This is a genomic window from Streptomyces sp. NBC_00433 (genome assembly GCA_036015235.1).
Taxonomy (GTDB): domain Bacteria; phylum Actinomycetota; class Actinomycetes; order Streptomycetales; family Streptomycetaceae; genus Actinacidiphila.
Genome location: CP107926.1, coordinates 1787820 through 1845320 on the forward strand (window position 1 = coordinate 1787820; position 57501 = coordinate 1845320).

At 73.1% G+C, this 57501-nt stretch carries 53 protein-coding genes and 2 tRNA genes (2 of these 55 running past the window's edge); 24 read left to right on the forward strand and 31 right to left on the reverse strand.

What is annotated here, in order from left to right:
• From dxs to OG900_07225, 15 genes are all read right to left on the reverse strand, one after another.
• A protein-coding gene (gene dxs / locus OG900_07155; protein WUH89909.1) for a 1-deoxy-D-xylulose-5-phosphate synthase crosses the window boundary here: on the reverse strand, positions 1–1812 show its 5' portion. It extends 174 nt beyond the left edge of the window; the window shows 1812 of its 1986 coding nt (coding positions 1–1812); the start codon lies at positions 1810–1812; its stop codon lies off the left edge, out of view.
• 126 nt (positions 1813–1938) lie between these two features.
• Positions 1939–2967, reverse strand: coding sequence for an adenosyl-hopene transferase HpnH (hpnH, locus tag OG900_07160; protein WUH89910.1), 1029 nt, complete (start codon positions 2965–2967; stop codon positions 1939–1941).
• Positions 2968–3576, reverse strand: coding sequence for a 1-hydroxy-2-methyl-2-butenyl 4-diphosphate reductase (locus OG900_07165; protein WUH89911.1), 609 nt, complete (start codon positions 3574–3576; stop codon positions 2968–2970).
• A gap of 3 nt (positions 3577–3579) precedes the next feature.
• Positions 3580–5598 (reverse strand): squalene--hopene cyclase, encoded by a 2019-nt coding sequence (gene shc / locus OG900_07170; protein ID WUH89912.1) that lies wholly within the window; start codon positions 5596–5598, stop codon positions 3580–3582.
• A 99-nt stretch (positions 5599–5697) separates the two neighbouring features.
• Positions 5698–6768 carry a polyprenyl synthetase family protein gene (locus OG900_07175; GenBank protein WUH89913.1) on the reverse strand — a complete coding sequence of 357 codons (1071 nt, stop codon included), beginning with the start codon at positions 6766–6768 and terminating at the stop codon, positions 5698–5700.
• Positions 6765–8174 (reverse strand): hydroxysqualene dehydroxylase HpnE, encoded by a 1410-nt coding sequence (gene hpnE, locus OG900_07180; protein ID WUH89914.1) that lies wholly within the window; start codon positions 8172–8174, stop codon positions 6765–6767. The genes OG900_07175 and hpnE overlap by 4 nt, the downstream gene beginning before the upstream one ends.
• Before the next feature lie 160 nt (positions 8175–8334).
• Positions 8335–9279, reverse strand: a complete 945-nt coding sequence (hpnD, locus tag OG900_07185; protein WUH89915.1) for a presqualene diphosphate synthase HpnD — start codon at positions 9277–9279, stop codon at positions 8335–8337.
• A complete protein-coding gene (gene hpnC / locus OG900_07190) occupies positions 9276–10163 on the reverse strand; it encodes a squalene synthase HpnC (protein WUH89916.1) in 888 nt (295 codons plus the stop codon). The genes hpnD and hpnC overlap by 4 nt, the downstream gene beginning before the upstream one ends.
• A gap of 300 nt (positions 10164–10463) precedes the next feature.
• On the reverse strand, positions 10464–11270 hold the full coding sequence (locus OG900_07195; GenBank protein ID WUH89917.1) for an ABC transporter ATP-binding protein: 807 nt from the start codon (positions 11268–11270) through the stop codon (positions 10464–10466).
• A complete protein-coding gene (locus OG900_07200) occupies positions 11257–12186 on the reverse strand; it encodes an ABC transporter permease (protein ID WUH89918.1) in 930 nt (309 codons plus the stop codon). Before OG900_07200 ends, OG900_07195 begins: the two co-directional genes overlap by 14 nt.
• Positions 12187–12267: 81 nt before the next feature.
• Positions 12268–13140, reverse strand: coding sequence for a glycosyltransferase (locus tag OG900_07205; protein ID WUH95646.1), 873 nt, complete (start codon positions 13138–13140; stop codon positions 12268–12270).
• Positions 13141–13159: 19 nt separating this feature from the next.
• Positions 13160–13939, reverse strand: a complete 780-nt coding sequence (locus OG900_07210) for a CDP-alcohol phosphatidyltransferase family protein (protein ID WUH89919.1) — start codon at positions 13937–13939, stop codon at positions 13160–13162.
• Positions 13917–14978, reverse strand: coding sequence for an iron-containing alcohol dehydrogenase family protein (locus OG900_07215; protein WUH89920.1), 1062 nt, complete (start codon positions 14976–14978; stop codon positions 13917–13919). Before OG900_07215 ends, OG900_07210 begins: the two co-directional genes overlap by 23 nt.
• Positions 14966–15718 carry a phosphocholine cytidylyltransferase family protein gene (locus tag OG900_07220; GenBank protein WUH89921.1) on the reverse strand — a complete coding sequence of 251 codons (753 nt, stop codon included), beginning with the start codon at positions 15716–15718 and terminating at the stop codon, positions 14966–14968. The genes OG900_07215 and OG900_07220 overlap by 13 nt, the downstream gene beginning before the upstream one ends.
• Entirely contained in the window at positions 15715–17592 is a 1878-nt protein-coding gene (locus OG900_07225; GenBank protein ID WUH89922.1) for a CDP-alcohol phosphatidyltransferase family protein, read from the reverse strand. Before OG900_07225 ends, OG900_07220 begins: the two co-directional genes overlap by 4 nt.
• A 530-nt stretch (positions 17593–18122) precedes the next feature.
• On the opposite strand from OG900_07225, the gene OG900_07230 reads away from it, so the two are divergent.
• Both OG900_07230 and idi read left to right on the forward strand, forming a co-directional pair.
• Complete coding sequence (locus OG900_07230; protein ID WUH89923.1) at positions 18123–19055, forward strand: cation diffusion facilitator family transporter; 933 nt, start codon at positions 18123–18125, stop codon at positions 19053–19055.
• Positions 19056–19168: 113 nt separating this feature from the next.
• Positions 19169–19783 (forward strand): isopentenyl-diphosphate Delta-isomerase, encoded by a 615-nt coding sequence (gene idi, locus OG900_07235; GenBank protein ID WUH89924.1) that lies wholly within the window; start codon positions 19169–19171, stop codon positions 19781–19783.
• Between the two features lie 7 nt (positions 19784–19790).
• Here idi and OG900_07240 read toward each other — a convergent pair whose 3' ends face one another.
• Entirely contained in the window at positions 19791–20261 is a 471-nt protein-coding gene (locus OG900_07240) for an ATP-binding protein (protein ID WUH95647.1), read from the reverse strand.
• 249 nt (positions 20262–20510) lie between these two features.
• On the opposite strand from OG900_07240, the gene OG900_07245 reads away from it, so the two are divergent.
• The gene (locus tag OG900_07245; GenBank protein ID WUH95648.1) at positions 20511–21278 is read left to right on the forward strand and encodes an enoyl-CoA hydratase-related protein; all 768 of its coding nucleotides are present in this window, start codon (positions 20511–20513) and stop codon (positions 21276–21278) included.
• Here OG900_07245 and OG900_07250 read toward each other — a convergent pair.
• From OG900_07250 to OG900_07260, 3 genes are all read right to left on the reverse strand, one after another.
• Positions 21275–23296, reverse strand: a complete 2022-nt coding sequence (locus tag OG900_07250) for a regulator (protein WUH89925.1) — start codon at positions 23294–23296, stop codon at positions 21275–21277. The genes OG900_07245 and OG900_07250 overlap by 4 nt on opposite strands.
• A 559-nt stretch (positions 23297–23855) precedes the next feature.
• Positions 23856–24737: a DMT family transporter gene (locus OG900_07255; protein ID WUH89926.1), complete on the reverse strand. Its 882-nt coding sequence runs from the start codon at positions 24735–24737 to the stop codon at positions 23856–23858.
• 94 nt (positions 24738–24831) lie between these two features.
• Entirely contained in the window at positions 24832–25647 is an 816-nt protein-coding gene (locus tag OG900_07260; protein WUH89927.1) for a TrmB family transcriptional regulator, read from the reverse strand.
• A gap of 295 nt (positions 25648–25942) precedes the next feature.
• Here OG900_07260 and OG900_07265 point away from each other — a divergent pair, with 295 nt between their 5' ends.
• Positions 25943–27985 carry a putative Ig domain-containing protein gene (locus OG900_07265; protein WUH89928.1) on the forward strand — a complete coding sequence of 681 codons (2043 nt, stop codon included), beginning with the start codon at positions 25943–25945 and terminating at the stop codon, positions 27983–27985.
• A gap of 102 nt (positions 27986–28087) precedes the next feature.
• Here the strand turns inward: OG900_07265 and OG900_07270 are convergent, their stop codons facing one another.
• Together OG900_07270 and OG900_07275 are read right to left on the reverse strand one after the other, a co-directional pair.
• On the reverse strand, positions 28088–28489 hold the full coding sequence (locus tag OG900_07270) for a hypothetical protein (protein ID WUH89929.1): 402 nt from the start codon (positions 28487–28489) through the stop codon (positions 28088–28090).
• 104 nt (positions 28490–28593) lie between these two features.
• Positions 28594–30234 (reverse strand): ATP-binding cassette domain-containing protein, encoded by a 1641-nt coding sequence (locus OG900_07275; protein ID WUH89930.1) that lies wholly within the window; start codon positions 30232–30234, stop codon positions 28594–28596.
• Positions 30235–30437: 203 nt separating this feature from the next.
• Between OG900_07275 and OG900_07280 the strand changes: the two genes are divergently transcribed.
• The 9 genes from OG900_07280 (at position 30438) to OG900_07320 (ending at position 40032) form a co-directional block, all read left to right on the forward strand.
• On the forward strand, positions 30438–31400 hold the full coding sequence (locus OG900_07280; protein WUH89931.1) for an acyl-ACP desaturase: 963 nt from the start codon (positions 30438–30440) through the stop codon (positions 31398–31400).
• Positions 31401–31865: 465 nt separating this feature from the next.
• Positions 31866–32333 carry a calmodulin-binding protein gene (locus OG900_07285; GenBank protein ID WUH89932.1) on the forward strand — a complete coding sequence of 156 codons (468 nt, stop codon included), beginning with the start codon at positions 31866–31868 and terminating at the stop codon, positions 32331–32333.
• 310 nt (positions 32334–32643) lie between these two features.
• The gene (locus tag OG900_07290) at positions 32644–33426 is read left to right on the forward strand and encodes a TIGR03084 family metal-binding protein (protein WUH95649.1); all 783 of its coding nucleotides are present in this window, start codon (positions 32644–32646) and stop codon (positions 33424–33426) included.
• Positions 33426–34994, forward strand: coding sequence for an acyl-CoA carboxylase subunit beta (locus OG900_07295; GenBank protein WUH89933.1), 1569 nt, complete (start codon positions 33426–33428; stop codon positions 34992–34994). Before OG900_07290 ends, OG900_07295 begins: the two co-directional genes overlap by 1 nt.
• Positions 34995–35029: 35 nt before the next feature.
• Positions 35030–37045: an ATP-grasp domain-containing protein gene (locus OG900_07300; protein ID WUH89934.1), complete on the forward strand. Its 2016-nt coding sequence runs from the start codon at positions 35030–35032 to the stop codon at positions 37043–37045.
• Positions 37042–38232, forward strand: a complete 1191-nt coding sequence (locus tag OG900_07305; protein ID WUH89935.1) for an acyl-CoA/acyl-ACP dehydrogenase — start codon at positions 37042–37044, stop codon at positions 38230–38232. The genes OG900_07300 and OG900_07305 overlap by 4 nt, the downstream gene beginning before the upstream one ends.
• Before the next feature lie 42 nt (positions 38233–38274).
• The gene (locus tag OG900_07310) at positions 38275–39015 is read left to right on the forward strand and encodes an enoyl-CoA hydratase-related protein (protein ID WUH89936.1); all 741 of its coding nucleotides are present in this window, start codon (positions 38275–38277) and stop codon (positions 39013–39015) included.
• Positions 39003–39641 (forward strand): TetR/AcrR family transcriptional regulator, encoded by a 639-nt coding sequence (locus OG900_07315; protein ID WUH89937.1) that lies wholly within the window; start codon positions 39003–39005, stop codon positions 39639–39641. Before OG900_07310 ends, OG900_07315 begins: the two co-directional genes overlap by 13 nt.
• Positions 39642–39747: 106 nt before the next feature.
• Positions 39748–40032 (forward strand): DUF6343 family protein, encoded by a 285-nt coding sequence (locus OG900_07320; GenBank protein ID WUH89938.1) that lies wholly within the window; start codon positions 39748–39750, stop codon positions 40030–40032.
• A 56-nt stretch (positions 40033–40088) separates the two neighbouring features.
• On the opposite strand, the gene OG900_07325 is transcribed toward OG900_07320, so the two are convergent.
• Positions 40089–40162 (reverse strand) — tRNA-Met (locus OG900_07325).
• A gap of 74 nt (positions 40163–40236) precedes the next feature.
• Positions 40237–40617, reverse strand: a complete 381-nt coding sequence (locus tag OG900_07330; protein WUH89939.1) for a VOC family protein — start codon at positions 40615–40617, stop codon at positions 40237–40239.
• Between the two features lie 219 nt (positions 40618–40836).
• Here OG900_07330 and OG900_07335 point away from each other — a divergent pair, with 219 nt between their 5' ends.
• The 3 genes from OG900_07335 (at position 40837) to OG900_07345 (ending at position 43093) form a co-directional block, all read left to right on the forward strand.
• The gene (locus tag OG900_07335) at positions 40837–41751 is read left to right on the forward strand and encodes a pseudouridine-5'-phosphate glycosidase (GenBank protein WUH95650.1); all 915 of its coding nucleotides are present in this window, start codon (positions 40837–40839) and stop codon (positions 41749–41751) included.
• The gene (locus OG900_07340; GenBank protein ID WUH89940.1) at positions 41748–42644 is read left to right on the forward strand and encodes a PfkB family carbohydrate kinase; all 897 of its coding nucleotides are present in this window, start codon (positions 41748–41750) and stop codon (positions 42642–42644) included. The genes OG900_07335 and OG900_07340 overlap by 4 nt, the downstream gene beginning before the upstream one ends.
• An 83-nt stretch (positions 42645–42727) precedes the next feature.
• Positions 42728–43093, forward strand: coding sequence for a hypothetical protein (locus tag OG900_07345; GenBank protein WUH95651.1), 366 nt, complete (start codon positions 42728–42730; stop codon positions 43091–43093).
• An 84-nt stretch (positions 43094–43177) separates the two neighbouring features.
• Here OG900_07345 and OG900_07350 read toward each other — a convergent pair.
• Positions 43178–43262: transfer RNA gene (locus tag OG900_07350), tRNA-Leu, on the reverse strand.
• Between the two features lie 69 nt (positions 43263–43331).
• Positions 43332–43685 carry a chorismate mutase gene (locus OG900_07355; protein WUH89941.1) on the reverse strand — a complete coding sequence of 118 codons (354 nt, stop codon included), beginning with the start codon at positions 43683–43685 and terminating at the stop codon, positions 43332–43334.
• A gap of 124 nt (positions 43686–43809) precedes the next feature.
• On the opposite strand from OG900_07355, the gene fdhD reads away from it, so the two are divergent.
• From fdhD to OG900_07370, 3 genes are all read left to right on the forward strand, one after another.
• Entirely contained in the window at positions 43810–44655 is an 846-nt protein-coding gene (gene fdhD / locus OG900_07360) for a formate dehydrogenase accessory sulfurtransferase FdhD (protein ID WUH89942.1), read from the forward strand.
• 180 nt (positions 44656–44835) lie between these two features.
• The gene (locus OG900_07365; protein ID WUH89943.1) at positions 44836–45708 is read left to right on the forward strand and encodes a LysR substrate-binding domain-containing protein; all 873 of its coding nucleotides are present in this window, start codon (positions 44836–44838) and stop codon (positions 45706–45708) included.
• A 301-nt stretch (positions 45709–46009) separates the two neighbouring features.
• Entirely contained in the window at positions 46010–47836 is a 1827-nt protein-coding gene (locus OG900_07370; GenBank protein ID WUH89944.1) for a long-chain fatty acid--CoA ligase, read from the forward strand.
• A 7-nt stretch (positions 47837–47843) separates the two neighbouring features.
• On the opposite strand, the gene OG900_07375 is transcribed toward OG900_07370, so the two are convergent.
• Positions 47844–48404 carry a hypothetical protein gene (locus OG900_07375; GenBank protein ID WUH89945.1) on the reverse strand — a complete coding sequence of 187 codons (561 nt, stop codon included), beginning with the start codon at positions 48402–48404 and terminating at the stop codon, positions 47844–47846.
• Between the two features lie 212 nt (positions 48405–48616).
• On the opposite strand from OG900_07375, the gene OG900_07380 reads away from it, so the two are divergent.
• The gene (locus OG900_07380; GenBank protein ID WUH89946.1) at positions 48617–48769 is read left to right on the forward strand and encodes a hypothetical protein; all 153 of its coding nucleotides are present in this window, start codon (positions 48617–48619) and stop codon (positions 48767–48769) included.
• Positions 48770–49016: 247 nt separating this feature from the next.
• Here OG900_07380 and OG900_07385 read toward each other — a convergent pair whose 3' ends face one another.
• Complete coding sequence (locus OG900_07385) at positions 49017–49697, reverse strand: SLATT domain-containing protein (protein ID WUH89947.1); 681 nt, start codon at positions 49695–49697, stop codon at positions 49017–49019.
• Positions 49698–49943: 246 nt separating this feature from the next.
• Here OG900_07385 and OG900_07390 point away from each other — a divergent pair, with 246 nt between their 5' ends.
• Both OG900_07390 and OG900_07395 read left to right on the forward strand, forming a co-directional pair.
• Positions 49944–50729 carry an aldo/keto reductase gene (locus OG900_07390; GenBank protein ID WUH95652.1) on the forward strand — a complete coding sequence of 262 codons (786 nt, stop codon included), beginning with the start codon at positions 49944–49946 and terminating at the stop codon, positions 50727–50729.
• A 70-nt stretch (positions 50730–50799) separates the two neighbouring features.
• Entirely contained in the window at positions 50800–51531 is a 732-nt protein-coding gene (locus tag OG900_07395; GenBank protein ID WUH89948.1) for a class I SAM-dependent methyltransferase, read from the forward strand.
• A 30-nt stretch (positions 51532–51561) separates the two neighbouring features.
• On the opposite strand, the gene OG900_07400 is transcribed toward OG900_07395, so the two are convergent.
• Both OG900_07400 and OG900_07405 read right to left on the reverse strand, forming a co-directional pair.
• The gene (locus OG900_07400; GenBank protein ID WUH89949.1) at positions 51562–52281 is read right to left on the reverse strand and encodes an ATP-dependent Clp protease ATP-binding subunit; all 720 of its coding nucleotides are present in this window, start codon (positions 52279–52281) and stop codon (positions 51562–51564) included.
• Positions 52282–52370: 89 nt separating this feature from the next.
• A complete protein-coding gene (locus tag OG900_07405) occupies positions 52371–54494 on the reverse strand; it encodes a phage holin family protein (protein ID WUH89950.1) in 2124 nt (707 codons plus the stop codon).
• A 97-nt stretch (positions 54495–54591) separates the two neighbouring features.
• Between OG900_07405 and OG900_07410 the strand changes: the two genes are divergently transcribed.
• Positions 54592–55377 carry an MBL fold metallo-hydrolase gene (locus OG900_07410; GenBank protein WUH89951.1) on the forward strand — a complete coding sequence of 262 codons (786 nt, stop codon included), beginning with the start codon at positions 54592–54594 and terminating at the stop codon, positions 55375–55377.
• Positions 55378–55385: 8 nt separating this feature from the next.
• A complete protein-coding gene (locus tag OG900_07415; GenBank protein ID WUH95653.1) occupies positions 55386–56000 on the forward strand; it encodes a VTT domain-containing protein in 615 nt (204 codons plus the stop codon).
• 133 nt (positions 56001–56133) lie between these two features.
• Here the strand turns inward: OG900_07415 and OG900_07420 are convergent, their stop codons facing one another.
• A complete protein-coding gene (locus OG900_07420) occupies positions 56134–56586 on the reverse strand; it encodes a hypothetical protein (GenBank protein WUH89952.1) in 453 nt (150 codons plus the stop codon).
• A 329-nt stretch (positions 56587–56915) separates the two neighbouring features.
• Positions 56916–57501, reverse strand: partial view of an MBL fold metallo-hydrolase gene (locus tag OG900_07425; protein WUH89953.1) — the 3' portion only. 416 nt of this gene lie beyond the right edge of the window; only the last 586 of its 1002 coding nucleotides appear in the window; the start codon falls outside the window, past its right edge; its stop codon occupies positions 56916–56918.

Below are 57501 nucleotides of genomic sequence, written 5' to 3' on the forward strand. Positions count from 1 at the left end.
GAGCAGCTCGCCGCGCTTGGCGTGCGGGAGGAACTGCTGCGGGATGCCGAAGTCCCGTACGGGGACGTCCACCCCGGCGTCCCGCAGTGCCTGCGCGACGGCTGAACCGACGCCGCCGACCCGCCCGTTGTCCTCGACCACGGCGACCATGCGGTGCCTGGCGGCGAGTTCGGGCAGCGCGGCGTCGACCGGCTTGACCCAGCGGGGGTCGACCACGGTCACGCCGATCCGGCGCCCGGCGAGCAGTTCCGCGGCGGAGACGCCGCAGCCGCCGAGCGCGCCGACCGCGACCAGCAGCACATCGTCGCCCTGGCCGTCGGCGGGGCGGTGGAGCACGTCCATGCCGCCGACCCGGCCGATCGCGGGCAGCGCCTCGCCCGCGGTCTCCTTGGGGAAGCGGATCACGGTGGGCGCGTCCTCGACCGCGACGGCCTCGCGCAGCTGGGCGCGCAGCTGGGCGGCGTCGCGCGGGGCGGCGATCCGCAGGCCGGGGACGACCTGGAGGATCGACATGTCCCACATGCCGTTGTGCGAGGCGCCGTCCACACCGGTCACGCCGGCCCGGTCCAGCACGAAGGTGACACCGCACTTGTGCATCGCGACGTCCATCAGCACCTGGTCGAAGGCCCGGTTGAGGAAGGTCGCGTAGACCGCGACGACCGGGTGCAGCCCGCCGGTGGCCAGGCCCGCGGCGGAGGTGGCGGCGTGCTGCTCGGCGATGCCGACGTCGAAGACCCGCTGCGGGTAGGCGCGCGCGAAGGCGCCGAGGCCGACCGGCTGGAGCATGGCGGCGGTGATGGCGACCACGTCGGGCCGCTCGGCGCCGATCGCGACCATCTCGTCGCCGAAGACCGAGGTCCAGGACGGCCCGCCGGAGGGGCCCAGCGGCAGGCCGGTGGCCGGGTCCATCGCGCCGACGGTGTGGAAGTGGTCGGCCTCGTCCTGCTCGGCGGCGGCATAGCCGCGGCCCTTCTCGGTCAGGCAGTGCACCAGCACGGGGCCGTGGAAGCGGCGGGCGCGGCGCAGCGCGGACTCCATGGCCTCGATGTCGTGGCCGTCGATCGGGCCGACGTACTTCAGGCCCAGGTCCTCGAACATGCCCTGCGGCGCGAAGGCGTCCTTGAAGCCCTTCTTGGCGCCGTGCAGCGACTCGTAGAGCGGCTGGCCGATCACCGGGGTCTGCTGGAGCAGCTGCTTGCCCCAGGACAGGAAGCGCTCGTAGCCGTCGGTGGTGCGCAGGGTGGCGAGGTGGTTGGCGAGGCCGCCGATGGTGGGCGCGTAGGAGCGCTCGTTGTCGTTGACGACGATGATCAGCGGGCGGTCCCTGGCGGCGGCGATGTTGTTCAGCGCCTCCCAGGCCATGCCGCCGGTCAGGGCGCCGTCGCCGATGACGGCGACGACGTGGTCGTCGCGGCCCTGGACCTCGTTGGCCTTGGCCAGGCCGTCGGCCCAGCCCAGCACGGTGGAGGCGTGGCTGTTCTCGATCACGTCGTGCTCGGACTCGGCGCGCGAGGGGTAGCCGGACAGGCCGCCCTTGGCGCGGAGCTTGGAGAAGTCCTGGCGTCCGGTGAGGAGTTTGTGCACGTAGCTCTGGTGCCCGGTGTCCCACAGGATGCGGTCGGCGGGCGAGTCGAAGACGCGGTGCAGCGCGATGGTCAGCTCCACCACGCCGAGGTTCGGTCCCAGGTGGCCGCCGGTCCTGGCCACCGCCTGGACGAGGAAGTGGCGGATGTCGGCGGCCAGTTCGTCCAGCCGGCCGTCGGGCAGCGCCTTCAGCTCGCGCGGGCCCTTGATGTTCTCCAGCATCGACATGTAACAGACCTCGTTCCTGCCGGGTTCGCTCTGGGCCGCCGGCAGCTCACCGGCCGGCGGCAATGCCGGGACGAGCCGCCGGCCGCTTGCCCCGGCCGGTGGCTCGTACCCGGATTCACCGCGAGGTCACTTCGCGCGGTTGGACGCGACGGTCTCCCGGGCGGCGCGGATGGACTCCTTGAGCGAGCCCATGGTGGCCAGGACCGCCGTCGGCTCGTAGCCGCAGTGGGCCATGCAGTTGGCGCAGCGGTCGTCCTTGCCGCGGCCGTACTTGTCCCAGTCGGTCTTGTCGATCAGCTCCTGGTACGTCGGCACGTAGCCGTCCGCCATCAGGTAGCAGGGGCGCTGCCAGCCGAAGAGCGAGTAGTTGGGGATCGCCCAGGCGGTGCAGGGGAAGTCGGCCTTGCCCTCCAGGAAGTCCAGGAAGAGCGGGCTGTGGTTGAGCCGCCACTTGCGCCGGTTGCCGCCGTCGAAGGCCTTCTTGAACAGCTCCCTGGTCTGTGCCACGCCCAGGAAGTGGTCCTGGTCGGGGGCCTTCTCGTAGGCGTACGCGGGCGACAGCATCATCTCCTCGACCTTGAGGTCGTCATTGAGGAAGTTCATGACCTCGATGATCGTCTGCGGGGTGTCGGTGTTGAAGAAGGTCGAGTTGGTCGTCACCCGGAATCCGCGGCGCTGCGCTTCCTTGATCGCCGCGACCGCCTCGTCGAAGGTGCCTTCCTTGGCCACCGATTCGTCGTGCCGCTCCCGCATGCCGTCAATATGCACGGTGAACGCGAAGTAGGGCGACGGGGTGAATTTTTCGATCTTCTTACGCAGCAGCAGCGCATTGGTGCAGAGGAAGACGAATTTCTTCTTCGCCACCAGCTGGCGGACGATCTCGTCGATCTGCGGGTGCATGAGCGGCTCGCCGCCGGCGATCGACACCATGGGGGCGCCGGACTCCAGCACCGCCCCGACCGCCTGCGCCACCGGCATGCGCTGCTTGAGCACTCCCGCAGGGTGTTGGATCTTGCCGCAGCCCTCGCACGCGAGGTTGCACGCGAAAAGAGGTTCGAGCTCCACGATGAGCGGGAACTTTTCGCGCCGCCGGACCATTTTCTGTTCGAAGAGGTACGACGCGATACGGACGGTCTGACGAAGCGGCATAGCCATCTAGCTCACCTCCGGGGGAGCAGCGGTAGTGCGGTGCCAATCGAGAAAGGCGGGTACAAGATCTCTGAGCACCCGGAATGCGATGATCCCGGTGCGAAGCGTTCCGACGCGCACGAGTTCGTATTCGGGCGTGTCGACCACGACGCGGGCCGCGGCGATGTGCTGCGCTCCTTCTGCGAGCGCGGCACGCCGCATGGCGGCCGATTCCATGTCGACGGCGATGGCACCCGTCGCCGCCAGTGCGGTGCGCTCTGCACCGCGTACGACATGGTCGGACTCGGCGAGGGGGCCGGTGTGCACGGTGTGCCCGGCGGCCTTCAGCGCGGCGGCGAGCGCCGGGCTGTCCTGCCCCTCGTCGGAGACCACGACGTCACCTGGCCGCATGCCGGGGGCAAGGCCCGCGCAGAAGCCGGTGGTGACGACGGCCGCACCGCGCAGCGCCGGGTCGTGCAGCGCCGTGCGGACGGCCCCCTCCGCGGCCGAGGGCCCCATGCCCGTACGGAGCACGGTGACCGGGTGTGCGGCGGCCCTGGCCGCTCCCCTGCGCAGCGCGAAGCGCTCGATGCGCAGAGCGCACACCACCAGCAGCGGTGGTCGGGTATGGCCCACGAACTAAGCCCCCTTTCCTGCGACTGCGGCTGCGGTGTGGCCCGCGGCACCGAAAGGCTCGCTGCGGGCATAGCGCCCGAGCGCGGTGAGCGGGAAGACCATCCGGTAGAGGTGGTAGTTGATGGAGAAGTCCCGGGGGAAGCCCGTACCGGTGAAGTAGGGCTCGTCCCACGAGCCGTCCGGCAGCTGGGTCTCGGCCAGCCAGCGCACCCCGCGCTCGACGGCCGGGGTGTCCCGGCGGCCGGCCGCGAGCAGCGCCATCAGCGCCCAGGCGGTCTGCGAGGCGGTGGAGTGCCCGCGCCCGGCCCATTCCATGTCGGAGTAGGAGCGCAGGTCCTCGCCCCAGCCGCCGTCCGCGTTCTGCACCGACTCCAGCCAGCTGACGGCCCGGCGGATCGCCGGGTGGTCGACGGGCAGGCCGGCCGCGGCCAGCGCGGGGACCGCGGAGCCGGTGCCGTAGATGTAGTTGACGCCCCAGCGGCCGAACCAGGAGCCGTTCTCCTCCTGCTCGGCCAGCAGCCAGTCGATACCGGTGCGGGCGTGCGGGTCGTTCTCGACGCCGAGGGCGGCGAGCATCTCCACCACGTGTGCGGTGACGTCGGCCGACGGCGGGTCGATGACCTCGCCGAAGTCGCAGAAGGGCAGCCGGTTGGGGAAGGGGCTGGTGTTGTCGGCGTCGAAGGCGCCCCAGGCGCCGTTCCTGGACTGCATGCCGACCGTCCAGCGCACCGCCCGGTCCACGGCGGTGTCCACCCTGGCCTGGTCGGGGTGGGCGACCCGGCGCAGGGCCAGTACGACCTCGGCGGTGTCGTCGATGTCGGGGTAGTTGTCGTTGTGGAATTCGAACGCCCAGCCGCCGGGGGCGAGCTGCGGCCGCTGCACGGACCAGTCGCCGGGTCGGGTGATCTGCTCTTCGAGCATCCAGTCCGCGGCCTTGACCAGGGCAGGGTGGTCGGCGGGCAGGCCCGCGTCGGCCAGCGCGATGGCGGCCAGACAGGTGTCCCAGACCGGGGACTGGCAGGCCTCGATCATCCGGACGCCGTCCTCGGGCCATACGGCGAAACGATCCAGCGAGTCCAGGCCTGCCTTGAGCACCGGGTGTCCGAGGTCGTAGCCGAGCAGGTGCAGGGCGATCACCGAGTAGACGGCGGGCGGCTGGATGCCGCCCCAGCAGCCGTCGGCCTCCTGGCGCTCGATGATCCAGCGGGCGCAGGCGTTCATGGCGCCGCGCCGCACCGGCCGGGGGCTGAACTTGCGGTAGACGTGCAGGACCTGGTCGAGCCGCTGGAAGACGCCGTCCCAGCTGGTGATGGGCGCCCGGCGCTGCTTGGGGTTGGGCCGCTCCGGGTTGATGTGCAGCTCGTCGATGCCGAAGGGCGCGGGGCGCACCGGGCGCAGCGCGCCCACGACGGTCAGCGGCACGATGGTCTGCCGGGCCCAGCAGCCGAAGGAGTAGATGTTCAGCGGCATCCACTTGGGCAGGTAGATGACCTCGGGCGGCAGTTCCGGCAGGTCGTCCCAGTCCCACCAGCCGAACAGGGCGAGCCAGATGCGGGTGAAGACCCGGCTGGCCGCCACCCCTCCCTCGCCGCGCGACCACTTGGCGGCCAGCGACATGTGCGCCTCGTCCGGGGAGTCCCCGGCGAGCCGCAGCGCCACGTAGGCCTCGACGGTCGCCGACAGGTCGCCAGGGCCGCCGTGGAAGGTGGGCCAGGCGCCGTCCTCGCGCTGCTGGGAGCGGATCCAGCGGGCGGAGGCCGCGGTGGTGCGGGCGTCCTGGATGCCGAGGAACTGACGCAGCAGCAGGTCCTCGGCATCCATCGTCACATTTGTTTCGAGGTCGCCTTTCCACCATCCGTCGGGGTGCTGCCGTGCCAGAAGGTGGTCTGCGGCGCGCTGCACGGCACGCTGCGCCGCCGCCTCGGTGTCACCGGATGGAACAGGATCCGGGTCCGAGGTGCTGCTGGCCGAGGGTGTCCGGTGTGTCGGCGTACCTGGACTGCCATCGGTCGTCGCTGTCATGGCTTCCCCTTTGCAGTTGAGACTTCTGCGGTGTTGGGGGCGGCCGTCGGCCGTCACATGCGAGGGACCGGCGACGTCAGCGCTCCACGTTGGTGTTCGTTACTTCTCGCGGACCACCACAAAATCCGCAAGACCTACGAGTTTACGATTAATTTCTTCCGGCATGTCCATTTTGTCCAGCGCGGCGACGGCGGTCGCGTACTGCCTCCTGGCTTCCTGCGAAGTCCATTCCCGGCCACCGGCTTCTTCGATCAACGCCGCGCGCATGGCGAACTCTTCCTCGTTGAAGGCATCGTTTTCAGGATTCTTCGCATCCGCCGCAAGCAGTTCACCCAGCCGCTCGGAAGCGGGGCCGCCGGCGGCCAGCGCGGCCACCACCGGAAGGGACTTCTTGCGCTGCCGCAGGTCGCTCCAGGTCTGCTTCCCGGTGCTCGCCGGGTCGCCCCAGATGCCCAGCAGGTCGTCCACCGCCTGGAAGGCCAGGCCGAGGTGGTAGCCGTACTCCTCCAGCGCGTCGGCGTCCGCGTCGGACGCGCCGCCGAGCACCGCGCCGATGGAGGCGGCGCAGGCCAGCAGCGAGCCGGTCTTGTTGCCCTCCATGTCCAGGCACTCCTGGACCGAGACGCGCTCCAGGTGCTCGAAGGTGATGTCCTGGGCCTGACCGTCGATCAGCTTGCGGGTGGCGGTGGTCAGCCGGCGGGTGGCCCGCCCCGCCTCCGGGGTGCCCTGCTCCAGCAGCACCTCGTTGGCCAGCGCGAAGAGCGCGTCGCCGACCAGGATCGCCTGGGCGGGGCCGTGCACCTTCCACACCGTGTCGCGGTGCCGCCGCTGCTCGTCGCCGTCGATCAGGTCGTCGTGCAGCAGCGAGAAGTTGTGCACCAGCTCCACCGCGACCGCGCCGGGGATACCGGTCTCGGCCGGGGCGCCCGCCGCCTCCGCGGTCAGCAGCGCCAGCGCGGGCCGTACGGCCTTGCCGCCGTCGCCGTCCGCGGGCTGCCCGGTCTGGTCGATCCAGCCGAAGTGGTAGGACGCCACGGTGTCCATCGGGGGTGCGAGGCGAGCTACTGCCGCGCGGAGCACTGGGGTGGTCAGGATGCGGCCGTTTTCCAGCAGCGCGATGACGCCGGCAGCGGTCACGTTCTCTCCTCTGGTTGCACCAATAGCACTCATGCCGCCTCCAGGACGCGGTTGTCGACCGGCAGGCCCAGGGCGGACAAAGCTTCGCGGGAGGCGTGCAGACCGCTGCGCACCGCGCTCTCCATGGTCGCGGGCCAGCCGGTCGCGGTCCACGCGCCGGCCAGGAACAGGCCGGGTGCGCGGGTGGCGGGGCCCGGCCGCAGCGCGCCCACCCCGGGGGTGGGCGCGAAGGTCGCGGTGCGCTCGCGGGTGACGAAGACGTCGCGGACGACGGCGTCGCGGGCGGCGGGCAGCACGCGCTCCAGCTCCGGCAGGTAGCGGTCGCGCAGCGCGGCGACCGGCAGGTCGATCTCGTCCTCGACGGCCGACTGTGACACGGCCACATACTGGCCGCCACCGGTCAGGCCGGAGCTTTCCGTACGGTCGAAGACCCACTGGACGGGGCTGCCGAGAGCCGCGAGAAACGGCTGTCGGAGCACCTGTCTGTCGTAGATCACATGCACATTGAGGATCGGGGCGGTGCCGATCCGCAACAGCTTTTCCGGATGCTGGACAGCGCCTTCCGGCAGCAGGTCGTGGGCCTCGCGCTGCGGAACGGCCAACACCACGGTGTCCGCGCTCAGTTGCTCACCGCGGCCCGGTCCGGTCTCCAGTGCGACCTGCCAACCGCCCTCGGGGGACCGCTCGATGCCGCTGGTGCGGGTGCGCAGCAGCGTACGCACCCCCGCCGCGTCGAGCGCCTTGCGGGCGCGGCCGTCGTGCAGGTCGCCGAGCGGGGCCGAGGCCCAGCCGATGTCGGCGGCGCCGGGGTCGGTCAGCAGGCCGGTCTTGAAGACCATCGCGGCGAGGCCGAGCGAGGAGTGCGCGGCGGTGGCATTGAGCGTCGCCACGCCGACCAGGTCCCACAGCGCCTCGATGGTGCGGGGGGACTGCCCGCGGCCGGCCAGCCAGCTGCCGAAGTCGATGTCGTCCAGGGCCGGGTCGGCCAGGTCCAGGGCGCGCAGCGCCAGGGCGGCGCGGCCGACCGAGGCGCGCTCGCGCAGCGACAGGTGCGGATAGCGGGCGAGGGAAGCGGCCAGGTGCAGCGGCACCGGGAGGCCCGTCCTGCCCAGCCGGCCGGTCCTGCCGGTGTTCGCGTCGACCACGGGCACGTCGAGGCGGTCCTGCAGGGTGACCAGGTCGCGGGCGGCGATCCGGTCGAGGAACCACTGGTAGGCGGTGCAGCAGCGCAGGAAGACATGCTGGCCGTTGTCGACGGTCAGGTCGCCGCGCTTGAAGGAGAAGGCCAGGCCGCCCAGCCGGGGGCGGGCCTCGGCGAGGGTGACCCGCAGCCCGGCACGGGCCAGTTCGAGCGCGGCGGTGATGCCGGCCAGGCCGCCGCCGACGACCACGGCGGTGCGGTCGGGCGCCTGCGGCGATCCGTCCTGCGACCTCGTCATTCGCCCTCCCCTCGGTCCGGGCGCCGCGAACCGCGCGGCGCTGTCGCGGGAAGTGACGCGGTGCACGGGTACGGGGTTGCCTGATGCCGGGGGTGGCGCGTCCGGTGACGGTTCGACTGCCGTGCCGCGTGCCGTGGACCCGCGCCCTCGCGGGTGGGTCTCACGTGTCCTCCCGGGGGCTGCGGGCGGTGCGGCGCGCGTCCAGGCCTGCCAGGCCGCGGATCGCGACGTAGGCCTTCTGGTGGCCGGGCAGTGACACCCGGCCGCGCAGGACGGCGTCGGGGTCGGCGGCGATCCGGTCGAGCAGCCGGCGGTAGATGCCGGCCATGGCGGCCACGCAGGCCCCGCTGCGCCGGTCCAGCATCGGCAGCAGCCGGTAGCCGGTGGCGAAGAGGCTGCGGGCCCGGCGCACCTCGAATTCCACCAGTCCGGCGAAATCCGATCCGGGCGGTGCGGTGTCGCTGTGGAATCCGGCGGCGCAGCCGAATTTCGCGAGGTCCTGGGCGGGCAGATAGGTCCGTCCGTTGCCGGCGTCCTCGCGGACGTCGCGCAGGATGTTGGTGAGTTGCAGGGCAAGGCCGAGCGTGTCGGCATATTCGGCGGCACGTGCATGATCGTGCCCATTCACGGTGCCGAACACGCCAAGCGAGAGCCGTCCGATGGCGCCGGCGACACAGCGGCAGTAAACCGCCAGGTCGTCCCAGGTCTCGTAAGTCTCGCCCCGAACATCCATCAGAACACCGTCGATGAGTTCGTCCAGGCCTTCGAGCGGAAGGGGGAATACCCGGGCGGAGTCGGCGAGCGCGACGGCCACCGGATCGGTGTCGTCCTCGCGGATCTCGCCGTTCCTCACCCGGGTGAGCAGCTGCCGGGTGGCGTCGAGCCGTACCGCTTTCTCCGCGGGCGCGAGATCACCGTCGCCGATGTCGTCGACGCGCCGGGAGAACGCGTAGAGAGCCGACATGGCCTGCCGTTTGGCGGTGGGCAGCAGGCGGATGCCGTACGCGAAGTTGCGGGCCTCGTGGCCGGTCACGGTCTCGCAGTACCTGTATGCGGCAAGGACCGGTCCGGACGTGTGGGCGGAACCGTTCACGGTCCGGCTCACCCCTTTCTTCGCAATGTCGACCCCACTTCGCGCAGCAGGCCGCTCTTGGTGGCTTTGGGCGAACCCGCCAGGACATCGAATCCGGCACGTTCGACCGACGCCAGCGCCGCGCGCCCACCGCCGACGAATCCCGCGAGCAGCAGCCGAAGCCTGCCACGGACGCTACCCACCAGGGGGGTACCTTCATTCAACAGCTCGCGGGCGCGTTCGGCCTCGAACGCGACCAGTGCCTTGACCTGCGGGCCCGCCTGCGGTGCTGCCAGGTCGGCCTCATCCACCGCGTAGCGTTTCATGTCCTCCGCCGGCAGATACACCCGGTCCCTCGCAAGGTCCTCCGCGACGTCCTGCAGGTGCTCGACGATCTGCAGCGCGGTGCACACCGCGTCGGAGCGGCGGACCCGCTCCGGCGTCGAGGTGCCGGTGATCGACAGCACCAGCCGGCCGACCGGGTTCGCCGACAGCTCGCAGTACGCGAGCAGGTCGTCGTAGGTCCCGTAGCGGGCCACGTGCTGGTCCTGGCGGTTGGCCGCGATCAGTCCGAGGAAGGGGTCGGGGGTCAGCTCGCGGCGGCGGACGGTGGGCTGCAGGGCGAGCAGCAGCGGGTGGCTCGGGGTGCCGTCGAAGACCCGCCGCAGATCCGCCTCGAAGGCGTCCAGCATCGCGACGCGGTCGCCGGCCGCCGCCGGGTCCAGGCCCAGGCGCACCGCGTCGTCGCGGCCGCCGCCGGCCAGGTCGCCGTCGCCGATGTCGTCCACCAGCCGGGCGAATCCGTAGACGGCCATCAGGTCCTGCCGCCACGCACGCGGCAGGAAGACCGGGGCCACCGGGAAGTTCTCGCGCGCGGCCTTGTCCAGCACGGCCCGGGACGTGTCGTCCCCGGTCACCGCGAGCTGCCCGGCGCACCGGCGGGATACGTGCCCCGGAGCAGGATGGTCCCGTTCGTCATGGCCGCCACATCCCCCGTTCTACACCGCCCGGTCGGATCTTCCCATTTCGGACACGCCGCCGCGCCGGGCGTCGCACACCCGGTATCGATCATCAGAGGGCTCCCAGCACCGGTACAGCTTACGTCGGGCCACTGTCAGGCGTGCGCCGGGGGCGCGCAGGAGGCACGCGGGACAGCGCGCGGCCCCCGCCGGATGCTCCGGTGGGGGCCGCGGTCGTGTCCGACGCCGGGGCGGCGGCTACTTGGTGTGCTTCTCGTAGGCCTTGATGACCTCGTCGGTCGGGCCGTCCATGAGCAGCTCGCCCTTCTCCAGCCACACCACCCGGTCGCAGGTGTCGCGGATGGAGTTGTTGTTGTGGCTGACCAGGAAGACCGTGCCGGCCTCCTTGCGCAGCTCGCGGATCCGCGCCTCGGAGCGCCGCTGGAAGGCCCGGTCGCCGGTGGCCAGGGCCTCGTCGATCATCAGCACGTCGTGGTTCTTGGCCGCCGCGATCGAGAACCGCAGCCGGGCCGCCATGCCGGAGGAGTACGTGCGCATCGGCAGCGAGATGAAGTCGCCCTTCTCGTTGATCCCCGAGAAGTCGACGATCCCCTGGTACCGCCCGCGCACCTCCTCCTGCGACATGCCCATCGCCAGACCGCCGAGCAGCACGTTGGTGGCGCCGGTCAGGTCGTTCATCAGCGCCGCGTTCACGCCCAGCAGCGACGGCTGGCCGTCGGTGTAGATCCTGCCGCTCTCGGGCGGCAGGAGGCCGGCGATGGCCCGCAGGATGGTGGACTTGCCCGAGCCGTTGGAGCCGATGATGCCGATCGCCTCACCGCGGTAGGCGGTGAAGGTCACCCCCCGCACCGCGTGCACCCGGCGTACGTTCGGCGTGCCGCGGCGCAGCAGGAGGCGGCCGAGGGCCGCGGTGGCGCTGCCCTTGCCGGTGCCCGCGCCGTAGACCTTGTAGACGATGTGGACGTCGTCCACGATCACGGTCGGGATGCGGGCGTCGGCGGTCTGCGCAGGTGTTTCCACGGACTGCTGCTCAGCCACGGCCATACTGCTCCTCCGCCTTCCAGAAGTAGATGTAGCCGCCGACGCCCACCAGCACCGCCCAGGCCACCGCGCTGATCCACACGTGCGGCGGCAGCTGCGAGGAGGTGACGCTGTCGATCAGTGCGAACCGGGCCAGGTCGATGTAGACCGCGGCGGGGTTGATGTCCAGCAGGACCCGTACGAAGTGCGGCGCCTTCGAGGTCAGGTTCTCGATGCTGTACATGACGCCCGAGGTGTACATCCAGGTGCGGAGCATGAACGGCATGAGCTGTGCCAGGTCGGTCATCTTGCTGCCGAGTCTGGCCACGATCATCGCCAGGCCGGTGTTGAAGACCCACTGGGTGATCAGCGCCGGGATGATCAGCAGCCAGGACGCGTCCGGCACCTCGCCGGTCATCAGCACGATCGCGATGAGCACGAACATCGACATCATCAGCTGCTGGAGCTGCATCAGCGTGAAGGCGATGGGCATCGAGGCGCGCGGGAAGTGCAGCGCCCGGATCAGCCCCAGGTTGCCGGCCACCGCCCGGACGCCGCTCATCACCGAGGACTGCGTGAAGGTGAAGATGAAGATGCCGGTGACCAGGAAGGCGATGAAGTTGTCGACGCCCTTCCTGGTGCCGATCAGCACACCGAAGATCAGGTAGTAGACGGCCGCGTTCAGCAGCGGCGTCATGACCTGCCAGAGCTGGCCGAGGCGGGCCTGGGTGTACTGCGCCGCAGTACGCGCCTTGGCGAACTCGTTGATGAAATGTCGGCGGCCCCACAGCTGCCGGGTGTATTCGGCCAGGCCCGGGCGGGCACCGCTGACGGTCAGCCCGTACTTGGCGGCGAGCTGGGAGGGACTGAGGCCGTCATCGGCCGTGGGTGCCGGCGGGGCACCGACGGCGACCGCACCATTGTGCGTTGTCTCGCTCACAGTTGACACTTTCGTCCTCAAGGTGCGCGCCGGGTGCAGGGGATTCCCGGGCTGCGCCTGATGCTCTCAGGTCCGAGCTTGTCAGATGATCGGGGGTCGGCCCAGCCGGGTCAACCGCCAGACCGTCCGCCATTTCATCGGCCGCCGCTCACCGCAGTCGGTGGCCCAGCCCTCGCGGAAACCGCCGAGCCAGGCGCGCAGCGCCGGACGGGACGGCCGCCGCAGCAGCGTCAGGGTGAACCAGACTCCGAGATAGACAGGAACCAGCAGCCACGGCAGGTTGCGCCGGGCCAGCCACACCCGGTTGCGGGCCACCATCCGGTGGTAGACCGCGTGCCGGGCCGGTGAGGTCGTCGGGTGGTGCAGTACGAGGTCGGAACGGTAGTCGATCATCCAGCCCGCGTCGAGCGCGCGCCAGGCGAGGTCCGTCTCCTCGTGGGCGTAGAAGAACTCCGCGGGCAGCGGGCCGACCTGCTGGATCACCGCGCTGCGGACCGCGCAGGCACCGCCGAGGAAGGTCGTGACGCGGGAGTTGCGCATCGGATCGGCGGCGCGCAGCCGGGGGACGTGGCGGCGCTGGGTGACCCCGGTGACGGGGTCGGCGATCCGGAAGCTGATGATGCCGAGCCGGGGGTCGGCGGCGAAGGCCGCCCTGACCAGTTCCGCGGTGTCGTCGCCGGGCAGCAGCCCGTCGTCGTCGAGGAAGAGCACCACGTCGACGTCGGCGGCGGCCGGGCCGAACAGCTCGATGCCGACGTTGCGGCCGCCGGGGATGCCCAGGTTCTCCGGCAGTTCCGCGCTGCGGATGCCGTCGGGCAGCACCGGCAGCGGGGACCCGTTGCCGATCACCGCGACCTCGACCTCGGGGCCCTGCTGCTTGGCGACCGAGTCCAGCAGGTCCCGCAGCTCCACCGGCCGGTTGCCCATGGTGATGACGACCGCGCCGACCTTCAGCGGCTCGCTCATGCCCGCCTCATTTCAGCCTGCTGGACGCGAGGACCGATACGAGGTGCAGCAGCGTCTGCACCAGTGCGATTCCGGCCAGAACGGCGACGCCGAGCCGGGTGAAGAACAGGTCGCCGCGGATCTCGTCGGCGAAGGCCAGCAGCAGGATGAGCAGCGAGGCCTCGACGCCGAGCACCAGGCGGTGGAACTGCAGGGCGGCGGCCGCCCTGCGGGCCAGCGCGAGGCCGGAGGAGCGCGGCTCGGACGCCGCCTCCTTGACCGGCGGCAGGCCGCCCTGGTGGCGGGCCACCCCGACCAGGTCGGTCTCGGCCTTGATCAGGATCGCGCCGAGCGCGGCGAGGGTGCCGAGGAAGGCCCACAGCCAGTCGATGCGGCCGCTGCCCCAGATGTCGGCGGCGCGCATGCCGAAGCCGACCAGGACGGCGGCGTCGCACAGGTAGGCGCCGACCCGGTCGAGGTAGACGCCGCTCAGCGAGAACTGCTGCTTCCAGCGGGCGATCTCGCCGTCGACGCAGTCGAGCAGCAGGTACAACTGCACCATCAGCACACCGAGCACGGCGCCGGTGATCCCCGGCACGAGCAGCGCCGGGGCCGCGAGCACGCCGAAGAGGGTCATCAGGTACGTGAGCTGGTTGGGCGTGATCCGGGTGGGAGCCAGGTGCCGGTCTATGCGCAGCGACAGCTCCCGCATGTAGAGCCGCCCGGCCCAGTGCTCCCCGCTGCGCCGGTCCTTGACGCCCGGGGGGTGAACGACCGGGCGCAGTTCAGCTACTGATGGTTTTGGCATAGTCGGCGTATGCGTCCCTGATCTCGGTGGCGGACAGGTCGAGGTGTTCCAGGATCGTGAAACGGCCGGGGCGGGTCTGTGGCGCGTAGTGCACCGCGGTGGCGAACTCCGCCTCGGTGAAACCCATCTCCGCGGGCAGCACGGGCAGCCCGTGCCGGCGCAGCGTCTCGGCGACCAGGCCCGACTCCTCGGGGGCGCCGCGCAGGTGCATGGCGAAGGCGGCGCCGAGGCCGACCTGCTCGCCGTGCGCGGCGGCCCGCTTGGGGAAGAGCAGGTCGAAGGCGTGGCTGATCTCGTGGCAGGCGCCGGAGGACGGCCGGGTGTCGCCGCTGATCGACATGGCGATCCCGGACAGCACCAGGCCCTCGGCGAGAGTGCCGAGGAAGGCGTCGTCACCGATCCCGCCGGGGTGCCGCAGGACGGCCTCGCCGGCGCTGCGGGCCATCGCGGCGGCCAGCCCGTCGATCGGCTCGCCGGTCTCGCGGTGCGACAGCTCCCAGTCCGCGATGGCCGACAGGTTGGACACGGCGTCGCCGATCCCGGCCCGTACGAAGCGGGCGGGCGCGTCCCTGATGACGTCGAGGTCCACGACCACGGCGATCGGGGTGGGGACGCCGTAGGAGCCGCGGCCGTTGTCGTTGTCCAGCGTGGAGACCGGGGAGCAGATGCCGTCGTGCGAGAGGTTGGTGGCGACCGCGACCATCGGCAGGCCGACCCGGGCGGCGGCGTATTTGGTGACGTCGATGATCTTGCCGCCGCCGAGGCCGACGACCGCGTCGTAGCGCTTGCCCCGTATGGCGTCGGCCAGGGTGACGGCCGCGTCGATGGTGCCGCCGCCGACCTCGAACCAGTCGGCGCCCGGCAGCTCGGGCGCCAGCGTCTCGCGCAGCCGGGCGCCGGAGCCGTCGCTGACGGCCAGCGCGAGCTTGCCCGAGGTGGAGATCCGCTGGTCGGCGAGCAGCCGGGACAGGTCGGCGAGCGCGCCGGCCCTGATGTCCACGACGACCGGCGAGGGGATCAGCCGGGTCAGTACTGGCACGCGATCGCCCGGCCCTTGGCGAGGTCGTCGTTGTTGTCGATCTCGACCCAGGCGACGTCGCCGATCGGGGCGACGTCCACGGTCAGGCCGCGGTCGACCAGCTCCTGGTAGCCGTCCTCGTAGTACAGGTCGGGGTCGCGCTCGAAGGTGGTCTTCAGGGCGTCGGCGAGGTCGGCCGCCGCCTCGGGCTCGATGAGGGTGACGCCGATGTACTCGCCGGTGGCCTCGGCCGGGTCCATCAGCTTGGTGATCCGGCGCACACCCCTGCCCGGCTCCGCGACGACCTTCATCTCCTCGTCGGCGAGCCGCTTGACGGTGTCGAGCGCCAGGATCACCCGGCGGCCCTCGCCGCGGGCGGCGAGCAGGGTCCGCTCCACCGAGACGGGATGGACGGTGTCGCCGTTGGCCAGAATCACTCCCTGGTGCAGCACCTCGCGGGCGCACCACAGGGAGTAGGCGTTGTTCCACTCCTCGGCCTTGTCGTTGTCGATCAGCGTCAGCGTGAGGCCGTAGCGCGCTTCGAGGGCCGCTTTGCGCGCGTAGACAGCCTCCTTGCGGTAGCCGACGACGACGGCGGCCTCGGTGAGTCCGACCGCGGCGAAATTCGCCAGTGTGAGGTCGAGCACGGTCAGGCTGTCGCGCGCGCCCTCCGGGCCGACCGGGACCAGCGCCTTGGGCAGCGTGTCGGTATGGGGGCGCAGGCGCCTGCCTGCGCCGGCCGCCAGCACGAGGCCGATCATGCGGGTTCTCCTGATTCGTCGTGTACGGCGGCGGCGGCCCCCGAGGACACCCAGAAGCGGATGCTCTCGGTGAGGACCAGCAGCGCGATGGCGACGGCGAGCACCGTCAGCGTGGCCGTGAAGCCCGTGCGGTCCGCGGCGACGGCGGCCGCGAGGGCCACGACCAGCGTGCGGCCCTCGTGGCCGCCCGCGCTGCGCACCACGGCCCGCGGCGGCGCTCCGGCGCCACCGCGTATGCGGTACACCGTGTCGTAGTGATGGTAGGCGACGGCGGCAATCAGGCCGAAAGCAGCGGGCAACGCCCCGTTCACCTGTGAGACCGCGGCGAGCGCCAGCACCGTGCCGTACTCCCCCACCCTGAACATCGGCGGTACGAGCCAGTCGAGCGCGCCCTTGAGCGGCAGCGCGACGGCGAAGGCCGAGGTGAGGACGTAGATCGCGGCGGCGGCCACCGGATACCAGCTGCCGTGCGGGGCGAGGGCCGCGGTCGTGACCACCCCGGCGGCGGCCAGCACCGCCACGGCGGGCGCGGCGAAGGCCGGCGCCCTGCGGGCGAGCGGGCGCACCAGCCCGGCCAAGGCCTCGGCGAGCGGGCCGCTGTCTGCCAGGTCGTCCAGGGCCCGCGCGGCCCGGTCGGTGCGGCCGGCCTTGCGTGTGAGCGAGCGCAGCACCCGGCCCGCGGTGGTGTAGCAGGCGGCCAGCGCGCAGCCGACGAGCAGCACCACGAAGGTGATCCGGGGGGTGCTGACCGCGGTGAGCACCGCTATCAGCGCCCAGCGCTCGCCGATCGGCAGCACTATCATCCGGCGCACCCAGACCGTCCAGCCGACGCTGTCCAGCTTGTCGGACAGCGCGGCGGTGGGGCTGGTGTTCGCGGTGGCGTCGTGGTTGGCCTCGTTGAAGGCGAAGTCCACGACGTGGCGGCCGGTCTGCAGCACCATGGCGCCCAGCGCGAGCGCCCACACGTCGTCGCCGCCGCGGGCGGCGCCCAGGGCGAGGCCGGCGTAGTAGGCGTATTCCTTGGCCCGGTCGAAGGTGGCGTCCAGCCAGGCGCCGAGCGTCGAATACTGCAGCGAGTAGCGGGCCAGCTGGCCGTCGGTGCAGTCCAGCACGAACGACGCGAGCAGCAGCACTCCGGCGGCAGCGAAGCCGGCCCGGGTGCCGGTGGCCGCGCAGCCGGCGGCGATCAGGGCGACCAGCAGCGAGGCGGTGGTGACCTGGTTCGGGGTCAGCCCGCGGCGGGCGCACCAGCGGGCGAGGTAGCGCGAGTAGGGGCTGACGCAGTGCGTGGTGAAGAAGCCGTCGCGCGCCTTGACCGCGCTGCGCAGCCGTACGGACTCCTCGTCCACGGCGGCGATCGCGGCGGCCGCCGCCTCGGCGCCGCCCCGGTCGGTCGGCACCTCGGCGACCAGGACGCCCAGCTCGGGGCGGTGCGGCACGTCACCCGCGGCGGCCAGTCCCGCGGCCAGCGCGTCGGGCAGCACGTCGTCCGCCGCGCCGCGGCGGGGGGCGGGCAGCGGTACGGTGCCGGCCGCTCCGCCGTGGGTCAGGGTGGCGCCGGGCGCGGCGGCGGCCGCGGTGCCCGTCGGGGCCGCGGCGCCGGGGGCGGTCCGGTCGCCGGCGGCCGTGGCCGCGTCGGCGGCGGGCCGGCCGGTGCCGCCCGCGGGCGTGTACGAGCCGGCCGGGAGGGCCGCCAGGGCGCGGGTCAGCGCGGGGCGGGCGGCGGGGCGGGCGGTCAGCGCGCCGGGGACCGCCGCGCTGTCGAAGCGCGGGTCGGTCAGGGCCAGCCGCAGCGCGTGCCGGTGGCCGCGGAAGCGGCGGTCGACCACGGCCACCCGGTCGCCGGACGGGACCGCGGCGAGCCGGGCCGCCACGGCATCCGGCGTGTCCGCCTCGACGACCTGGAACCCCAGTGCCCGCAGGTCGTCCGCCAGCGGTGACGGCGACCCCGCGGCGGGCGGGCCGGTGAGAATAGCGGTCGGCAGAGGAACCCACTCCCTGGAAGCGTGCGAAGACCGTGTCCGTGGGCGGCCGGCGGCGGAGCAGCCGGGCCGCCCGGCACGACGGCAGAGGCTATCGGATGAACGACAGCGGTCGTTCACCGACTATTCGCCCAGACTTGGTGCGCACGGTGTGATCATCATGCGCGATCGGCGCCGCCCCGACAACCAGCATCCCCCCTAGGCTGTACGAGTGACCGCGCGGTGACTTCCCGCGCACTTTCCGCGTGGCTCATCACCGCAGGTCACCGCACATGACAACGGTCTCCAGTACCGGCTTGCCCACAGTGGGTGACCGGTGTTGACTCTGGACCGCCGCGGGCGGAAGGCCCGGTCCGGGACATCCGACGGCCGCCCGCATACAGAACGGCACATCACAGCGCAAAAGGGAAGGGGACGCGCCGATGGGGGCAGGGCACAGCCACGGGCACGCGCACGGCCACGGCGGCACCGCGACCGCCGCGCACCGCGGCAGCCTGCTGGTGGCGCTGGGCATCACCCTGCTGGTGCTGGCCACCGAGGTCGTCGGCAGCGCGCTGACCGACTCGCTCGCGCTGCTCGCCGACGCCGGGCACATGGCGACCGATGCGGCGGGCATCGCCATGGCGCTGCTCGCCGTCCACATCGCGGGCCGCCCGGCGAGCGACCAGCGCACGTTCGGCTACGCGCGCGCCGAGATCCTCGCGGCGGTGCTCAACGCGGTGCTGCTCTTCGGCGTCGGCGCCTTCATCTTCGCCGAGGGCATCAGCCGGCTGATCACCCCGCAGCACTTCGACGGCGCCGCCACCATCGTCTTCGGCCTGGTCGGCATGGTCGCCAACACGGTGTCGCTGCTGGTCCTGATGCGCGGCCAGCGGGAGAGCCTGAACGTGCGCGGCGCCTTCCTGGAGGTGATGGCCGACGCGCTGGGCTCGCTGGCGGTCGTGGCGGCGGCCGCGGTCTTCCTGGCCACCGGCTGGCGGCAGGCCGACGCGGTGGCGTCGCTGCTGATCGGGCTGCTGATCGTGCCGCGCACCTGGCGGCTGCTGCGCGAGGCCGTGGACGTGCTGCTCGAAGCGGCGCCCAAGGACGTGGACATGGCGGCGGTGCGGCACCACATCGAGGGGCTCAAGGGCGTGGAGGGCCTGCACGACCTGCACGCCTGGACGATCACCTCGGGGCTGCCCGTGCTGTCCGCGCACGTGGTGGTCAGCCAGGAGATCCTCGACGAGGTGGGCTACGAGAAGATGCTGCACGACCTGCAGAGCTGCCTCGGCGCGCACTTCGACGTCGAGCACTGCACCTTCCAGCTGGAGCCGGTCGGGCACGCGGAGCACGAGGCACGGCTGTGCCACTGAACGTACGGCTGTACCAGTGCCCGCACGGCCGTACGCGTGAATACGGTGTCCGCGGCCTGCCGCACCGTGCGTGAGGCAGACTGAGGACTTGCCGTCGAATGCGAAGGATGGTTATGCCCAGCAGTCCTGCCACCGACCGACCCGGCTCCGCCGCCACCGCTCCGCCGCCGCCCGGCGGGGCCGACGAGCCGATCATGCTGGAACTGGTCGATGAGAACGGTGTGACGACCGGCACAGCGGAGAAGCTGTGGGCGCACCAGGCGCCCGGCCGGCTGCACCGGGCCTTCTCGGTCTTCCTCTTCGACGACGAGGGCCGGCTGCTGCTGCAGCGCAGGGCACTGGGCAAATACCATTCGCCGGGCGTGTGGTCCAACACCTGCTGCGGCCACCCCTACCCCGGAGAGCAGCCCTTCGTCGCCGCCGCCCGGCGCACCGCGGAGGAGCTGGGCGTCGCACCCGCCCTGATGCGCGAGGCGGGGACCGTGCGCTACAACCACCCGGACCCCGCGTCCGGCCTGGTGGAGCAGGAGTTCAACCACCTCTACGTGGGGCTCGTCGGCGGCCCGCTGCACCCGGACCCCGCGGAGATCGACGACACCGCCTTCGCTGGTCCCGCCGACCTGGCGAAGCTGCGGTCCGAGGGGACCTTCTCGGCGTGGTTCGGCTCGGTGCTCGACGCGGCCCTGCCGACGGTGCGCGAGGTGACCGGGAGCCGGGCGGGCTGGTAGCCGCCGGTCAGCGGGCGGGCGGTTGCAGCGGCAGGGCGGCCCAGATCACCTTGCCGCCGGTCGAGGTCTGCGCGATGTCGCAGCTGCCGCCCGCCTCGGTGGTGATCGTCTTGACCAGCAGCAGCCCGCGCCCGCCGGTCCTGGCGTGGTCGGCCTCCAGCGCCTTGGGGCGGTAGGGGTGCTGGTCCTCGACGGCGACCCTGATCCAGTCCGTGCCCACGGCGACCTCGACGCCCAGCTCCGGCGACAGCACCGCCGCGTGCTTGACGGCGTTGGTGACCAGCTCGGAGACGATCACCAGCAGCCCGTAGAGGATGTCCTCGTCGACCGGCACCGCCAGGTCGGCGACGAGCTCCCGCACCCCGTGCCGCACCTGGGGCACCGAGGAGTCCACGGCGGGGGCTGTGAAGCGCCACACCCCCTCGTACGGTCCCGGCGCCGGTGCCTGACCGTGCGGGACGCTCCCGCGGACCTCCATGACCGCACCCACCATCGCCTTCTCGTACGTGTCCCCGCAGGCCCCGCCGGACTCCCGGCGGATTCCGCCTCATCGGATCGAGTGTCCGCAAAGCCGGGGCCGGGGCAGGCGGGAAACCGTAAGTCCGCACCTTTCAGCGATTCGCGACCGGTGGCGACCGGTAATGTCGCCGCCGCGACCGGCTCCGACCGCTTGCCGCCGCAATCGTGCCGTCCAGGCGCCCGTCCCGTCCGAGGAGTCGCCATGACCATGCCGCCCGGACTGGCGGTCGCCACCGCGGACGGCACCGCGACCGTCACCATCGCCAACCCGGCCCGCCGCAATGCCATGACGCCCGCCATGTGGGCGGCGCTGCCGGGGCTGCTGGCACCGCTGGCCGCCGACCCCGCGGTACGGGTCCTGGTGCTCACCGGCGCCGGCGACACCTTCTGCGCGGGCGCCGACATCAGCGGCTTCACCGACGCGGCCGGGATGCGCGCCGCGCAGGAGGCCGCGGTCGCGGCCGAGGAGGCGCTCGCCGCCTTCCCCAAGCCGACGCTGGCCGCCGTACGAGGCCACTGCGTCGGCGGCGGCTGCCAGCTCGCGGTGGCCTGCGACCTGCGCTTCGCCGCCGAGGGCGCGACCTTCGGGGTGACCCCGGCCAGGCTCGGCATCGTCTACCCGGCGTCCTCCACCCGGCGGCTGGTCCGGCTGACCGGCCCGGCCACGGCGAAGCACCTGCTCTTCTCCGCCGAGCTGATCGACCACGGGCGGGCGCTGCGCACCGGCCTGGTCGACGAGGTGTGGCCCCCCGGCACCCTCGCCGCCCGGGTCCGCGACTACGCCGCCCTGCTCGCCGCCCGCTCCCTGCTGACCCAGTCGGCGGCCAAGGACTTCACCGCCGACTCCCCCGCCCCAGGCCGCGAGCCCTACTGGTCCGCGCAGGCCGCCACGAGCCCCGACCCCCTGGAGGGCGCGACCGCCTTCCTCACCCGCCGCCCCCCGCACTTCACCTGGGTGCCGGACGGTGGCTCCTAGTCGCTGGCCAGCGCGGCGATCGCGCCCGGTGACGCGGTGGCGGCGCCGCGCCGGTATGCGCGGTCGTAGCCGTCGTCGCCGAGGGCCGAGCGCAACGCGGCCTCGCAGCCGTCGCGTACCGCCTTCAGCTCCGGGGTGCCGCGCTGGGGGTGGCCGACGCCGCGCCACAGCGTCTCGCTGGTGCCGTACGCGATCGCCGCGGCTTCCGGGCGGCCGTCCGCGGCAAGGGCGGCGGCGAGTACGTCGAGGCCGAGGGCCAGGCCGAAGGAGTCGCCGAGGGCGCGCTTGGCATTGAGCATCATGCGCGCGTGCCGCACCGCGTCCCCGGAGGCCGACCGTCCCAGGGCGATGAGCGCGAGCTGGTAGTCCAGGTAGGAGCGGGTCCACACCTCGTCGATGAGCACGCAGTGCTCCCGCAGCTCGTAGGCCGTGCGGCTCGCCCGGTCCAGGTCGCCGAGCGCGGTCATCCCGAACACCCGCACCAGGTGGCAGCGCAGCAGCGCCCCCGAGTCGAAGGCGAAGCCGGGCGAGGCGGCCAGCGCGGCGTCCACCGCGTCGACCGCCCGGCCGGGCCGGCCCGCCAGCAGGTCGAGCAGCCCCGCCATGTACGCGGCGGCCAGTTGCGCGTCCTTGTCGCCGTCGGCCCGCGCGGCGGCCATCGCCTCGTCGCCGAACCGGGTCGCCAGCGGGTAGTCGCCCTGGAGGGTGACCGCGATACCGAGCGCGGTCAGCGCCCGCGTACGCTCCCCGCCCGGCCCGGGGCAGGCCGCGAGCGCCCGCTCCAGATACGAGCGGGCCTCCTGCACATGGCCCGAGCAGGTCCAGAAGAACACCAGGCGCCCCGCGGTGTCGGCGGCGCGGACCGGGTCCGTGGCCAGCAGCCGGTCCAGCGCGGCCCGCAGGTCGGCGTGCACCCGCTCGACGGCCCGGTAGGCGCGGATCTGCCGGGTGCCCGGCCAGTCGGCCTCCGCCTCGCGCGCCAGCTTCACGAAGTGGTCGGCGTGCCGGTCCGCGAGGTCGTCGCGCTCCCCCAGCTCGCCCAGCCAGTCGTCGCCGTACTCCCTGATGGTGTCGAGCATCCGGTACCGCTCGCCGTCCCTGCGCAGCACCGACTGGCTGACCAGGCCGTCCAGCAGCCGCGGCACGTCCTCGGGGCGCAGCGGGCCGCCGCCGGTGACCTCCGCGGCAGACTCGGCGGAGAAGGCACCGCGGAAGACGCTCAGCCGCGCCCACAGCAGCCGCTCCAGCGGTGCGCACAGCTCGTGGCTCCAGCCCACCGCCGTACGCATCGCCCGGTGCCGGTGCGGCCAGACGAAGTCGGAACGGGTCAGCGCGTCGAAGCGGGAGCCGAGGTGCTCCGCGACCTCGGCGACGCTCGCCGGGCCCACCTGCCCGGCGGCGAGCTCGATCGCCAGCGGGATGCCCTCCAGGCGCCGGCAGAGCGCCGCGGCGGCCTCGTCCGCCCCCGGCTCGGCCATCGCGTGCCCCCCGGCGCGCTCCGCCACCCGGTCCGCGAACAGGGCCTGCGCCTCCGGGCCGTCCACGGGCAGCGGGTCGAGCACCAGCAGGTCCCGGCCGTCAGCGAACAGCGGTCTGCGGCTCGTCGCCAGCACGGTGACGCCCGCGGCCGCGGTGAGCAGGTCCCCCACCAGGTGGGCGCAGTCCTCCACCAGGTGCTCGCACGAGTCCAGCACCAGCAGCAGCCGCTTGTCGGCGACGAACTCGGTCAGCACCTGGAGTGGCATGCGCGGCGAGTGGTCCGCGAGGTCGACTGCGTCGCTGACCGTCGCGAGCAGCAGCTCCGGCCCGGTCAGCGTCGCCAGATCCGCCCACCAGACCCCGTCGGGGAACAGCCCCGCCACGTGGCCTGCGGCCCGCACCGCCAGCCTGGTCTTTCCCACGCCGCCGGCGCCGGTCACTGTCACCAGCCGTGCGGTCGCCATCATGCCGCCGAGCCGCGCCAATTCCTGCTCCCGGCCCACGAAGCTCGTCGTCTCCCGCGGAATGTGTCCCTTCACGCCCCCAGCGTCCCCCTTCCCCCACCCCCTGCGGGGTGCTGTTGCCAAACTCCACACTCCCCTGCGGGGTGCTGTTGCCGATCCCGCGGTGCCGCTGCGCGGGGGCTTGTCGCCGAGGTGCTGTCACGGACACCACAGTTGCGCTGTGTGGGTGGCTTGTCGCTCCGTTCTCCCCCAGAGCTTCGCCTGGGAGTACCCCCACGCGCCCCTGGGTGGGTGCCACTTGCTGCGGCGTTGCTTTCTTTCCCGCCTCTTCGGCGGGGCGCGCAGTTCTCCCCCAGCGCTTCGCCCGGGGGTACCCCCACGCGCCCCTTGTGGCCTGCGTCCTCCTAGGCCCAGGCGTTCGCCCCTGGCAGGGGCCCTGCCCTCCGGGCGGAGGGCGAGCGTTTTTCAGGGGCGCGTGGGGGTACCCCCGGGCGAAGCGCTGGGGGAGAACTGCGCGACAAGCCCCCACCGGGCCGCGGGCAAGGGACGCACCGCAAGGGGCAATCACCTGGGGGCGCGGAAAACTGCGCGCGCAACCCCCACCGGCCGGCCGGGGGTCGGAGCGGCTCGGCGCCTAGCGTGTGGCGACGATCGGCTCCTCCTTGGCGGAGCCGGCCGGCATGGCCGGGTGGCGGCCGAGGAGGACCACGCCGGCGACGATCGCCGCGAGGCCCGCCGCCTCGACGGCGAGCGCGCCGGCGGTGAAGCGGAGCCGGTCGCCGAGGAAGCCGACACCGCAGACGATGCCGGCGATCGGCTGCGCGGCGGTCAGGGAGGGCAGGGACATGCGGAGGGGGGCCATCTCGAAGGCGCTCTGCACCAGGAGCATGCCGGTGAGGCCGAGGACGCCGACGGCGTACGGCTGCCAGGACACGGCGAGCGCGCCGAGGCCGTCGTCCTGGACGATCTGGCCGCAGACCCGGGTGAGCGAGTCCTGGAGGCCGTAGAGGAGGCCGGCCGCCAGGCCGAGGAGGGCGGCCTCGGCGGATCTGGGGAGGCGGCGGGCCCGGAGGGTGAGCAGCAGCGCGAGGCCCGCGACGGTGCCGAAGACCAGCCAGTGCCGCAGGGCGCCGGCTTCCGGGCCGCCGCCTCTGGGGCGGCCGGCGACGATGAAGGCGGTGACGCCGAGTGCCAGCAGGGCGACGCCGGTCCAGCCGTTCCGGCCCAGCGGCTGGCCGGTGAGCCGCCGGGACAGCGCCATCGCGAAGAGCAGGTTGGTGGCGGTGAGGGGTTCGACCAGCGACACCTCGCCGTATGCGAGGGCGACCGCGCCGAGCACCTGGCCGCAGACCATCAGTGCGACGCCGAGCAGCCAGTCGGGCATGCGGAAAAGGTCGAGCAGCAGCCGGAAGGACAGGACGTCCGCGAGGGGGGCACGGGCGGCCGCGCGCTGCTGCAGCACGAACCCGAATCCGAGGCAGCAAGCGGCACTCAGTCCGAGCACGAACACGCCCACCAGGTCACTCTAGCCCTCAGTCACCCCGTGTCGCGGGTCCGCGCCGGGCCGCGCCGCCGCCTTCCGGCCGTCCGGCGGCTGCCGGCCGCCGGGCTCACGGGTGCGTGCCGGGCACGGTCTGCGCGCTGTCCCATACGGTCAGGAAGGCCAGCCGCAGGCACGCTGCGAGCGCCGGGTGCTCGATGTAGAGCGCGGTGGTGGCGCCGGTGCCGGCGACCGGGTCGGGCATGTCGCACAGCACGAGGCGGGCGTCGGCGACCACCAGCTTGAGCGGCAGCTCGGCGGTGAACCGGCACTCCTCCCCCGCCGCGCCGAAGCGCCGTACGTTCTCCAGCACGTCCGCGTCGTCGAGGGCCTCGTGGGTGTAGATGGCGCGGACGGTGCCGCCGGAGCGGTGCAGCCGGCGGGCGACCTTGATGCCGGGCGTGTTGGCCGCGGGGGCGACGAAGGGCGGTTTGCAGAAGCTGAGCAGTTCGTGGTTGGCGTGTGCCTGGATGTCGGTGAAGGCCTCGGCGATGGCCTTGGGGTCGCGCAGGATCTCGACGTAGTCCAGCGGCACGGTGTGGTTGCGGCCGTCCGCCCAGACCGGGACGAGCGCGGCGGTCAGCGCGGTGGAGACCCGGTCGAGGCGTTCCAGCTGCTCGCGCTGGAGTGCCATGAGCCGGGCGACGGCCAGCTCGGGGCCGATCGCCGAGAAGGTCGCCACCCGCCCGGGGTGGGCGACCGCCAGCCGGCGGCGTACGAGCGTGTCCAGCACGTCGTAGACCCGCTGCCGCGGTACGTCGGCGGCGCGGGCGACCTCGGCGGCCGTATACGACTCGCGGCGCACCAGGGCGAGGTAGACCCGCGCCTCGTAGCGCGCCAGGCCGAGCGCGACAAGGTCGTTGACGGGTTCTTCCTCGGTGTCCATGGCGCCACAACGTATACGGCGGAGATCGTCGCGGGGAAGCGACCAGGGTGCCCCCCGCCAGTGATTCGAGGGGAAGCCTTTGCCATTGCCCGGTGGTTCCTTGGGGTCGGTTTCACTACCTTCAACCTCGTCACCACTGAACGTGGTGGCAGTGAGCGGGAGTTGACAACGATCGTCAACGTGATCACCAGTGAACGTGTGCCACACGAAGTCCCAGGCGATACCGCTCAATGATCGATTGTCATGACCTTGACAGCGATGATCATCCGCGGGCGCCCTCGGGAGCAGATCCCCCATGGAGGGCAGTTCATTGCAGCTGACAAGTCCCGGCCGGATCAGACGTGCCGTCCGCCGCGCCGCCGTCGCGGTCGTCGCCGCCGGCGCCCTGGTCACCGGCGGCATGGTCGCCGCCGCTTCCCCGTCCGTCGCCGGCACCCCCACCGGCACCGCTGCCACCGGCGCCACCGGCACCGTTTCCAGCGGCCAGCACACCGCGCACCTGTGTGCCTCCCCGACCACGCCCGGCGGGATGTCCTGCCTGGCGCTGGCACGGACCGATGTCGCGCACAGCCTCGGCATCACCCCGAACGCCACCCCGTCCGGCTACGGCCCCACCGACCTGCAGAGCGCGTACGCCCTGCCGTCCTCGGCCGGCGCCGGCGCCACCGTGGCGATCGTGGACGCGCAGGACGACCCGAACGCCGCGGCCGACCTGAACACCTACCGCAGCCAGTACGGCCTGCCGGCCTGCACCACGGCCAACGGCTGCTTCAAGAAGGTCAACCAGACCGGCGGCACCAGCTACCCGTCGGCGGACTCCGGCTGGGCGGGCGAGATCTCGCTCGACCTGGACATGGTCAGCGCCGTGTGCCCGCAGTGCCACATCCTGCTGGTCGAGGCCACCTCGGCGAGCATGGACGACCTGGGCACCGCCGTGAACGAGGCCGTCTCCCTCGGCGCGAAGTACGTGTCCAACAGCTACGGCGGCGACGAGGACTCCAGCGACACCACCGCCGACTCGCAGTACTTCAACCACCCCGGCGTGGCCATCACGGTCAGCTCGGGCGACAGCGGCTACGGCGCCGAATACCCGGCCTCCTCGCGCTACGTCACCGCGGTCGGCGGCACCTCACTGTCCCGGTCGAGCGGCACCACCCGCGGCTGGACCGAGAAGGTCTGGGGCTCGACCACCGGTGACGGTGCGGGCTCCGGCTGCTCGGCCTACGACGCCAAGCCCTCCTGGCAGACCGACACCGGCTGCGCCCGGCGCACCGTCGCCGACGTCTCCGCGGTCGCCGACCCGGCCACCGGCCTGGCCGTCTACGACAGCTACCAGGCCTCCGGCTGGCAGGTCTACGGCGGCACCAGCGCCTCGTCGCCGATCATCGCCTCGGTCTACGCGCTGGCCGGCACCCCGGCCTCGGGCAGCACCCCGGCGTCCTACCCGTACGCGCACACCAGCTCCCTCAACGACGTGACCACCGGCACCAACGGCTCCTGCGGCAGCAGCTACCTGTGCACCGCGAAGGCGGGTTACGACGGCCCGACCGGCCTCGGCACCCCGAACGGCACGGCCGCCTTCACCAACGGCGGCTCGACCGGCGGCAACACCGTGACGGTCACCAGCCCCGGCAACCAGTCCACGGTCGTCGGCACCGCCGTCAGCCTCCAGATCCAGGCGACCGACTCGGCCTCCGGCCAGACCCTGACCTACTCCGCCTCCGGCCTGCCCACGGGCCTGAGCATCAGCTCCTCCGGCCTGATCTCCGGCACCCCGAGCGCGGCGGGCACCTACAGCGTCACCGTCTCCGCCAAGGACTCCACCAACGCCACCGGCTCGGCCTCCTTCACCTGGACGGTCACCACCAGCGGCGGGGGCGGCTGCACCGCCGGCCAGCTGCTCACCAACCCCGGCTTCGAGAGCGGCTCCACCGGCTGGACCTCCTCCTCCGGCGTCATCGACAACAGCACCGACGCCCCGGCCCACTCCGGCTCCTACAAGGCCTGGCTGGACGGCTACGGCACCACCCACACCGACACCGTCTCCCAGTCGGTGACCGTCCCGGCCACCTGCACCAGCGCCACCCTCACCTTCTACCTGTACGTCGACAGCAGTGAGACCACCACCACGACCGCCTACGACAAGCTCACCGTCGCGGCCGGCAGCACCACGGTGGCCTCCTACTCCAACCTCAACAAGGGCTCCGGCTACGTCCAGCGGACCGTCAGCCTCACCCCGTACATCGGCAAGACCGTCGTCCTGAAGTTCACCGGCACCGAGGACTCCTCGCTGGCGACGTCCTTCCTGATCGACGACACCGCCGTCAACGTCAGCTGACCCTGACGCTGCCGTATCGGCTATGAGCGGCGGACCCGGACCGGCCCCCACTGCCGGCCCGGGTCCTCCGCCGACCCGGGCGTCCCCCGACGCCCGGGGCGCTCATCGGACGTCGACGGTCACCCGCCACGGCATGACGGCCAGGCAGGACATCCTGCCCGGCTCGTCGGGACAGGCCCGCCGCATACCGCTCAGGGTCGCCTCGCCCGCGGCGGCACCGCGGTAGACGCCCGGCGAGACCTCGGCCAGCGCCTCCCCCGACTCCGAGGCGGCCTTCACGCCCGCGCCGAGACGCAGCCGCAGTGTGCTGCCGACGCGCAGGCAGATGTCCCCGGGGGTGTCCGGGCTCGACAGGTCGAGGACGACGTCACCGCAGTCCGCGGAGATGTCAGAACCGCCGGCGGAGCCGGACGGCACCACCCGCACCCCGGCCGCGGAGCCGCAGCCGGCGGCCAAGACGACGAGGGCGCCCGCAGCGGCGGCGGCCCGTATCCGATGGCGCATCACCGTCCTCCTCCCCACGACCTTTTCGCGACGGTCATGGGTGGGACGCAGGCGGGCCCGATCGGGTTCCCGCCCTTTCGGGCCGCCAGGTCCGCTTCCTGCGGTCAGACCTCGGTGATCCGGCCGTCCGCGACCTCGATCCGCCGGGTGGTGTGCACCGCGTCCAGCATCCGCCGGTCGTGGGTGACCAGCAGCAGGGTGCCCTGATACGCCGCCAGGGCCGCCTCCAGCTGCTCGATCGCCGGCAGGTCGAGGTGGTTGGTGGGCTCGTCCAGCACCAGCAGGTTGACCCCGCGGGCCTGGAGCAGCGCCAGCGCCGCCCGGGTGCGCTCCCCCGGCGACAGGGTGGCCGCGGGCCGCATCACATGGTCGGCCTTCAGGCCGAACTTCGCCAGCAGGGTGCGGATCCCGGCCGGGTCCAGGTCGGGCGCGGGGCCGCGGAAGGCGTCGAGCAGCGGCTCGCCGCCGCGGAAGAGGCCGCGGGCCTGGTCGACCTCGCCGACCAGCACACCGGGGCCGAGCGCGCTGCGGCCCTCGTCCAGCGGCAGCCGGCCGAGCAGTGCGGCCAACAGGGTGGACTTGCCCGAGCCGTTCGCGCCGATGATCGCGACCCGGTCGGCCCAGTCGATCTGGAGGTCGACGGGCCCGAACCGGAAGTCCCCGCGGCGGACCTTCGCGCCGCCGAGGGTGGCCACCACCGCGCCCGCCCGGGGCGCCGCGGCGATCTCCATCCGCAGCTCCCACTCCTTGCGCGGCTCCTCGACCTTGTCGAGCCGCTCGATCAGCCGCTCGGTCTGCCGGGCCTTGGCCGCCTGCTTCTCGCTGCCCTCGGCGCGCGCCTTGCGGGCGATCTTGTCGTTGTCGGGCGCCTTGCGCAGTGCGTTGCGGGTGCCCTTGTCCATCCAGCCGCGCTGCATGCGCGCCCTGGCCTCCAGGCCGGCCTTGGTGTCGGCGTACTCGTCGTACTCCTCCCTGGCGTGCCGGCGGGCGGTGGCCCGCTCCTCCAGGTAGGCCTCGTAGCCGCCGCCGAAGACCGAGACCTGCTGCTGCGCAAGGTCCAGCTCCACCACCCGGTTGACGGTACGGGTGAGGAATTCCCTGTCGTGGCTGACCAGGACGGTGCCGGCGCGCAGGCCGGTGACGAACTTCTCCAGCCGCTCCAGGCCGTCGAGGTCGAGGTCGTTGGTCGGCTCGTCGAGCAGGAAGACGTCGTAGCGGCTGAGCAGCAGCGAGGCGAGCCCGGCGCGGGCCGCCTGCCCGCCGGACAGCGCGTACATCTCCTGGTCCAGGCTGATGCCCAGGCCCAGTGACGCGGTGGCCTCCTCGGCGCGCTCCTCCAGGTCGGCGCCGCCCAGCGCGAGCCAGCGCTCCAGGCTCACCGCGTAGGCGTCGTCCGCGCCGGGCGCCCCGTCCACCAGTGCCTGGGTCGCCGTGTCCAGCGCCTCCTGGGCCGCGCCGACACCGGTCCTGCGGGCCAGGAAGTCCCTTACGGTCTCCCCGTCGTCCCTGCGGTCCGGCTCCTGCGGCAGATGGCCTACGGTGGCGGTCGCCGGGCTGAGCCGCAGCGTGCCGTCCTCCGGGGTGTCGAGGCCGGCGAGCAGCCGCAGCAGCGTCGACTTGCCCGCGCCGTTGGCGCCGACGAGACCGATCACGTCACCGGGCGCGACCACCAGGTCGAGGCCCGAGAACAGCGCGCGGTCACCGTGTCCGGCGGCCAGATTCCTGGTTACGAGGGTGGCACTCATCAGGCCCAGGATCCTATCGGCTGCCGGCGCCTGCGGCGACGCGGTAACCGCGCGACGGCCGGCCGCCGACGTCGCCGCAGGCAGGCGCATGGGTTGCCTTCTTACGCCGCCTTAACCTACGGTTGCGTAACTTACGTAGGCGTAGGTGCTTCCGCTTTCTCCGCCCGTTCCCTTCCCGCCCCCTCCCGTCCCCAGGAGCCTCCGTGACCGTTACCTCGCCCCACCTCGCCCGATCGGACGTCTGGAGTGACGCTGCGTTGCTCCACGCTCTGGAAGAGGTGGTCGAGCGCGAACTGAACCGGCATCTGGGGGTGGCCAAGGAATGGATGCCCCACGAGTACGTGCCGTGGAGCGACGGCCGCAATTTCGACGGCGTCATGGAAGGCGAGGCCTGGGCGCCCGACCAGTCCAAGGTCACCGCGGTCGGCCGGATAGCTCTGGTGGTCAACCTGCTCACCGAGGACAACCTGCCCAGCTACCACCACGAGATCGCCACGCTCTTCGGCCGTGACGGCGCGTGGGGCACGTGGGTCCACCGGTGGACCGCCGAGGAGGGCAGGCACGCGATCGCCATGCGCGACTACCTGCTCACCAGCAGGGCCGTCGACCCGGTCGAGCTGGAGCGCTTCCGCATGGTGCACATGTCGGAGGGCTTCGAGCACGACCACCGGCACAGCATGCTGCACTCGGTGGCCTACGTGGCCTTCCAGGAGCTGGCCACCCGCGTCTCCCACCGCAACACCGGCCGCGAGTCCGGTGACCCCGTGTGCGACCGGATGCTCGCCAGGATCGCCACGGACGAGAACCTGCACATGGTCTTCTACCGCAACCTGCTGGCCGCCTCGCTCCAGATCGCGCCCGACCTGGCCATGCAGGCGATCCGCGACGTCGTCGTCGCCTTCCGCATGCCGGGACACGGCATGCCCGGCTTCGAGCGGGCCGCTGCGCGGATGGCCATCGGGGGGATCTACAACCTGCGCATCCACCATGACGATGTGCTGCAGCCCGTCCTGCGCCACCTCAAGGTCCTCGACGTCGACGGTCTCGGCCCGGAGGGCCTGCGCGCCCAGGAAGAGCTCGGCCTCTTCATGACCGGCCTGAACGAACAGGCCGTCCGCTTCGACACCAAGCGCGCCGCTCTCCTGGCGCGGCGCGCCAAGTCCTAAGCCCACCCCCTCCGGGGCGCCCCCCGCGCCCCGGGGGGCCCGCACCTTGCGGTGCGCCCCTTGGCTGCCGCCCGGCGGGAGCTTGTCGCGCCGTTCTTCGACACTCCCTGCGGGGTGCTGTCACGGACTCCACAGTGCCGCTGCGTGGGGGCTTGTCGCTCCGTTCTCCCCCAGAGCTTCGCCTGGGGGTACCCCCACGCACCCCTGAAAAACGCGTGCCCTCTGCGCAGAACCTCAGCCCCCTGGCACCACGCGGCGTGAGCCGTACCGCATGCACCGCAGGCAAGACGGTGCGCGGCTGCCGAGTCAGCGAGGCCCACCAGCCAACGCGGCAGTCCCGGTTACGCGGCGATCGCCCTCGCGACCCAAACGCCGAGATCAGCATGATTACTCCTCGTTACTGGTTGAATACTTTGAGTAGTCAGTCGTGATGAGCGCGACGACCAGGACGAGGAGAGGTTCCTTATGCGACATGTGCTCACCAAGGCAGCCGGCGTGGCCGCCGTCGGCATGCTCGCCTTCGCCGTGGCACAGCCCTCACAGGCCAGCGCCCCCCGGCAGGGGCCGGTCCGCGCGGCCGCCGCGGCAGGCCCCGCCTACTTCGAGATGACCGACATCACGCGGGCCACCTTCGTCATCAAGCTGACGGAAAGCTCGGACATCGAGCACGCCCGAGAACTCGTCAGCGGCGCCACCACCGACGAGCCCCACATTCTGACGCGGATCATCAAGCAGCCGGCCCCCTACAACCCGCGTTGGAGCTACCAGGCGAACCCCGACGAGACCAGCTTCTTCAACCAGGCCATCGAGGTCTGCGACGCGAGCATCCCCTACGTCGAAGACCATCTCGACGAGGTCGGCGGCCCCTTCCTGCCCGGCCGCGTCTGGTGTGACTGGAGCTCTCACCTGGTCAGGGAAATCCCCGCCCCGTAGGTGACCGCCGGCGGGTATCGATGCCCACCCGTCGAGACACCCGCGTCGCCACCAGGGTCTGCTCGGGCCGGCGGGTGACCGCCTGTCCGAGCAGATATGCCCTCCCACCGACCGGTGGTCGGCACGGCACCGATGAGGTGAGCGTTCTTCAAGGGGCCCGGGGAACGGCGGGCTGGGGTGTGACGGGCGGCGGCGCCGTGGTGGGGGCTGCGGCATGCAGCCGGAAAATCAAGCGTGCGGGCTTGATTGATTCCTGAGGCACTGCAACCCTCGTCGCACGTCTACGTGAGGGGTGGTGCGCACCGTGGATATGCCCGTCCTGGCGGCCCTGGCCACAGAAAGCGCGGGGCTCGACGCGTTGGTGGCCGGGCTGGGCCCGTCCGACTGGCGGCGGATGACGCCGGCCGAGGGGTGGACGATCGCGCACCAGATCGCCCATCTGGCCTGGACGGACCGCCGCGCCCTGCTGGCGGTGCTGGACCCGGACGGATTCGGGCGGGAGGCCGAGGTGGCGGCGGCGAACTTCGACTCCTACGTCGACCAGGGCGCGCGCAGGGGCGCCGATGTGCCGCCGGGTGAGTTGCTGGAGCGGTGGCGGGCGGGCCGCGCACGGCTCGGCGAGGTGCTGGCGGCGCAGCCGCAGGGCGTGCGTTTCCGGTGGTACGGGCCGCCGATGAGCACCGGGGCGATGGCGACGGGCCGGCTGATGGAGACGTGGGCGCACGGCGAGGACGTCGCCGACGCGCTCGGGGTGCGGCGGGAGCCGACCGCCCGGCTGCACCATGTGGCCAGGATCGGCGTCCGGGCGAGGGACTTCGCCTTCTCCGTGCACGGGCTGCCCGCGCCCGCGGAGGAATTCCGGGTCGAACTGACCTCCCCTGACGGGTCGTTGTGGACCTTCGGGCCGCCGGAGGCGGCGCAGCGGGTGACCGGGCCCGCGCTGGACTTCTGCCTGCTGGCGGTGCGGCGGCGGCACCGGGACGATGTGGACCTGCGGGCCGAAGGCCCGGACGCCGAGGCCTGGTTGTCGGTGGTGCAGGCCTTCGCCGGGCCGCCGGGGAGCACCCGGCCGCCGTCGAAGGGCGCGGCCTGATGGGTGACTTCGCCGAGCGCGCCGCCGCGATGTCCGCGCGCCTGGCGGAGGTGGCGGCGGCGCACGCCGACGCCCTGGCGGGCGGCGGCCCGAAGTATCAGGAGCGGCACCGGGCCCGCGGCAAGATGACGGCCAGGGAGCGTATCGAGCTGCTGCTCGACCCCGACACCCCCTTTCTGGAGCTGTCGCCGCTCGCCGGCTGGGGCAGCGACTACGCCACCGGCGCTTCCCTGGTCACCGGGATCGGTGTGGTCGAGGGCACCGAGTGCGTGGTGACCGCGAACGACCCGACCGTGCGCGGCGGTTCGAGCAATCCGTGGACGCTGAAGAAGGCGCTGCGGGCCAACGAGATCGCCTTCGCCAACCGGCTGCCCGTGGTGAGCCTGGTGGAGTCGGGTGGCGCGGACCTGCCCAGCCAGAAGGAGATCTTCATCCCCGGCGGAGCCCTCTTCCGCGACCTGACGCGGCTGTCGGCGGCCGGCATCCCGACGGTCGCGGTGGTCTTCGGCAATTCGACCGCGGGCGGCGCGTACATCCCGGGGATGTCGGACCACGTCATCATGGTCAAGGAGCGCGCGAAGGTCTTCCTCGGCGGCCCGCCGCTGGTGAAGATGGCCACCGGTGAGGAGAGCGACGACGAGTCGCTGGGCGGCGCCGACATGCACGCCAGAGTCTCCGGCCTCGCCGACCACTTCGCGCTGGACGAGCCGGACGCGCTGCGTACCGCCCGCCGGGTGGTGGCCAGGCTCAACATCCGCAAGCCCGGGTCCGGTCCGCGCCCCGACCCGGCGCCGCCGCTGTTCGACGCCGCGGATCTGCTGGGCATCGTGCCCGGCGACCTGCGGACCCCGTTCGACCCGCGCGAGGTGATCGTGCGGATCGCGGACGGCTCGGTCTTCGACGAGTTCAAGCCGCTGTACGGGCCGAGCCTGGCGACGGGCTGGGCGGAGGTGCACGGCTATCCGGTGGGCATCCTGGCGAACGCGCAGGGTGTGCTCTTCAGCGCCGAGTCGCAGAAGGCGGCGCAGTTCATCCAGTTGGCGAACCAGCGGGACATCCCGCTGCTTTTCCTGCACAACACCACCGGCTACATGGTCGGCAGGCAGTACGAGCAGGGCGGCATCATCAAGCACGGCGCGATGATGATCAACGCGGTGTCGAACTCGCGGGTGCCGCACATCTCGGTGCTGATGGGCGCCAGTTACGGTGCCGGGCACTACGGGATGTGCGGGCGGGCCTTCGAGCCGCGCTTCCTCTTCTCCTGGCCGAGCGCCAAGTCCGCGGTGATGGGGCCGAGCCAGCTCGCCGGGGTGCTGTCGATCGTCGCCAGGCAGTCGGCGGCGGCCCGCGGGCTGCCCTACGACGAGGAGGCCGACGCCGGGCTGCGGGCGGCGGTGGAGCAGCAGATCGAGGCGGAGTCGCTGCCGATGTTCCTGTCGGGGCGGCTCTACGACGACGGGGTGATCGACCCGCGCGACACCCGTACGGTGCTCGGCCTGTGCCTGTCGGCCGTGCACGGGGCGCCGGTGGAGGGCGCGCGTGGCGGTTTCGGGGTCTTCCGTATGTGACGGGCGTCCGTCGGTGAGAGGGAGGGGGCGGGCCGATGGGCACGCCGATCGGTTCTGTGCTGGTGGCCAACCGGGGCGAGATCGCCCGGCGGGTCCTGCGGAGCTGCCGCGATCTGGGCATCGCCACGGTCGCGGTGCATTCCGACGCCGACGCGTCCGCCGCGCACGTGGCGGAGGCCGACGCCGCCGTACGGCTGCCGGGCGACGCGGCCGCCGACACGTATCTGCGGGCCGACCTGCTGGTGGCCGCGGCGCTGTCCGCGGGCGCGGACGCCGTGCACCCGGGATACGGCTTCCTGTCGGAGAGCGCCGGCTTCGCGCGAGCCGTGACCGGGGCCGGGCTGGTCTGGATCGGTCCGCCGGCCTCGGCGGTCGAGGCGATGGGGTCCAAGACCCGGGCGAAGGAGCTGATGGCGGCGGCCGGTGTGCCGGTCTTCGCGGCGCTCGACCCGGCGGCGGTGACGGCCGCGGACCTGCCGCTGCTGGTCAAGGCCGCGGCGGGCGGCGGCGGCCGCGGGATGCGGGTGGTGCGTGATCTGGCCTCGCTGGAAGGCGAGTTGACGGCGGCGCGGGCCGAGGCCGCGGCGGCCTTCGGTGACGGCGAGGTCTTCGTCGAGCCGTATGTCGAGGGCGCCCGGCATGTCGAGGTGCAGGTGCTGGCCGACGGGCACGGCACGGTGTGGGCGCTGGGCGAGCGGGACTGCTCCTTGCAGCGGCGGCACCAGAAGGTGATCGAGGAGTCCCCGGCGCCCGGCCTTCCGGCGCTGCTGCGTGCCGAGTTGCGGGAGGCGGCGGTTCGGGCGGCCCGCTCGATCGGCTACCGGGGTGCGGGCACCGCCGAGTTCCTGGTCTCGGCGGACGGCCGGCCGTACTTCCTGGAGATGAACACCCGCCTCCAGGTGGAGCATCCGGTCACCGAGTGCGTCACCGGACTCGACCTGGTGGCCTGGCAGATCAGGATCGCCGAGGGCGCGGCGCTGCCGCCGGAGCCGCCCGCCGCCCGCGGGCACGCGGTGGAGGCCCGGCTGTGCGCGGAGGACCCGGCGCGCGGCTGGCAGCCGCAGCCGGGCGACCTGCACCTGCTCGACATTCCCGGTGTGGACGCGGAATTCGCCGTGCCGCCGGGGCGCGAGGCGGGGCTGCGGCTGGATTCCAGTGTGACCGGCGGCGAGCGGATCGGGGTGCACTACGACCCGATGCTGGCCAAGCTGATCGCCTGGGCGCCGACCCGCGCCGAAGCGGTCCGCCGGCTGGCGCACGCGCTGGAGCGGGCCCGGCTGCACGGCCCGGTCACCAACCGGGACCTGCTGGTCCGCGCCCTGCGGCACCCGGACTTCGCGGCCGCGCGGCTGGACACCGGCTTCCTGGAGCGCAATGCCGCCGACCTGGGCCTCGCGCCGGGCACAGGCACCGACGCGGCCCCCGCGGACGCCGAGCGTTTCGCCGCGCTGGCCGCCGCGCTCGCGGACGCGGCCCGGCGTACGTCGCGGCCGGGCGCCCCCGTGCCGGTCCGTCTCGGGGGGTGGCGGAACCTCCCCTCGCAGCCGCAGCTCAAGCGCTTCCGCGGCGAGCCGGGCGGGCACACGTACGACATCCGCTACCGGCTGGACCGGGACGGCCTGACCGCGGAGGGCTTCGACGGCGTGCGGCTGGTGAGCGCGGCCGCCGACCGGGTCGTGCTGGAGGCCGGCGGCGTCCGGCGGACGTATCGCGTCGCCGTCCACCCGGAGAGGACCTTCGTGGACTCGCCGTTCGGCTCGGCCGCGCTCACCGCCCTGCCGCGCTTCCCCGACCCCGAGCAGTCCGCGGCGCCCGGTTCGCTGCGGGCGCCGATGCCCGGCACCGTCGTGCGGACCGCCGGGTTCGCCGCCGGGGACCGGGTCGAGGCGGGGCAGCCGCTGCTCTGGCTGGAGGCGATGAAGATGGAGCACGTCATCGCCGCCCCCGTCGCGGGGACGCTGCTCGAACTCACCGCAGAGGTCGGCCGCCAGGTCGAACTCGGCGCCGTACTGGCCGTCGTCAAGGAGGAGAGGGAGGAGCCGGCATCATGACCACCGTTCGCAGCACCTTCGACAGCGCCCTGCTGGAGACCGAGGAGCGGCGCGCGCTGCGCAAGGCCGTCGGCGCCCTCGGCCGCCGCTACGGCCGGGACTACTTCACGGCGGCCGTCAAGGCCGGCAGGCAGACCGACGAGCTGTGGCAGGAAGCGGCAGGACTGGGCTACCTCGGCGTCAACCTGCCGGAGGAGCACGGCGGCGGGGGCGGCGGGCTCGCCGAACTGTCCATCGTGCTGGAGGAGCTGGGCGCGGCGGGCTGCCCGCTGCTGCTGCTCATCGTCTCCCCCGCCATCTGCGGCACGGTCATCGCCAGGTTCGGCACCGAGGCGCAGCGGCAGCGCTGGCTGCCGGGGCTCGCGGACGGCTCGCTGCGTATCGCCTTCGGCATCACCGAGCCGGACGCGGGCTCCAACTCGCACCGCATCGCCACCACCGCCCGCCGCGACCCGGACACCGGCGGCTGGTTGCTGACCGGCCGCAAGGTCTTCGTCTCCGGCGTGGACATCGCCGACGCGACGCTGATCGTCGGCCGCACAGAGGACGCCCGCACCGGCAAGCTCAAGCCGTGCCTCTTCCTCGTCGAACGCCACACGCCCGGCTTCGACTTCCGGCAGATCGAGATGGAACTGTCCGCGCCGGAGAAGCAGTTCCAGCTCTTCCTCGACGATGTGGCGCTCCCCGCGGACGCGTTGGTCGGCGACGAGGACGCGGGGCTGCTCCAGCTGTTCGCCGGCCTCAATCCGGAGCGGATCATGACCGCCGCCTTCTCGATCGGCATGGGCCGCTACGCGCTGGACCGCGCGGTCGACTACGCCCGCACCCGGCAGGTGTGGTCAGCGCCGATCGGCGGCCACCAGGCCATCGCCCACCCGCTGGCCCAGGCCCACATCGAACTGGAGCTGGCCCGGCTGATGATGCAGAAGGCCGCGTATCTCTACGACGCGGGCGACGACATGGGCGCGGGCGAGGCCGCGAACATGGCCAAATACGCGGCGGCGGAGGCGTGCGCGAAGGCCGTCGACCAGGCGGTGCACACCCTCGGCGGCAACGGTCTGACGACCGAGTACGGTCTGGCGTCGCTGCTCACCGCCTCCCGGGTGGGCCGGATAGCCCCGGTCAGCCGGGAGATGATCCTCAACTTCGTCTCGCACCACAGCCTGGGGCTGCCCAAGTCGTACTGACCCGTGATGCCCGCCCGCCCGCCGACGTGAAGGAAGACCGCCGTGACAGATGCGCCGCTGGTGCGCCGGCACACCGACCGCGCCATCGAGGTCCTCGCCCTGGACTCGCCGCACAACCGCAACGCCCTGTCCGCCGCGCTGATCGCGGAGCTGTCCGCCGCGCTCGACGACGCGGACGGCGACCCGGGTGTGCGGGCCGTCCTGCTCACCCACACCGGCGGCACCTTCTGCTCCGGCGCCGACCTCAAGGCGGACGGTCTGGGCAGCGGGCCGGAACTGCTGGTGGAGCTGATCGGGCAGATCGCCGGGCTGTCCAAGCCGGTCGTGGCCCGGGTGAACGGGCACGCCAGGGCGGGCGGCCTCGGCCTGCTCGCGGCCTGCGACATCGCGGTGGCGGGCGGCGCGGCCACCTTCGCCTTCACCGAGGTACGCCTCGGGCTCGCCGCCTCCGTGGCCTCGATCCCGGTCCTGGCCAGGACGGACCCGCGGGCCGCCGCCCGCCACCTGCTCACCGGCGAGGCCTTCGACACCGCGGAGGCGGTCAGGATCGGCCTGGTCACGGCGTGGGAGGAGGCGCTCGACGGCATCCTTGCCGGGCTGCGCGCCTCCTCCCCGCAGGGCCTGGCGGCGACCAAGGAGATCACCACGCTGGCGCTCAGGCAGGCCCTGGCCGCGGAGGGCGGCCGGCTCGCCCGGCAGAGCCGGGAGCTCTTCGAGTCCGCCGAGGCCGCGGAGGGCGTCAGGGCCGCGCTGGAACGCAGGGACCCGCCGTGGGCGATCTGACCGGCCAGGTGGCGGACCCGGCGGCCGGGCGGCAGCGCGAGCCCAAGCAGGACCGCAGCCGCGCCACCCGGCTGCGTGTCCTGGAGGCGGCGGTCGCCTGCCTGGCGGAGCACGGCTGGTCGGGCAGTACGGTCGCGGTCGTCTGCGCCCGCGCCGGCGTCTCCCGGGGCGCCGCCCAGCACCACTTCCCCACCCGGGAGGAACTCTTCACAGCGGCCATCGCCCACATGGCGGAGCAGTGGCTGACCGCGGTGCGCGAGCGCGCCCTCGCCCTGCCCCGCGAGGGCCCGGACCGCACCTACGCCGTCGTCGACCTGCTCGTCGCCGTCCACACCGGCCCCCTCTTCCGCGCCGCCCTCCATCTGTGGACGGCGACCACCGCGGAGGAGCGGCTGCGGCCCGGCGTGACCGCCCTGGAAGCCCGCATCGGCCGCGAGGCGCACCGCCTCGCCGTCGACTTCCTCGGCGCCGACGAGTCGCGCCCAGGTGTGCGCGAGACCGTACAGGCGACCCTGGACATGGCCCGCGGCCTGGGCCTGGCCAACCTGCTCAGCGACGACTCGGCCCGGCGCGGCCGGATCGTGCGCCAGTGGGCCGCGATGCTGGAGCAGGCGCTGCACGGCTGATCCGGCCGATCGCGGGCGAGGTGCCGCTTCGGGCCCGGCGGTCCGTTCCGTGCGGCCTTTCCGGTCGGCGGCCGCCGGGTGGATGCTGGAAGGGAGGGAGCAGCCCATGCGCAGAAACGGATACGAACCGATACAGGCCCGCAGCCCGCTGCGGCTGCGGCTCGGACTGGCCGTTTGCGGGCTGGTCTGGGGAATCGGCGCGGCCATCGGCTTCGCCTTCTACAGCCAGCCCGGCTGGGCCGGGCTCAGCGCGGCGATCGCCGCGGTCGCCGCCGCGGACTGCGCGATCGTCGTCCGGCGGATGCGGCAGGGGCCGCGCTACCAGCCCGGACGCGACGTACCGCCCCGCCGGCCCGCGAACGGACGGGACCGCGAGAAGCAGCACCACTGAGCCCCGGGGCAGACAGAAAGGCCCGGTGCCTGTGGGCACCGGGCCATTCGTGCGAGTAGCGGGGACAGGATTTGAACCTGCGACCTCTGGGTTATGAGCCCAGCGAGCTACCGAGCTGCTCCACCCCGCGTCGGTGAACATCACTTTACGCGGTGGGCGCGCTCACGCCAAATCCTTTCCGCCCCGCCGGCCGGGCCGGGCCCGTCACAGGGGCGCGAGGCGCCTCCTGAGCAGGCAGAACTCGTTGCCTTCCGGGTCGGCGAGCACGTGCCAGGACTCCTCCCCGGTCTGGCCGATGTCGGCCGGGCGCGCTCCGAGCGCCAGGAGGCGCTCCAGCTCGGCGTCCTGGTCGCGGTCGGTGGCGTTGACGTCGATGTGCAGCCGGGACTTCCCCGGCTCCGGCTCGTCCCTGCGGCTGAGGAAGAGCGTCGGCTGCGCGCCGCCGAACCCCTCGCGCGGCCCGATCTCCATGCTTCCGTCGTCCTCGCGGCCGAGCACCACGAAGTCCAGGACCTCGCACCAGAACCGCGCCAGCGCCTCGGGGTCGCGGCATCCGAGCACGAGCTCGCTGATCCGGCTTGCCATGGTCGAAACCTGCTCTCAACGTGGGGGCTGCCGGGGTGGCCGCGCGCATATCTCCGCAGCTCCCGGCAGCAGGGGCGTTCGCGTGACCGTACTGGACGGGGCGAGCGGTGGCGACCCGATTTCCTGCCCCCGTCCGGGCCGGTCCGCCGCGGCCTCCGCCCGGGGGGAGGTTTGCGGGACGGCGCGCGGTGCCAGGTAGGGGGAATGGGGAAACAGGAGATGGCCGGGGTCGTGGCCTCGGACGAGGTCGCGGACGCGCTCGGCCGGCGGCAGCCCGTCGTGGCGCTGGAGTCGACGATCATCGCCCACGGCCTGCCGCGGCCGCGCAATCTGCGGGTGGCCCGCGAGCTGGAGGCCGTCGTCAGGAAGGCCGGCGCGGTGCCGGCGACGGTCGCCGTGATCGACGGGGTGCCCCGGGTGGGGCTGGACGACGCGCAGGTCGAGCGGGTCGCCCAGGACCCGGACATGCGCAAGCTCGGCTTCCGGGACCTGGCCCCGGCGATGGCGGCGGGGGTGAGCGGGGCGACGACGGTGTCCGGCACCGCCTTCCTGGCGGCGCGGGCAGGTGTCCGGGTCTTCGGCACCGGCGGTCTCGGCGGGGTGCACCGCGGCTGGACGGACGTGCAGGACGAGTCCGCCGACCTGGCCCTGCTGTCCCGCACCCGGATCACCGTGGTGTGCGCGGGCGTGAAATCGATCCTGGACGTGCCGGCGACCTTGCAGCGGCTGGAGACGCTGGGCGTCGGCGTCCTCGGCTTCCGCACCGACCGCTTCCCCGGCTTCTACCTGACCGACTCCGGGGAGCCGGTGGACTGGACGGTGCGGGACGCGGAGCAGGTGGCCGCGGTGATGCGCGGCCAGGACGCGCTCGGCGGCCACGACAGCGGGCTGATCGTGGCGAATCCGGTGCCGGCGGCGGACCAGCTGGACCGCGCGCTGCACGACCGGGTCCTGGCCGAGGCGCTGGCGGCGGTGGAGCGCGAGGGCGTCACCGGGCAGGCGATCACGCCGTATCTGCTGGCGTATCTGACCGAGCACACCGACGGGGCCTCGCTGGAGGCGAATCTCGCCGCGGTGCGCGGCAATGTGGCGCTGGCCGCCGACATCGCCGTCGCCTGGTCGCGGCTGCGGTGAGCGGGACGGGCCGCGGGCTGCTGGTGGTCGGCGACGTGGTCACGGATGTGGTGGCCCGGCATGCGGAGCCGCTGGCCGCGAACACCGACACCGCCGCCCGTATCGCGGTGCTGCCCGGCGGCGCGGGCGCCAACGTGGCCTGCTGGGCGGCGCATCGGGGTGCGCCCGGGGTGCGGCTGCTGGCCAGGGTGGGTGCGGACTCCGCGGACTGGCACCGCGCGGCCCTGGCGGCGGCGGGCGTGGAGCCGGTGCTGCGGGTCGACGGTGAGCGGCCCACGGCGGTGGTGGTCGCCCTGGTCGACGCGGCGGCGGAACGCACCCTGGTCACCGACAGCGGCGCGGCTTTCCTGCTCGGACCGGCCGACTGGGACGAGGCGCTGCTCGACGGTGTCGGCCATCTCCACCTGTCGGGCTATCTGTTCTTCTGCGAACCGGGCCGCGAACTGGCCGCCGTGGCCACCAGGGCCGCCCGCACCCGGGGCCTGCCGGTGAGCGTCGACCCGGCGTCGGCGGGCTTCCTGCGCGGCCTCGGGGTGCCGCGCTTCCTCGGCCTGGTCTCGGACGCGGACCTGCTGCTGCCCAACGCGGACGAGGCCGCGCTGCTGTCCGGCTCGGACGAACCCGCCGCGGCCGCCGCCGAGTTGAGCCGTGAGGGCGCGACCGTGGTGGTGACGCTGGGCGCGGCGGGGGCCCTGGCCGCCGACCGCGGGCGTGTCACCGCCCGCGCACCGGCCGCTCCGGCCACCGCGGTCGACACCACCGGCGCGGGCGACGCCTTCACGGGCGGCCTGCTCGCGGCCCGCCTGGCGGGCGCTGACCTCCCGGCCGCGCTGGCCGCCGCCTGCCAGGCGGGCGCCGAGGCCGTCGCGGTGGTCGGCGGCCGCCCGTCCTGATCCGCACCGCCGCACCGCGAACAGCCGTCCACCGGCGCCGTTATGCTGGCAGGCACGACGGGACGGGGTGGGCGCGCATGCAAATGGACGATCTGTGGTGGATCATTCCGGTTGCGCTGTTCGGCAGCGGATTCATCGGCGACAAGGTGAGCGCCGCGACGAAGGCGCGGCACAAGCGCAAGCTCGAACTCATCAAGGCCAGGGAGCGGCAGCAGCACGCGCTGACCGCCGCCAACCGGCCGCCGGAGCCGGTCTGCGGCTGCACACACCACCTGGCGATGCACGGCAAGGACGACGGCAAGTGCCACGAGGTGGTCGAGGCCCCGTCGCTGTGGGACACCGACCGCAAGCCGCTGCAGTTCGAGCCGCAGCAGTGCAACTGCCAGCAGTACGTGGGCCCCGAGCCGCTCGGCACGATCTACGCCCCGGAGATCACCGACCTGCGCTGACCGCGTCGGTGCCGCGGCGCCAGCGGGAGTCGGCCCCGCAAAGCACTACAGGTGCCGACTGGGATCAGTCGGCACCTGTAAAGGTGTCCGAGGGGGGACTTGAACCCCCACGCCCGATAAAGGGCACTAGCACCTCAAGCTAGCGCGTCTGCCATTCCGCCACCCGGACCGGGTGTGCCTCCGCGACCGCCCGGGTCGTGGTGACATGGTCCACGATACCAAGGATCGGCAGTGCTTCTCACCTGCGATTCCCGCTGCCCGGCTGGGGGCGTGCGGCGATCGCCCGGTGGTGGCGGACGACCTCGTCGATGATGAAGTTCAGGAACTTCTCGGCGAAGGCCGGGTCGAGCCTGGCGTCCTCGGCGAGGCGGCGCAGCCGGGCGATCTGGTCGGCCTCGCGGGCCGGGTCGGCGGGGGGCAGGTCATGGGCGGCCTTCAGCTCGCCGACCTGCTGGGTGCACTTGAAGCGCTCGGCCAGCAGGTGCACCAGGGCGGCGTCCAGGTTGTCGATACTGCCGCGCAGTTCCCTCAGGCGCTGGAGTGCCTGCTCGTCACCCACCAGGGTGTGCTCGGCGGTCGGCTGGTCGCTCATCTCGGTCTGCCATCCTGGTAGGTCCGTGGCGCACGGCACGGCTGCACGCGGTCCTGATCACCCTATGACACCCTCACCGGGGCAAGGGCCGGGGCGGCAGGGGCGACGGAGGGACTGAGGGCGGATGGGACGGGTCACCGAGAGGCGCCGGGTGCTGCGGATCCGCGGCGGGGCTGTCGACCACCGGGCCGACACCCTGGTCGCCGAGGAGCCGCTGGAGATCCGGCTGAACGGCCGCCCGCTGGCGATCACCATGCGGACGCCGGGTGACGATTTCGCGCTGGCCACGGGTTTCCTGGTCAGCGAGGGAGTGCTCGCCGCGGCGGACGAGGTCGCGAACGTCGTCTACTGCGCCGGTGCGACGGCGGACGGCGCGAACACGTACAACGTGGTGGACGTGACGCTCGCCCGCGGGGTGCCGGTGCCGGACATCAGCCTGGAGCGCAACGTCTACACCTCCTCCTCGTGCGGGTTGTGCGGCAAGGCCAGCCTTGACGCGGTCCGCACCGCGACCCGGCTGCCGATCGCCGGGACCGGGCTGCCGCGGCTGACTCCCGGGCTGCTGGCGGCACTTCCGGAGCGGCTGCGGGAGGGGCAGGCGGTCTTCGAGCGGACCGGCGGGCTGCACGCGGCCGCGCTCTTCACCGCCGGCGGCGAACTGCTCGACCTCAAGGAGGACGTCGGGCGGCACAACGCGGTGGACAAGCTGGTGGGGCGGGCACTGCGGGAGGGGCTGCTGCCGCTGGCGGACCGGGTGCTGATGGTGTCGGGCCGGGCGTCCTTCGAGCTGGTGCAGAAGGCGGTGATGGCGGGCATCCCGGTGCTGGCCGCGGTCTCGGCTCCGTCGTCGCTGGCGGTGGACCTGGCCAGGGAGAGCGGGCTGACGCTGGTCGGCTTCCTGCGCGGCGACTCCATGAACGTCTACGCGGGCGAGGACCGCATCGCGCTGGCGTCCGACCGGGCACACTGATCCGCGGCCGCCCGACCGGCGGACGCGTGGGTGGTGACGGGCGCCGGGGTGCCGCACACCGCCGCCACGGCCCGCGGTGGTCGCCGGATTCCCGCGGCCGGCCCCCGTACGCAAGGGGGCGCGATCAGGTTGGCCGGTTACCGCCCTGACCGCCATCACGCACCGCGATAACGTGCCGCCATGTTCGAGCCGGTCCAGTTGCGTACGTTCCTTGCCGTCGCGCAGACGCTGAGCTTCACGCAGGCGGCGCACCGGCTGGGGCTGCGGCAGTCCACGGTCAGCCAGCACGTGCGGCGGCTGGAGGAGGCCGCGGGCTGCCGGCTCTTCCTGCGGGACACCCACGGGGTGGAGCTGACCGAGGACGGCGAGGCGATGCTCGGCTTCGCCCGCCCGATCCTGGAGGCCAACGAGCGGGCGGCGGCCTTCTTCGCCGGCACCCGGCTGCGCGGGCCGCTGCGGTTCGGGGTGTCGGAGGACTTCGTGCCGACCCGGCTGCCGGAGATCCTGGCGGCCTTCCGGCGCGACCACCCCGAGGTGGATCTCGAACTGACCGTCGAGCTGTCCGGCACCCTGCACCAGCGGCTCGACGAGGGCGGGCTCGACCTGTGCCTGGCCAAACGGCACGGCCCCGAGGGCCCGGGACGGCTGGTGTGGCGGGACAAGCTGGTGTGGATCGGCGGCGAACGGCTGCGGCTGGACCCGCGGCACCCGGTGCCGCTGATCGCCTTCCCGCCGCCGGGGATCACCCGGGCCAGGGTGCTCGACGTGCTGGAGCGGCACGGCAGGGCGTGGCGGGTGGCCGGCACCAGCGGGTCGCTGAGCGGCCTGGTCGCGGCGGTCAGGGCGGGGCTCGGGGTGATGGCGCACGCGCAAGGGCTGATTCCGGCCGGTCTGGTACGGGTCCCGGCGCGGGCCTGCGGGCTGCCGGACCTCGGCGGGGTGGATTTCGTGCTGCTGCACGGCCGGCGGGACTCCCGCGCGCAGGAGGCGGCGGACGCGCTGGCCGATGCCGTCCTGGCGGGCGGCGACCTGCTGCACCGGCCGCTGCCGTGACCGGCGGGAAGCGGTCGCGGCCCGGCCGCGCGGACCCGCGCCGCGAGCTGGGGCGCAGGGGGCGGGAGAGAGCCGAGAGGGTGGAGCGACCGTAACCGGCACGAGGGGATTTCGTGGAGATCCCGGCCCGCGGCGCCGCCGCGGCTGAACCCCGGATTCCGCCGACTTCCTTGTCACAGCCGGAAAACACCGCTCGACCAGCACAAACGTCCGAATCGGCGAGAGTTCGCGGCCCCTCCCGCGGGCCCGGCGGATCGGGTAGCTTACGGCCCCGCACTGAGCGGTCCTAGGAGAGCACCCGTTGCGTCAGTTCAGCATCCCCCCACTGGCCACCGCACCCCAGGCCGGCGGTTTGGCGGATGCCGTTTTCGGCAACGCCCGGCAGGCCCCCGACCAGGTGGTGCTGTCGCGCGCCGACGAGCACGGCGCATGGCAGGACATCAGCACCGCCGGCTTCCGCGACCAGGTGCTCGCGGTCGCCAAGGGCATGCTGGCCCAGGGCGTCCGCTTCGGCGACCGGGTCGCCATCATGTCCCGCACCCGCTACGAGTGGACGCTGTTCGACTTCGCCCTGTGGGCCATCGGCGCCCAGTCGGTGCCGATCTACCCGACCTCGTCCTCCGAGCAGGTCCGCTGGATGCTGCACGACTCGGGCGCCGTCGCGGCGGTCGTGGAGCACGAGGACCACGCGATGACGATCGGCGCCGCCGTCGACGAGCTGCCCCGGCTGCACCGGCTGTGGCAGCTGGACGCGGGCTGCGTCGAGGAGCTTTCCGAGGCCGGCCGGCACATCGGCGACGACGTGGTGGAGCGGCACCGGCTGGCCGTGACGCCGGACGCGGTCGCGACGGTCATCTACACCTCGGGCACCACGGGCCGCCCCAGGGGATGCGTCATCACCCACGCCAACTTCATGGCGGAGACCGACAACGTGGTGGCCCGCTGGGAGCCGGTCTTCTCCAGCAAGCCCGGCGAGGAGCCGTCGACGCTGCTCTTCCTGCCGCTCGCGCACGTCTTCGGCCGGATGGTCGAGGTGGCCTGCGTGCGGCACCGGATCAGGCTCGGGCACCAGCCGAGCATGACGGCCTCCGACCTGATCCCCTCGCTCGCCGGCTTCCGGCCGACCTTCGTGCTGGCCGTGCCCTACGTCTTCGAGAAGGTCTTCCAGGCCGCCCGCCGCAAGGCGGAGCGCGGCGGGAAGCTGGGCCCCTTCGACAAGGCCGTGGAGATCGCGGTGCGGCACGCGGAGGCGGTCGAGGCCAGGGCGTTCGGCACCGGCCCTGGGCCGAGCGCCGGGCTGCGGATGCAGCACCAGCTCTACGAGAAGCTGGTCTACAGCAAGGTGCGCGACGCCCTCGGCGGCCGGGTGCGGCACGCGATCTCCGGCGGCTCGGCGATGGAGCGGCGGATCGGGCTGTTCTTCTCCGGCGCGGGCGTGACGATCTACGAGGGCTACGGCCTCACCGAGACCACCGCGGCGGCGACCGCGAACCCGCCCGAGCAGACCCGTTTCGGCACGGTCGGCCTGCCGGTGCCCGGGACGACCGTGCTGATCGCCGAGGACGGCGAGATCTGGCTGCGCGGCGGGCAGGTCTTCACCGGCTACCTCAACAACGCCAAGGCGACCGAGGAGGTGCTGCGGGACGGCTGGCTGGCCACCGGCGACATCGGCGCGCTCGACGAGGACGGCTATCTGACCATCACCGGGCGGAAGAAGGAGATCCTGGTGACCAGCGGCGGCAAGAGCGTCTCGCCGATCGCGCTGGAGGACCGGGTGCGGGCGCACCCGCTGGTGGGGCAGTGCGTGGTGGTCGGCAACGACCGGCCTTTCGTGGCGGCCCTGGTGACACTGGACCCGGAGGCGGTGTCGCACTGGCTGACGATGCGCGGCAAGCCGCGCCTCGGGCCGTCGGAGCTGCTGCACGACCCGGACCTGGAGATGGAGATCCGGCGGGCGGTCGTCGCCGCCAACACGCTGGTCTCGCAGGCCGAGTCGATCAGGACCTTCCGGATACTGGCCACGCAGTTCAGCGAGGAGCGCGGCACCCTGACGCCGTCGCTGAAGCTCAAGCGGCGGGCGATCGAGTCGGTGTACGCGACGGAGATCGAGGCGCTCTACCGGGCGTGAGCGGGTCTCACTGGCGTGCGGGGCCGTCCGCGCACAGGTCGGCGAGGTCGCGCTCGTCGGGGGCGCCGGGGGCGCCGGGGCGGAAGGCGTAGACCTCGCCCGGGGTCCACTGGCCGCCGTCGAGGCGGACCGTGCGGACCGCGAGGATGTGGGCGCCGCCCTCCCTGGCCACGAACAGCTCGTTGTAGCCGTTGCGCTCCTCGGTGTCCCGGCTGGCCAGCGCCGGCGCCCCGGCGATCCGCTCGGCCTGCCGGGCGTCGAGGTCGGCGATCACGCTGGTGACATGGGGCAGTTCGGCGACCGGGCCGAAGGCGGTGCCGCCCTTGTAGTCGACCAGCACGAAGATCATCTCGTCCGGCCGGTTGGCGAGCCTGGTGGCCTGCGTCCTGAGCTGGACCGCGAGCGCGTCGCGCGCTTGCGTCTCCCGGGCGCGGGCACCGCCGCGCCACCAGGGTGTGGGCAGCGTGTTCGCGAATGGCCGTGAGGGGCTCGGGCCGGGAGCGGGGCGGCCGGGTGAAGAGCAGGGTGCCGCCGTCTCCCCGGGGCAGCGGCTGGGGCTCGGTCTCACGCTGCGGCCGCCACCGCAGGCACCGGCCGTCCACCGTCAGCAGCATCCCGGCGTCCCAGACGTCGTGGCGCCTGCCGGCACGGCCGTCGAGGAGGACGGTCCGGTCCCGGGCATCAGCAGCCGAGGGCAAGTGGTCGAACAGGTCGGCGAGCACCCGGTCGTCGTAGAAGAGCAGAGTGTTGTGGAAGAGCCCGGAGTCGTAGGTCCGCACCGTGCCCGCGCCCTCCCCCGCGACGACCCGCACCTCGGTATTCCCCGCGATGCCGGTCCCGGCCACCTGGGTGCCGAAGCCGACGCGTGAGCCGTCGCGCAGTGGCGACTCCGCGAGCGTCATCGTGGCCGGCAGCGGTGTGCTGCCGACGTAGAGCATCGGAACGGTGAAGGCCGGGTCCTCGGGCGCGAAGTAGCCGGCGTCGGGTGCGACCCCGGCCACCCGCCGGCGGCCCCAGACACGCTGGAAATACTCGGCGATCTCCCGCATCACCGTGGACTCCGGCGCGGTCAGCTCGATGTCGTGCTCGTCCCTGCCCGCCACCACGGTCAGTATCCTGCGCATCGACGTGCCGCCCCGATCCTGGTCCTCGTCCCGTCCCCGGGTCCCGCTGTCCCCGCTCAGCGGTCCACACCGGGGAGCGTGCCCTGGCCGCCATGCAACTGCAGGGTGCTGGAGCTGAACTCGGCCTGCCAGTCGGCGGTCTCGCCGTCGACATAGCCGCGTACGGCACCGGACAGCCGGTGGATGAGCGCCAACTGCCTCTCCACCTCGGCGGGTTCGAGCAGCCGTCCCGGGACGTCGGCGCCGGGGCCGGCCCGCAGCACGTCGGTGGCCCACTCCAGGCGTACGGCGTTCAGCTCGGTGCGCAGGGCGTGCGCGACGACGATGTCCCGCATCCAGCCGGCCGACACCCCGAAGAAGTGGTCGAAGCCTTTGCAGCCCGCGGCGACCGCGAGCAGCACATAGCCCCAGCCCTGCCCCGAGCCGCCGTAGGCGGCCGTGCCGAGCGGCACCGCGGTGCCGGCCACCGCGAAGGTGATGGCCAGGCCCTGGAGCAGCCGGGAGCCGACGCGCTTGAGCCGCTTGTCGCGCAGATACCAGTCGATGGCCGCCTCGGTGTCCTGCTCGGCCCAGGCCCGCAGCCCGGCCAACGTCTCGCGCTGCACCGCGGGGTCGGCGGCCGCGGCGGCGGGCACGTCGGGGAAGGGCTGCGGCTCCAGGTCACCGCGCCGCCATGCGCGGCGCCGCGCCGCCGGTACTCCGGCCCCCGCCGTCGTCGGCCCGTCATGGCCCGCCATCGGTCCCGCTCCCCTCACCTGCCCGAGCCTGGACCCTGGGTCCCCGCGCGAGAGGTTATCGGCTCGGTCGCCGCGGGGCGCGGGAATGCGCCGATCGGTCGCCGGGTTGTACGCGCGTGCCGGTGCACCCCCGCCGGTCCGGCACAATCGACCGGCGCGCACAGGCGCACCGCGTACCCCCGACGTAAGGATCGACGGCCCGTGAGCAATATCTCCCCCGCCATCACCCTCAACAACGGCGTGCTGATGCCGCAACTGGGCTTCGGCGTCTGGCAGGTCCCGGACGACGAGGCGACCGCTGCCGTCACCACCGCGCTGGAAGCGGGCTACCGCAGCATCGACACCGCCTCGCTGTACGCCAACGAGGAGGGCACGGGCCGGGCGGTGGCGGCCTCCGGGCTGCCGCGCGAGGAGCTGTTCGTCACCACCAAACTGCACAATCCAGACCAGGGTTACGACCAGGCGCTGCGGGCCTTCGACCTCTCGCTGGCCAAGCTGGGCCTGGACTACGTGGACCTGTACCTGATCCACTGGCCGCAGCCGCGGCGCGACGCGTATACGGACACCTGGCGCGCGCTGGAGCGGATCGCGGCCGACGGCCGGGCGCGGGCCATCGGGGTCTCCAACTTCCAGCCCGCGCACCTGCGCCGGCTGATGGACGGGTCCGACGTGGTGCCCGCGGTGAACCAGATCGAGCTGCACCCGCAGCTGGCCCAGTCCGAACTCCGGTCCCTGCACGCGCAGCTCGGCATCGCGACCGAGGCGTGGTCGCCACTGGGCCAGGGCAAGGGTCTGCTGGACAACCCCGTGATCGCCAAGATCGCGGCACGGCACGGGCGGACCGCGGCACAGGTGGTGCTGAGGTGGCACCTGCAACTGGGGAACGTCGTCATCCCCAAGTCGGTGACGCCGTCCAGGATCCGGGAGAACATCGACATCTTCGACTTCGAACTGCCGCCCGCCGACCTCGCGGAGCTGGCGGCGCTGGACGACGGCACCCGGCTCGGCCCCGATCCCGACACCTTCGGCTGATCCCATACGTAACAGCAGCGCAAGGTCCCGGGCAGGCTGCTGTTCATCGGCGGCCCCTAGCATCGGCCGCATGCTGGACTATGACGTGGAGGCGGCGCGCTACGACGCGACGCGCGGCGGAGTGCCGCGGGCGCACGCGGCGGCGCGGGCCGTGCTCGCACTCGTGCCGGAGCGGGCCCGCACTCTGCTGGACGTGGGGTGCGGGACCGGTCTGGTGACCGAGCGGCTGGCACGTCCCGGCCTCCAGGTCTTCGGGGTGGACGCGGCGGCCGGGATGGCGCGTACCGCGGCCGACCGGATCGGCGGCACCGTGGTGCGCGGCAACTGCCACCGGCTGCCCTTCGCCGACGAGTCGCTCGACGCGGTGAGTGCGGTGTGGCTGCTGCACCTGCTGCCCGACGCGCTCACGGTGGTCGCCGAATGCGCCCGGGTGCTGCGGCCCGGCGGGGTCTTCGTGACCACCGTCGACAAGGACGCGGGGCACGACGTGAACAGCGACGTCGACCAGTTGCTCGCCCCCTACCGCGTGCAGCGGGCCTTCGACGCGGCGCCGCGCGTCCAGGCGGCGGCCTGCGAGCACGGCCTGAGCCGGGTCGGCGAGGCCCGCTTCACCGGCCACGGCCAGGGCAGGTCCCCCAACGGCACGGCCGACGACGTGAGCCGCGGCTACTTCGCCTCGGCGCTGTCCCTGGACGAGGCCCAGGCGTCGGCGCTGGCCGGCCGCCTCTGCGACCTGCCCAGTCCCGACGTGCCGCGGGCGGACCCGGTCTACCGGCTGCTGGCGCTGCGCAAGACGGCCTGACGCACCGCAGGACGAGCCGGACGGGCCTGCTCAGGCCTTGAGTTGGGCCAGCGCGGCGACGAGCCACTCCTCCATGGCCTGGTGGGTCACCCCGAGGGCGATGAGGGCCCGCGCCGAGGGGTCCTGGTCGTCGCTGAGCACACCGAGCAGGATGTGTTCGGTGCCGACGTAGTTGTGGCCCAGGCGCAGCGCCTCGCGGAGGACCAGTTGCAGGGTCTTCTTGGCGGCCGGGCTGATCGGCATGTGGCCCTTGAGCGGCTTCGGCTCGTCGCCCTGGGTGGCGACGGCGGCGCGTACCGCCGCACGGGTGGTGCCGAGGTCGGTGAGGGCGCGGGTCGCGAAGGTGGTGTCCTGCTCGTCGAGCAGGCCGAGGACCAGGTGCTCCGGCTGGATGTCGCCGTGCCGCGCCGCGCGGGCCTCCTCCTGCGCCACGCCGACGGCCTTGCGGGCGCGCTCGGTGAAGCGGCTGAAGGACGCGTCCACATTGAGCTCGACGTCCTCCGGGATCCTGGGCACGAAGCGCTTCTGCGCGGCCTGCTTGCTCACCCCCATGTGCTGCCCGATGTCGGTCCAGGACGCGCCCGCGCGCCGGGCCTGGTCCACGAAGTGGCCGATGAGGTGGTCGGCGACGTCGTCCAGGTACGCGGCGACGGTCACCGCGCGTTCGAGGTCGGCGAGGGGGTCGCTGTCGGGGTGCTGCTCTTTGACGTAGTCGATGAGGTCGCTGAGGCGTACCGGGTGCTGAGTCATGCGTCAACCGTAAGTTGACGCAATACGGATCGTCAACCCTTCGTTGACGATCGGCTCGTCCCGCCCGCGCGGCGGCTCCCGGTGACGCCTCAGGGCCGGCTACGCGACAGCCCGCGCCGCGGGCGCGGGACCGGCGCGGCGACCGGTGCCGGGGGCAGCGCGGCGGAGGCCAGCCAGCTGTGGAAGAGCGCGTGCAGCGACTCCGCGCCGACCACCGGCTCCGCGGGCAGCGGCAGGTCGGCGGGGGCCAGCAGGAAGGGGTGGGACTGCGGCCCGCCGAGGCCGCCGTGCGACCCGGCCTGCTCCTCGAAGGCGTGGACGGCCCCGCTGCACGGGTCGACGGCCGAGTTGACCATCAGGTCGGCGGTGTGCGGGAAGGCGTCCGTGCGCAGCACCGCGGCCGCGGCACCCGGGCCGAAGCAGGCCAGCGGGTCGGGGCCCGTCACCCGGCCGGTGGCCAGCTCGTTCTCGCCGCCGTCCGGGCCGAGGACCAGCGGGCCGCGCGACTCGCTGCGTACGAGCACGAAGCCGATGCCCGGATGCGCGGTGAGCGTCGGCAGCAGGGCCGGGCAGCGCCGCTCTATCTCCTCCAGCGTCGCCCGCCCGGCGATGTCGGGGAAGGCGACCAGGCCGAGGTTGCCCGAGGCCAGCACGATCGGGTCGGACGGCAGCCCCTCGCACGCGGCCTCCTCCGCGGCCCGCCGGCCCTTCTCCGGGCGGCGCAGGGCGCTGCGGGCCGCGGCCCGCGCCTCGGCCCCGGTGCGCCGCCCGGCCCGCCGCCCCGGCTCCCGCCCGGCGGGCGGCAGGCCGCACCCGGTGCGTACCAGCTCGCGCAGGCCCGTGCCGTAGGCGTCCTCGAAGGTCTCGCCCGCGCTCTGGCCGTGGTCGGACAGCAGCACGATGCGATACGGCCGCGGGGCGTAGCGCGCCGCGTCGGCGATCAGCCGGACCGAGCCGTCGAGCCGGGTGAGGACCTTGCGGGCGTCACGGCTCGCCGGGCCCGAGTGGTGGGCGACCTCGTCGTAGGCGACCAGGTCGGCGTAGACGGCGGTGCGCCCGGCGAGCATGTCGCCGACGACCGCGGCCACCGCCACGTCCCGCTCCACGACGGTGGCGAAGGCCCGCAGTACCGGGTAGAGGCCGCCGCGCTTGATACGCGGGCGGTCCCTGCGCAGCCGCGACGCGCTGGACTCCACGACCTCCCTGCCGACCTCGGCGACGAACGACCAGGCGGTGCGCACCGCGTTGGCCGGGTCGGAGAAGTAGGCGAAGTAGCCGGACCTGGAGCGGCTGAACTTGCCGCGCTGCGCCGCCACCGACATCACCAGCGCCGACTGGTCGGCGCCGCCGGTGAAGAGGTTGCCGCGGCTGGCGCCGTCCGCGGCCAGCAGGCCGCCGCAGCCGGTGCGTTCGACCGCCCTGCGCTCCAACTCGGCGGCACTGGAAGGCCGGTTGCAGACCATGACCTGCCCGGTCTCCTTCTCGAACCAGCGGAAGGCGGGCACATCGTGGTTGCTGCCGTGCAGGATCGCCAGCTGGCTCGCGCCGGTCTGGCTGCTCCAGTCGGTCTGCCACGCGGTGAGCCGGTGGGTGCTGCCGAGCCAGCCGGCCAGCGTCGGCATCACGCGCGCGCCGCCGGCCAGCGCGGAGCACAGCACGTCGTGGCCGACGCCGTCGAGTTGCAGGAAGACGGTACCGGGGGCCGTCGGCAGCGGCGGGTCGCCGGTGTGGCGACGGCGGCGCCCCGCCAGTCGGGCCAACCGCCGCCCGTAGGCGGCGTCGTCGCGTACGGCGAGCGCGGTGCTGGTCGCCGACGACGCCGCCGACATCACCGCGGCGATCACCACCGCCGTCACCGGCGTGACCTCTCCCCTGCCGTCCGGGGTGAAGCTCAGCGCGAGCAGCAGCAGCGAGCCGTTGAGGAAGAAGACCAGCGCGCCCAGCACCAGGGCGGGCACCAGCAGCAACGCCCTGACCAGCAGCGGCCACACCAGGGCGCTCAGCACACCGAAGGCGCCCGCCCCGATCGCCGCGGTCACCGCGATCTGGGTGGGGCTGTCGCCGTTGGGCGCCTCGATGCGGAAGTCCGGGAGCAGCCAGGCCAGCAGCGCCAGCGTGGCGCTGGCCACCGTCCACACCGCGAGCACCCGGCCGACGGCCCGCAGCGCCGTGCGCCCAGCGGCCCGTCTCCGACTCTCTCCCGGCTGAGGCACCCCTCCACCCTGCCATACCCACACGGCCGGACCTGCAACGAAGGGCATACGCTCGGGACCGGCGGGGAGGGCGCACGGCGGTGAAGGGACGGGCGCGGTGACGGTGCAGATCACGTGGTGGGGGCATGCCACGGTGACCGTGCGGGACTCGGGGATGCGGGTGCTGACCGACCCGCTCCTCACCCGCAGGCTCGCGCACCTGCGCCGGCGGCGCGGGCCCGTGCCACCGCCCGCGGCGGCTGCCGCGGACCTGGTGCTCGTCTCGCACCTGCACGCCGACCACCTGCACGTCGGATCGCTCGCCAGGCTCGCGCCCGGCACCCCCGTCCTGCTGCCGCGCGGCGCCCAGGCAGCCGTCCCCGGGCTGCGCCGCGTACGCGACCGGTTGCGGCTGACCGAGGTCGAGGCGGGCGAGTCGCTCGACTTCGGCCCGCTGACCGTACGCGTCGTGCCCGCCGCGCACGACGGGCGGCGGCTCCCCTACGGGCCGCAGCGCGCACCGGCGCTCGGCTATGTCGTGGAGGGCGCAGCGCGGACGTACTTCGCCGGCGACACCGGTGCCTTCGACGGGATGGCGGAGGCGGTCGGCGGGTGCGACATCGCGCTGCTGCCGGTCGGCGGGTGGGGCCCCTTCCTCGGCCACGGCCACCTGGACGCGGCGCGGGCGGCGCAGGTGCTGGCACGGCTGGCCCCGCGGGCGGCCGTGCCGGTGCACTACGGCACCTTCTGGCCGATCGGGATGGACGCGGTGCGGCCGCACGAATTCCACACCCCGGGTGAGGAATTCGTCCGCCTCGCCGCGGACGCGGCCCCGCGGGTCGCCGTGCACCGGCTGGACCAGGGCCAGAGCGTCACGGTCGCGGACACCGGCGCCGCCGGGTGATCGCCTTCCTGGCGTCGGCCGCGGCGAATCCGCCGCCCTCCGAGGGCGCGCGGCAGGCGGTCGGCTACCCGACGCTCTTCCTGCTGGTGGTGCTCGGCTCGCTGGTGCCGGTGGTGCCGACCGGGGCGATCGTCTCCAGCGCGGCCGTCGTCGCCTTCCACCAGAGCGCTCCCTTCGCCCTGCTCGGCGTCTTCTGCGTGGCGTCCTTCGCGGCGCTGCTCGGCGACATCGGCCTGTACGTGCTCGGGCAGCGCGGCGCGCGGTCGCGCGGCGGCTCGCGACAGCTCCACCGCCTCCAGGAGCGCGTCGACGAACACACCCTGGCCACGGCCCAGCGCCGCCTCGACGAGCACGGGGCGGCCGTGCTCGTCCTCTCCCGCCTCATCCCCGCGGGCCGCATCCCGGTCATGGTCGCCTGCCTGCTCTCCGAGATGCCGCTGCGCCGCTTCGCCCGCGGCGACGTCGCGGCCTGCCTGGCCTGGGCGGCGACCTACCAGCTGATCGGCATCCTGGGCGGCTCCCTCTTCCCCGAGCCCTGGCAGGGCGTCGCCCTCGCGGTCACCCTCACCTTCGCGATAGCCGCGGGCCCGTCGGCAGTACGGCGCTTCCGCCGGCCGCCATAGCCCACCTCGGAGGGTGCTGCGGACGCCACGGTGCCGCCGCGTGGGGGTGCCTCCCGCGGTTCCCCGAGCCCCTGGGCCGGTGCCGCCTGACGCGCCGCGTCACCGGGCAGCGCACCTCCGTACAGGAAGCGGTCTAGGCGCTCTTGCAAGCGCCCGCCTGGAATTCCGTCGTAGGGACCGCCGCCCCGTCGTCGGAGAAGTCTTCATAGCGAATATCTCCTGGGGAGAGCCGATCCCGGTCGGCCGAGGTGAAGGAGACATGGCTCGACGACCACGAGTTGTCTTTGGTCCAGCCGTAGAGGTGGTACGTGGTCCCAGAGGTCAGCGGGGCAAGGGGCACCGTCGTCGTCCAGCCGGGCGCCGGGGCATCGAGGGTCCACGTGGCCAGACCGGTCGCCAGAGGGGCGTCGGAGGTCCACGAACCGACCGTCACGCTCCGATGGGATTTCTCGCTGTCGGCATAGAGGCTCGCACCGTCGATGTGGTGGCCGCAGACCATCAGAGCGCCGAGCAGATGTCCGTCGTCCGTCACGGAGATCCCGGCCACCGCGTCGACAGGCACCCCGCACCCGGTCAGCATCGCCATTGCCACACCGGTCGCGACAGCAGCGACGACACACCGTAGCGCCGAACGCGATCCCTTTGAGCGCATACATCCCCCCCAGGACAAAGGCGCTGACAGCAGCAAGCCTACGGACGACCCGTCAGGACGGCGAGCGGTGCCGCCGGCCCGTTGCGCACTCGTTGCCGCCCCGAAGCCCAGGCGGTCGTGCCCGGTGAGCCGGGTGTCTGAGTACGGGCCTCATCTCGCGTGACGAGCGTGAGCGAGCAGCGGGGGGCCGGCGACAGAACAGCACCCCGCGGGGAGCGGCCCCCGCCGGGGAGAGGCGAGCGCCCGCCGCAGGGGGCGAGGGCCTATGCCGGCGCCTGTCGGGCGAGGCGGCGGGAGGCGCCTACCGGGAGGTCCCAGAGGGAATCGCGGGGGAGGCCGGCCGCGGCCCAGGCGGCGTAGAGCCGGGTGAGGGGTTCGAGCGGCGGCTCGCTCGACAGCAGGAAAGTGGCCCAGTGCATCGGGGCCATCGCGGCGGCCCCGACGTCGCGAAAGGCCTGGACCGCCTCCTCCGGATCGGCGTGGACGGCCCGCAGCAGCCGCCGCGGCGCATAGGCCCCGATCGGCATCAGCGCCAGGTCGATCCCGGGATGCGCGCGCCCGATCTCGGCGAAGTACTCGCCGTAGCCGGTGTCGCCGGCGAAGTAGACGCTGACCCCGGCCGGGTCGGTGATGACCCAGCCGCCCCACAGCGACCGGCAGCTGTCGGTGAGGGAGCGCCGGCTCCAGTGGTGCGCGGGGACGAAGTCGAAGCGGACGCCGCCGATCTCGGCGGCCTCCCACCAGTCCAGCTCCGTCACCCGGGTGAATCCGCGCCGTCGGCACCAGGGGGCGAGGCCCGCCGGGACCAGCATCGCGGTGTCGCGGGGCAGCCGCCGCAGGGTCGGGGCG

Coding starts and splice junctions, on each gene's coding strand:
- OG900_07300 (WUH89934.1), top strand. CDS start 35,030: ATGGGCACGCCGATCGGTTCTGTGCTGGTGGCCAACCGGGGCGAGATC.
- OG900_07290 (WUH95649.1), top strand. CDS start 32,644: ATGCCCGTCCTGGCGGCCCTGGCCACAGAAAGCGCGGGGCTCGACGCG.
- OG900_07220 (WUH89921.1), bottom strand. CDS start 15,718: ATGATCGGCCTCGTGCTGGCGGCCGGCGCAGGCAGGCGCCTGCGCCCC.
- OG900_07305 (WUH89935.1), top strand. CDS start 37,042: ATGACCACCGTTCGCAGCACCTTCGACAGCGCCCTGCTGGAGACCGAG.
- hpnH (WUH89910.1), bottom strand. CDS start 2,967: ATGGCTATGCCGCTTCGTCAGACCGTCCGTATCGCGTCGTACCTCTTC.
- OG900_07275 (WUH89930.1), bottom strand. CDS start 30,234: ATGAGTGCCACCCTCGTAACCAGGAATCTGGCCGCCGGACACGGTGAC.
- OG900_07390 (WUH95652.1), top strand. CDS start 49,944: ATGCCGCAACTGGGCTTCGGCGTCTGGCAGGTCCCGGACGACGAGGCG.
- OG900_07240 (WUH95647.1), bottom strand. CDS start 20,261: ATGGAGGTCCGCGGGAGCGTCCCGCACGGTCAGGCACCGGCGCCGGGA.
- OG900_07395 (WUH89948.1), top strand. CDS start 50,800: ATGCTGGACTATGACGTGGAGGCGGCGCGCTACGACGCGACGCGCGGC.
- OG900_07400 (WUH89949.1), bottom strand. CDS start 52,281: ATGACTCAGCACCCGGTACGCCTCAGCGACCTCATCGACTACGTCAAA.
- OG900_07265 (WUH89928.1), top strand. CDS start 25,943: ATGGAGGGCAGTTCATTGCAGCTGACAAGTCCCGGCCGGATCAGACGT.
- OG900_07210 (WUH89919.1), bottom strand. CDS start 13,939: ATGCCAAAACCATCAGTAGCTGAACTGCGCCCGGTCGTTCACCCCCCG.
- OG900_07365 (WUH89943.1), top strand. CDS start 44,836: ATGTTCGAGCCGGTCCAGTTGCGTACGTTCCTTGCCGTCGCGCAGACG.
- OG900_07285 (WUH89932.1), top strand. CDS start 31,866: ATGCGACATGTGCTCACCAAGGCAGCCGGCGTGGCCGCCGTCGGCATG.
- OG900_07270 (WUH89929.1), bottom strand. CDS start 28,489: ATGCGCCATCGGATACGGGCCGCCGCCGCTGCGGGCGCCCTCGTCGTC.
- OG900_07385 (WUH89947.1), bottom strand. CDS start 49,697: ATGGCGGGCCATGACGGGCCGACGACGGCGGGGGCCGGAGTACCGGCG.
- OG900_07230 (WUH89923.1), top strand. CDS start 18,123: ATGGGGGCAGGGCACAGCCACGGGCACGCGCACGGCCACGGCGGCACC.
- OG900_07355 (WUH89941.1), bottom strand. CDS start 43,685: ATGAGCGACCAGCCGACCGCCGAGCACACCCTGGTGGGTGACGAGCAG.
- OG900_07260 (WUH89927.1), bottom strand. CDS start 25,647: ATGGACACCGAGGAAGAACCCGTCAACGACCTTGTCGCGCTCGGCCTG.
- OG900_07175 (WUH89913.1), bottom strand. CDS start 6,768: ATGAGTGCTATTGGTGCAACCAGAGGAGAGAACGTGACCGCTGCCGGC.
- shc (WUH89912.1), bottom strand. CDS start 5,598: ATGACAGCGACGACCGATGGCAGTCCAGGTACGCCGACACACCGGACA.
- OG900_07335 (WUH95650.1), top strand. CDS start 40,837: ATGGCCGGGGTCGTGGCCTCGGACGAGGTCGCGGACGCGCTCGGCCGG.
- OG900_07245 (WUH95648.1), top strand. CDS start 20,511: ATGCCGCCCGGACTGGCGGTCGCCACCGCGGACGGCACCGCGACCGTC.
- OG900_07345 (WUH95651.1), top strand. CDS start 42,728: ATGGACGATCTGTGGTGGATCATTCCGGTTGCGCTGTTCGGCAGCGGA.
- fdhD (WUH89942.1), top strand. CDS start 43,810: ATGGGACGGGTCACCGAGAGGCGCCGGGTGCTGCGGATCCGCGGCGGG.
- OG900_07330 (WUH89939.1), bottom strand. CDS start 40,617: ATGGCAAGCCGGATCAGCGAGCTCGTGCTCGGATGCCGCGACCCCGAG.
- OG900_07320 (WUH89938.1), top strand. CDS start 39,748: ATGCGCAGAAACGGATACGAACCGATACAGGCCCGCAGCCCGCTGCGG.
- OG900_07295 (WUH89933.1), top strand. CDS start 33,426: ATGGGTGACTTCGCCGAGCGCGCCGCCGCGATGTCCGCGCGCCTGGCG.
- OG900_07195 (WUH89917.1), bottom strand. CDS start 11,270: ATGGCCGTGGCTGAGCAGCAGTCCGTGGAAACACCTGCGCAGACCGCC.
- idi (WUH89924.1), top strand. CDS start 19,169: ATGCCCAGCAGTCCTGCCACCGACCGACCCGGCTCCGCCGCCACCGCT.
- OG900_07420 (WUH89952.1), bottom strand. CDS start 56,586: ATGGCGATGCTGACCGGGTGCGGGGTGCCTGTCGACGCGGTGGCCGGG.
- hpnE (WUH89914.1), bottom strand. CDS start 8,174: ATGACGAGGTCGCAGGACGGATCGCCGCAGGCGCCCGACCGCACCGCC.